The organism is Streptomyces sp. NPDC028298 (assembly GCF_055565895.1).
The window spans coordinates 407,819-465,489 of the sequence record NZ_JBVHTL010000001.1 but is presented as its reverse complement, the minus strand read 5'-3'; the positions used below and the strand labels follow the sequence as shown (position 1 = coordinate 465,489).

The 57,671-nt window shown below is 72.0% G+C and carries 35 protein-coding genes (2 of these 35 running past the window's edge); 17 read left to right on the top strand and 18 right to left on the bottom strand.

All coding sequences use genetic code 11. The features are described 5' to 3' along the window. A protein-coding gene (locus ACZ4TO_RS02125) for a discoidin domain-containing protein (RefSeq protein WP_468023151.1) crosses the window boundary here: on the bottom strand, positions 1-3,562 show its 5' portion. It extends 521 nt beyond the left edge of the window; the window shows 3,562 of its 4,083 coding nt (coding positions 1-3,562); it begins with the start codon at positions 3,560-3,562; the stop codon falls past the left edge of the window. 324 nt (positions 3,563-3,886) lie between these two features. Between ACZ4TO_RS02125 and ACZ4TO_RS02120 the strand changes: the two genes are divergently transcribed. Then, positions 3,887-4,258, top strand: a complete 372-nt coding sequence (locus ACZ4TO_RS02120; RefSeq protein WP_468023150.1) for a DUF1330 domain-containing protein — start codon at positions 3,887-3,889, stop codon at positions 4,256-4,258. Positions 4,259-4,462: 204 nt separating this feature from the next. On the opposite strand, the gene ACZ4TO_RS02115 is transcribed toward ACZ4TO_RS02120, so the two are convergent. Together ACZ4TO_RS02115 and ACZ4TO_RS02110 are read right to left on the bottom strand one after the other, a co-directional pair. Next, on the bottom strand, positions 4,463-5,692 hold the full coding sequence (locus ACZ4TO_RS02115; protein ID WP_385048086.1) for a carbohydrate-binding protein: 1,230 nt from the start codon (positions 5,690-5,692) through the stop codon (positions 4,463-4,465). 187 nt (positions 5,693-5,879) lie between these two features. Beyond that, positions 5,880-6,518: a TetR/AcrR family transcriptional regulator gene (locus ACZ4TO_RS02110; protein WP_468023149.1), complete on the bottom strand. Its 639-nt coding sequence runs from the start codon at positions 6,516-6,518 to the stop codon at positions 5,880-5,882. Between the two features lie 447 nt (positions 6,519-6,965). Here ACZ4TO_RS02110 and ACZ4TO_RS02105 point away from each other — a divergent pair, with 447 nt between their 5' ends. The 3 genes from ACZ4TO_RS02105 (at position 6,966) to ACZ4TO_RS02095 (ending at position 14,564) form a co-directional block, all read left to right on the top strand. Beyond that, positions 6,966-8,387 carry a lipase family protein gene (locus tag ACZ4TO_RS02105; RefSeq protein WP_468023148.1) on the top strand — a complete coding sequence of 474 codons (1,422 nt, stop codon included), beginning with the start codon at positions 6,966-6,968 and terminating at the stop codon, positions 8,385-8,387. A gap of 172 nt (positions 8,388-8,559) precedes the next feature. Continuing rightward, on the top strand, positions 8,560-11,517 hold the full coding sequence (locus ACZ4TO_RS02100; RefSeq protein WP_468023147.1) for a hypothetical protein: 2,958 nt from the start codon (positions 8,560-8,562) through the stop codon (positions 11,515-11,517). 230 nt (positions 11,518-11,747) lie between these two features. After that, a complete protein-coding gene (locus ACZ4TO_RS02095) occupies positions 11,748-14,564 on the top strand; it encodes an alpha/beta hydrolase (protein ID WP_468023146.1) in 2,817 nt (938 codons plus the stop codon). Positions 14,565-14,658: 94 nt separating this feature from the next. Here the strand turns inward: ACZ4TO_RS02095 and ACZ4TO_RS02090 are convergent, their stop codons facing one another. The 4 genes from ACZ4TO_RS02090 to ACZ4TO_RS02075 all read right to left on the bottom strand — a co-directional run bounded on the left by ACZ4TO_RS02090 (position 14,659) and on the right by ACZ4TO_RS02075 (position 19,379). Then, positions 14,659-15,528 (bottom strand): nuclease, encoded by an 870-nt coding sequence (locus ACZ4TO_RS02090; protein WP_468023145.1) that lies wholly within the window; start codon positions 15,526-15,528, stop codon positions 14,659-14,661. A 151-nt stretch (positions 15,529-15,679) separates the two neighbouring features. Continuing rightward, positions 15,680-17,029 carry a purple acid phosphatase family protein gene (locus ACZ4TO_RS02085; RefSeq protein ID WP_468023144.1) on the bottom strand — a complete coding sequence of 450 codons (1,350 nt, stop codon included), beginning with the start codon at positions 17,027-17,029 and terminating at the stop codon, positions 15,680-15,682. A gap of 248 nt (positions 17,030-17,277) precedes the next feature. After that, on the bottom strand, positions 17,278-18,108 hold the full coding sequence (locus ACZ4TO_RS02080; protein ID WP_468023143.1) for an aldo/keto reductase: 831 nt from the start codon (positions 18,106-18,108) through the stop codon (positions 17,278-17,280). Between the two features lie 116 nt (positions 18,109-18,224). Further along, positions 18,225-19,379 (bottom strand): S1 family peptidase, encoded by a 1,155-nt coding sequence (locus ACZ4TO_RS02075; RefSeq protein ID WP_468023142.1) that lies wholly within the window; start codon positions 19,377-19,379, stop codon positions 18,225-18,227. A 557-nt stretch (positions 19,380-19,936) separates the two neighbouring features. Between ACZ4TO_RS02075 and ACZ4TO_RS02070 the strand changes: the two genes are divergently transcribed. The 7 genes from ACZ4TO_RS02070 to ACZ4TO_RS02040 all read left to right on the top strand — a co-directional run bounded on the left by ACZ4TO_RS02070 (position 19,937) and on the right by ACZ4TO_RS02040 (position 33,443). Continuing rightward, a complete protein-coding gene (locus ACZ4TO_RS02070; protein ID WP_468023141.1) occupies positions 19,937-21,103 on the top strand; it encodes a serine/threonine-protein kinase in 1,167 nt (388 codons plus the stop codon). Positions 21,104-21,336: 233 nt separating this feature from the next. Next, positions 21,337-25,131: a S8 family serine peptidase gene (locus ACZ4TO_RS02065; RefSeq protein WP_468023140.1), complete on the top strand. Its 3,795-nt coding sequence runs from the start codon at positions 21,337-21,339 to the stop codon at positions 25,129-25,131. Positions 25,132-25,327: 196 nt separating this feature from the next. Next, positions 25,328-27,082, top strand: coding sequence for a hypothetical protein (locus tag ACZ4TO_RS02060; protein ID WP_468023139.1), 1,755 nt, complete (start codon positions 25,328-25,330; stop codon positions 27,080-27,082). A gap of 321 nt (positions 27,083-27,403) precedes the next feature. Beyond that, on the top strand, positions 27,404-28,687 hold the full coding sequence (locus ACZ4TO_RS02055; protein WP_468023138.1) for a family 16 glycosylhydrolase: 1,284 nt from the start codon (positions 27,404-27,406) through the stop codon (positions 28,685-28,687). A 132-nt stretch (positions 28,688-28,819) separates the two neighbouring features. Next, positions 28,820-30,019 (top strand): glycoside hydrolase family 64 protein, encoded by a 1,200-nt coding sequence (locus tag ACZ4TO_RS02050; RefSeq protein WP_468023137.1) that lies wholly within the window; start codon positions 28,820-28,822, stop codon positions 30,017-30,019. A gap of 159 nt (positions 30,020-30,178) precedes the next feature. Further along, on the top strand, positions 30,179-32,281 hold the full coding sequence (locus ACZ4TO_RS02045) for a SpoIIE family protein phosphatase (protein ID WP_468023136.1): 2,103 nt from the start codon (positions 30,179-30,181) through the stop codon (positions 32,279-32,281). A gap of 55 nt (positions 32,282-32,336) precedes the next feature. After that, positions 32,337-33,443 carry a YihY/virulence factor BrkB family protein gene (locus tag ACZ4TO_RS02040; RefSeq protein ID WP_468023135.1) on the top strand — a complete coding sequence of 369 codons (1,107 nt, stop codon included), beginning with the start codon at positions 32,337-32,339 and terminating at the stop codon, positions 33,441-33,443. Between the two features lie 2 nt (positions 33,444-33,445). Here ACZ4TO_RS02040 and ACZ4TO_RS02035 read toward each other — a convergent pair whose 3' ends face one another. Next, positions 33,446-35,515: a SpoIIE family protein phosphatase gene (locus tag ACZ4TO_RS02035; protein ID WP_385048124.1), complete on the bottom strand. Its 2,070-nt coding sequence runs from the start codon at positions 35,513-35,515 to the stop codon at positions 33,446-33,448. A gap of 247 nt (positions 35,516-35,762) precedes the next feature. Here ACZ4TO_RS02035 and ACZ4TO_RS02030 point away from each other — a divergent pair, with 247 nt between their 5' ends. Then, positions 35,763-38,252: a SpoIIE family protein phosphatase gene (locus ACZ4TO_RS02030; protein WP_468023134.1), complete on the top strand. Its 2,490-nt coding sequence runs from the start codon at positions 35,763-35,765 to the stop codon at positions 38,250-38,252. Positions 38,253-38,268: 16 nt separating this feature from the next. Here the strand turns inward: ACZ4TO_RS02030 and ACZ4TO_RS02025 are convergent, their stop codons facing one another. From ACZ4TO_RS02025 to ACZ4TO_RS02005, 5 genes are all read right to left on the bottom strand, one after another. Then, on the bottom strand, positions 38,269-39,987 hold the full coding sequence (locus tag ACZ4TO_RS02025; RefSeq protein WP_468023133.1) for a SulP family inorganic anion transporter: 1,719 nt from the start codon (positions 39,985-39,987) through the stop codon (positions 38,269-38,271). Between the two features lie 53 nt (positions 39,988-40,040). Further along, positions 40,041-42,764: a cation-translocating P-type ATPase gene (locus ACZ4TO_RS02020; protein WP_382780281.1), complete on the bottom strand. Its 2,724-nt coding sequence runs from the start codon at positions 42,762-42,764 to the stop codon at positions 40,041-40,043. 1 nt (position 42,765) lies between these two features. Further along, positions 42,766-43,731 (bottom strand): polyphosphate kinase 2 family protein, encoded by a 966-nt coding sequence (locus ACZ4TO_RS02015; protein ID WP_382780284.1) that lies wholly within the window; start codon positions 43,729-43,731, stop codon positions 42,766-42,768. Between the two features lie 41 nt (positions 43,732-43,772). After that, entirely contained in the window at positions 43,773-44,276 is a 504-nt protein-coding gene (locus ACZ4TO_RS02010) for a three-helix bundle dimerization domain-containing protein (RefSeq protein ID WP_382780286.1), read from the bottom strand. A 451-nt stretch (positions 44,277-44,727) separates the two neighbouring features. Continuing rightward, positions 44,728-45,180: a phospholipase gene (locus ACZ4TO_RS02005; RefSeq protein ID WP_382780289.1), complete on the bottom strand. Its 453-nt coding sequence runs from the start codon at positions 45,178-45,180 to the stop codon at positions 44,728-44,730. Between the two features lie 305 nt (positions 45,181-45,485). Between ACZ4TO_RS02005 and ACZ4TO_RS02000 the strand changes: the two genes are divergently transcribed. The 4 genes from ACZ4TO_RS02000 (at position 45,486) to ACZ4TO_RS01985 (ending at position 48,241) form a co-directional block, all read left to right on the top strand. Then, positions 45,486-45,932, top strand: a complete 447-nt coding sequence (locus tag ACZ4TO_RS02000; RefSeq protein ID WP_385048137.1) for an SRPBCC domain-containing protein — start codon at positions 45,486-45,488, stop codon at positions 45,930-45,932. Then, a complete protein-coding gene (locus ACZ4TO_RS01995; RefSeq protein WP_468023132.1) occupies positions 45,929-46,282 on the top strand; it encodes an ArsR/SmtB family transcription factor in 354 nt (117 codons plus the stop codon). The genes ACZ4TO_RS02000 and ACZ4TO_RS01995 overlap by 4 nt, the downstream gene beginning before the upstream one ends. Positions 46,283-46,719: 437 nt before the next feature. Next, complete coding sequence (locus tag ACZ4TO_RS01990) at positions 46,720-47,319, top strand: cysteine hydrolase family protein (RefSeq protein WP_382780298.1); 600 nt, start codon at positions 46,720-46,722, stop codon at positions 47,317-47,319. A 10-nt stretch (positions 47,320-47,329) separates the two neighbouring features. Beyond that, a complete protein-coding gene (locus ACZ4TO_RS01985) occupies positions 47,330-48,241 on the top strand; it encodes a GlxA family transcriptional regulator (protein ID WP_382780301.1) in 912 nt (303 codons plus the stop codon). Positions 48,242-48,256: 15 nt separating this feature from the next. Here ACZ4TO_RS01985 and nhaA read toward each other — a convergent pair whose 3' ends face one another. After that, positions 48,257-50,158 (bottom strand): Na+/H+ antiporter NhaA, encoded by a 1,902-nt coding sequence (gene nhaA, locus ACZ4TO_RS01980; protein ID WP_468023770.1) that lies wholly within the window; start codon positions 50,156-50,158, stop codon positions 48,257-48,259. Between the two features lie 172 nt (positions 50,159-50,330). Here nhaA and ACZ4TO_RS01975 point away from each other — a divergent pair, with 172 nt between their 5' ends. Further along, on the top strand, positions 50,331-52,718 hold the full coding sequence (locus ACZ4TO_RS01975) for an ATP-binding cassette domain-containing protein (RefSeq protein WP_468023131.1): 2,388 nt from the start codon (positions 50,331-50,333) through the stop codon (positions 52,716-52,718). A gap of 53 nt (positions 52,719-52,771) precedes the next feature. Here ACZ4TO_RS01975 and ACZ4TO_RS01970 read toward each other — a convergent pair whose 3' ends face one another. From ACZ4TO_RS01970 to ACZ4TO_RS01955, 4 genes are all read right to left on the bottom strand, one after another. Next, complete coding sequence (locus ACZ4TO_RS01970) at positions 52,772-53,254, bottom strand: potassium channel family protein (protein WP_382780308.1); 483 nt, start codon at positions 53,252-53,254, stop codon at positions 52,772-52,774. Positions 53,255-53,531: 277 nt separating this feature from the next. Further along, positions 53,532-56,585, bottom strand: coding sequence for a zinc ribbon domain-containing protein (locus ACZ4TO_RS01965; RefSeq protein ID WP_468023130.1), 3,054 nt, complete (start codon positions 56,583-56,585; stop codon positions 53,532-53,534). A 408-nt stretch (positions 56,586-56,993) separates the two neighbouring features. After that, positions 56,994-57,467 (bottom strand): hypothetical protein, encoded by a 474-nt coding sequence (locus ACZ4TO_RS01960; protein WP_468023129.1) that lies wholly within the window; start codon positions 57,465-57,467, stop codon positions 56,994-56,996. 127 nt (positions 57,468-57,594) lie between these two features. Then, positions 57,595-57,671, bottom strand: partial view of an ATP-binding protein gene (locus ACZ4TO_RS01955; RefSeq protein WP_468023128.1) — the 3' end only. Its footprint extends 3,295 nt past the window's final position; 77 of the gene's 3,372 nt are visible here — the last part of the coding sequence; its start codon lies off the right edge, out of view; its stop codon occupies positions 57,595-57,597.

The following is a 57,671-nucleotide window of genomic DNA, read 5'->3' as shown; positions in this document are numbered from 1 at the left end:
GGCGGGCGGTGACCCTCGCCCCCTTCACCGCGGCGCGGGTGTGATTGACGGCGATGACCTGTCCCGTCCTCGGGTCCGCCTGCACATGCAGGGGCTCGCAGGCCGAACGGGCCCCGTAGTAGGTGCCGTTGACGTCGAAGTCGTAGTCGTAGGTCTGCCAGACCGTGCTGTGCCAGGCGGGGTGGGACATCCACAGCATGAGGCCAGTGGCGTCGTCCCACAGGTTCGCGTTCCAGGCCTCGAACATGGCCCGGGTGTTCTCGTAGTTGACGAACTGGGCCTTGCGGGCGAAGTCGTCGAGGTCCGTCGCGGTGCCGAGGCGCGCCTCGATGGCCGCCTTGTAGTTCTGCGGCGCCTGATTGCCGCGCTCGCTCCAGTCGTGGTAGTACCACGCACCCCGGATCGGCCACTCGGGCTCGTCGCCGGTCATGTTCCGCAGGCTCGCCGCGGTGGAGACGACCGGCATACCGATTTCCGTGTGGAATCCGAAGCTGTCACTGCCGTACGTCGACGCCTCGTAGTACTTCTCCGGCTCCACCCAGCCGTAGGGGCCGCCGCCGGTGATGATCCCGCCCGCCGAGTTGTTCTGGTACAGGATGCCGGGCGCCTGCTGTTCGACCGCCTCGCGCATGCCCTTGTCGATCGCCGCCGGTGGATTGCCCTCGTTGGCGCCGCACCAGACGACCACGCACGGGTGGATGCGGTAGCGCAGCACGGTGTCCCGCGCGGTGGAGTTGAACGCGTCGTGGTCCGGCGGGTCCATGCCCCAGGCATTGGGGAAGTCGTTCCACACCAGGATTCCGTGCTCGTCGCAACGGGCGTAGAACTCCTCCCGGTTGATGCTGCCGACCCAGTTGCGGATCATGGTGAAGTTCATGTCGCGGTGCATGCGTACCGCCGTGTCCATGCGGGCGGCGGGCATCCGGCGCAGCAGTTCGTCCCAGCCCCAGTTGCCGCCACGGGCCAGCACCCGTACGCCGTTCACACTGATCTTCAGCGGTTCGGGCGTGTTGGTCACCGACTTGACGTCGGTCCACGCGTCACCGTCGTCGGACACCTGGATCGTGTACGTCTTCGGGTAGGCCGCCTCCCAGACGATGGCGACCCGGTCGAAGCGTCGCGCGGCGCCGAGGTCGACCCGGAGCCACTGGTCGTCCGCGTACTGCGAGGACCAGCGTGTGCCGGCGTCGCCGTCGGTGGCGGCGGACGCCGGGTGGCCGTCGTCCTCGGTGGAGGCGGTGACCGACGTGCGCAGCGCGAGGTCGGTACCGGGCTCGGTGCTGTCGAGCACCGAGAGGGACCACAGCGAGTTGCCCCAACTGGTGTTCCGCTTGCCGCATTTGATGCGCACATAGCGAGCGGTGCGCGGCTCGAAGTCCTCCACCTGGAGGCTCGCGTCGCCGTCGTTGAAGGGCAGCGGGACCCCGGTGTTGTCGACGGCTCGCGCGTCCTGCCAGTCGGAACCGTCGGCGGAGACCTGCACGACGAAGGTCCGGGCGTACGCCTTCTCCCAGACCAGGTCGACCCGGTCGAACGACTGGGTGGAGCCCAGGTCCACCTGGATCCACTGGTCGTCCCGGTAGGCCGACGACCAACGGGTGGCCGGGTCGCCGTCCGTGACGTTGCCGGCTCCGTGGCCGTCCTCGTCCACCGACGAGGCGGTGGCGTCGGCGTGCAGGGCGAGGTCCGTGCCGGGCCGTGCACCGTCGAGGACCGAGAGGGTCCACAGCGAGCTGCCCCAATCGGTGGCCCGGGTCAGGCACTTGATCCTGACGTGCCGGGCCCGCTGGGCTCCGAGGTCCAGGGACTGCGTGCAGGCGTCGCCGGTGGCGACGAAGGGGAGCGGTACGTCGTACTCGTAGCCGAACTGGCGTATGCCGAAGCGGGTGGTGCGCCGGTCGCTCTCGGTGCCGTCCACCCGGGCGGACAGAGTGAGGTCGTGCAGTCGGGGCTCTCCGAGCCCGTTGGGCCACCAGAGTTCGGGATCGCGCAGCCGCAGCCGGCTGAAGGCGTCGGGGGCGAACACGACGTCGACGCTCCGGCCGGCGGGGACGGTGACGGTCTTCGAGACCCGCACGTCGCCGAACGCGGCGGTGACGGTGGCCTCGTGGTCGGTGCTGTCGGCGTTGCGCACCGGGACGAGGACGGTCAGTTCGGCGGTCGAGGTGTCGGGCAGGTCCGGCAGCACGGTGTCCACCCGCGGGTCGCCGATGACGACGTGCCCGGTCGATCTCAGGCGAACGTGGTTCCAGATCCCGGCCACTCGGTCACGTACGGCGGGCATCCAGTCCCAGCCCGAAGAGGCCAGGTACGTCGGGGAGTTGAGGTTCATCTGGTCTGCTCCGGCGTCGACCCAGGCCTCACCGGCCGGGCCCTTGTCCCCGGGGCTGCCGGGGACGGGCATCGGGGTGATCCGCACGGCCAGCGCGTTCTCGTCCTTCACCCTCAGGAGGTCCGTGACGTCGTGAGCCGAGCGGGCGAAGGGATACAGCAGGCCGCCCACGTCGTGCCCGTTGAGCCAGATGTCGGCCTTGTGGTTGATGCCGTCGAACTCGAGCCAGACCCGGCGACCGGCGCCGGTCCGCAGGCCGCGCGGCACCGTGAAGTCCCGCTTGTACCACCAGGCATGTCGGGAGAGCGCCTCCGGGACGCGCAGATTGTTCAGGCCGGCGACAGGGTCGGGCAGCTTGCCCTGGTCGACGAGGGACGCGAGGACTGTTCCGGGCACGGTGGCGGGCAGCCAGCCCCGGGTGTCCACGTCGGTCCGCGACAGCGCGGCGCCGTCGCCCCCGGCCCAGTCGTCCATGGTCAGGGTCCAGCCGGACTCCAGCGGTACGGTGCCGTCCTCGGCCACCTTCAGAGCGGGGGCGTGGCCGTCGTGCGTGCCCCAGTCGGTCCAGCCGGTCGCTGTGGGCCGGTGCCCCGGGGCCGTGCCGAAGACCTCGAACCCGTTCAGCCCGAGCGGGTTGGCACTGGAGCGCTTGCGGGAGGTCAGGCGTACCCAGCGGGCCGTGGTCGCCTTGGGGAGCTGGATCTCCACGACACCACCGGTTCCGGCGGTCGTTCGGTAGACGCTCGACCAGGACGTGTGGTCGCGCGAGGTCTCGACCACGAAGTCGACCGCGTAGCTCGACAGGATCTCCCTGCCCGTGGTGCCGTCGGCCCAGTTCCCGCTCGCCGGAGGGGTGAACACCGGGTCGCCCGCGTCGGCCTCGAAGGTGAGCCGGATCCAGGTGACCCGGCAGTCCGCCTGAAGATCCACCGAGATCCACTGCGGGTCGCCGCCCGCGGCACGCCATCCGGTGCCGCGCACGCCGGGGGAGTGGACGCGGTCCACCACGAACTCGCCCGGCGTGGGGGCGTAGTCGGCGGAGGAGACGGTCACCGGCCGGTACACGGCCAGTTCTTCGGCGGACGCCGGGGTGCCGTCAGGGCCCGGCCGCTCGGACGCCGAGGCGGTGCCCGGGAGTGTCGTACCCAGGCCGAATCCGGCCAGCAGGGTCGAGCCGGTGAAGACGACCGATCGTCGGGAAGGGGAGTGCGCAGGATTCGGCTGAGCCATCAGCGGGTTGTCCAATCACACGGTGGTGCTTGCCGAGCACGGGGTATGGCAACGTTGTCAGGGCGATTGACAACGTTGCCAAAGATCTGACGCGCGATCGATCCTGTCAAGGGTTCCGTCGTCGATCGCGCTCCGGCCGAAGAGCGGGAACCGGACGAAGTCGACTCCCGGCGACTGCCGTTCCGGATCCCTCGTGACGCCGGTTCAGGGAGCTGGGCGGGGCATCCGAGCAGGCGCGGGGCCCTTACCTCCCGGGTAATCGACTCCCCTGGGCGCGGCGGGCAGGGTGGTCCGTGTACGGAGCCCCGACGGCCGCAGGATGCCATGACCGCGTACGCCATCGCCCACCTGCGGGAGGCCGCGCCGCACCCGGAGATCGCCGACTACATCGAGCGGATCGGCGCCACCTTCGCGCCCTACGGCGGCCGGTTCCTCGTGCACGCCGCGCAGCACGAGGTGGTGGAGGGCGACTGGCCGGGCCATGTCGTGGTGATCGGTTTCCCGGCGATCGCGGAGACGCGGGCCTGGTGGGACTCGCCCGCCTACCGGGAGATCGCCCCGCTCCGCTCGCGGCACATCGAGGGGGACATCGTCCTGGTCCCGGGTGTCCCCGAGGCCTACGACCCGACGGCGACGGCGCGGCTGATGCGGGAGGCGCTCGCGGCCGACGCGCCCGTGCCGGGTGCGGGCGGCTGACCGGAGGGGCGGTCGTGGCTGAAGCTGTAGAACTTCGCCCATCCCTCGGGCGCGAACGGTCGGCCGACGTGCCGAGGGGGATCGTGGCACCCGGTGCCGGGTGACGCGATCCCCCTCAGCGGTGCGGCTCGGCGGGGAGGCCTTGAGCCGAAGGCCCCGGACGGCGCGCCTCTCGGGGGCGCGCCGTCCGGAGCCGAGCGGGCGTCAGCAGGCGCCCTCGTCCTGCCACGGACCCCAGTCGGCGCCGGTCGGCGTCTCGTTCTGGGTCCACCACTTGGCCTTCCAGTTGTGGTGGTTGTACGAGGCCTCGTTGCCGGCGGTGTAGACCGTCGCCGCGTTCCAGGCCGGCTTGCAGCCGCCTCCCGGCGTGGGAGTCGGCGTCGGGGTGGGGGTCGGCGTCGGGGTGGGGGTGCCGGTGGGCGGGGTGGCGCCGGCGAACTTCACCGAGTACTTCGCGAAGTCCCAGGAGTTCTGGGTCACGCTGGAGCAAGTGCCCGACGTACGGCCGCCGTTGTCGGCGGGGGAGCACTGGCGGTCGCGGTTCAGGGACCAGAAGGTGAAGCGGTCCATGTTGTGGCCGGTGGCGAAGTCCAGCACCGTCTGGAAGTCGGCCTGGGAGAAGTACTCGCCGGTGTCACTGCGGCCGTTCATGCCCGAGAAGCCCTCGTGGGCGTACGCGGTCGCCTGGTCCCAGCCGAAGGTCGACTGGAGGATCGTGTTGAAGTTGGCGAGCGCGCTGGTCTGGGACGCGGCGCCGTTGAAGCCGCCGTCGAAGGGCATGATGGAGAAGTTGTTCGGGGTGAACCCCTGCGACTTCGCCTCCAGCAGCATCTGCTTGCCGAACCAGCCGGTGCCGTCGGCCGTTCCGGCCGTGGTGACGGACACATACAGGCCCGGGTTGTTCTGCTGGAGGATCTTGGCGGCGCCGATCTCGTTCCTGACGGCCGCCGTGTTCTCGTACTCCGGCTCCTCGAGGTCGAAGTCGATCGCGTGCAGACCGTACTTGGTGACGACCTGCTGGTACGCGGCGGCGGTGGCGGCCGGGTCCGAACAGGCCTGGCCGAGCTTGGTGCCGCCGTAACCGCCGATCGAGACGGAGACGTCGCCGCCCTTGGCGCGGATGGTGTTGATGACCGACTGCACGGCGGTGTCCGAGGAGACCGCCGCCGTTCCGTCCCACGTGGGCGTGCAGCCACCGCCGTTGGGGGCGAGGATGAACGCGAGCTGGAAGGCCTTGAGGCCGGTCGCGTCCATGATGGCGCCCGCGTCCGGCGGGTCGTTGTCCAGCGGCATCAGATAGGGGGCGGCGGCGTACCACCGGTTGCTGAGCGCGGTGGTCGCGCCCGAGGCGCTGCCCGCGACGAGAGCGGTCGTGCCGACCGCGGCCAGGCTCACGGCGGCCGCCGCGCCCAGACATGCGCGAAGACGTCTCACTGTGCCTCCAGAGGGGTGGGGGAGGCTTCAGCTTCCGGGCTGTGTCGCGATCACGTCAATATGTTGGACTAGACCAAATGAGGCTTTGGACTAGACCAGGTGAATTCTTTACCCGGGCGCCGCACCCACGCCGCGCACCCTCGGCCTCCGGCGCCAACTGTCGTGTCCTGAAGCGCCGTTGCTGACATCAGTACGGCAGGCCCTCCGAGGCCGCGTGGAGGGCGGCGTGCAGGCACGCGGCGAGGTCCTCCTCCGAGGCGTGCGCCGCGTCGGCGAAACGTACGGCGAAGTCCTCCGCGGCCGCGCGCAGCGCGCCGTTGACGGTGGCCGCGTGCACCTTCACCCGCAGATCGTCCGCGCTCCTGCCGGAACGCCGGGCGAGGGCTTCGCTGAGGACGGGCAGCGCGTCGTCGTGGGCCTGGAGCCAGACGGCGCGCAGTGCGGGCTCGGTGGGGGTCATCCGGATCAGGTCGAGCACCGCGGGGTCGGCGGACGGCAGCGTCCCGCGGCGGCAGGAGCGGGTGAGGAAGTCCAGCAGGCCCGTCTCGGGCGGCCAGTGCCGCAGTTGGTCCGTGGCGGCGTCGAGGCCCGCCGTGAGCAGCGGGCGTACGCAGCTCTCCTTGGTGGGGAAATGGCGCCACAGCGTGCGGGTCGAGACGCCCACCGCCTCCGCGATCTGGTCCCCCGTGGTGCTCGTGACGCCCTGTGAGACGAACAGGCGCACGGCCTCACGGGCTATGTCCAGCCGGAGAGCCTCCTTGCGTCGCTCGCCCAGTGACGGCCGCGCGGCCGTCGTGGTCCGGTCTGCGGGTGCCGCTTCGCGCACCGTCGCCCCACCACCCCTGTCTCATCGACCGGAGCAGCATAGCGAGCCGCGCAGAACTGACGCGCGCAGACATCTTGTCACTGAGTGACATCCGCTCCTACTCTCCTGATGTGACTCGGGAGTAACTAGCGGGCACCGAAAGGGACTTCGGTGTCCGTCCCTTCCGTGAGCAGCGACAGGAGCGTTGCCGCACCACGCGCCGCCCGGCCGACGGCGCGCGGGCGGCCCGTTCGTCCTGTCCACCTCCGCGACGCGGCTGGGCGTGGTCCCGTCCTGCCCAAGTCCACGTCCGGGCGCCGCCTTTCCCCCCTCACCGACCCGTCACCGCCACCGCCGGTCCAGCGGTGGCGGCCGGTCGGCACCCCCAGCCCGAACCGGCGTCACGCCATTGACGCCGTCGGCCGCCCGCACGACCCCCACGTCTTGACGAAGCAGGGAGTGAGCCGCATGCAACGACCCCACAGCACCCCTCGGCCGCAACTGGTGGCCGGCCGACGCCCGCGCGCGGAGCGGGCCCTGCCCTCCGGCCGCCCCGGACCCGCCGCGCGCAACCGCGGACGCCTCCTCGCCACCGCCCTCGCGGTCCTCGCCTGCCTGAGCGTCCAGGCGCTCCCCGCGGCGGCCGCCGACGGGGACACGGTGGTGTCCCGGGGCGTGACCATCCCCGCGTTCTACACCCCGCCCGCGAACCTTCCCGCGGCCGACGGCGCGCTGATCCGCAGCGAACCCCTTCCCCTCGCGCTCAGCCTGCCCGGTCTCGACGGTCCGCTCCCCGGCACCGCGACCCGCCTGATGTACAAGTCGACCGACTCCAACGGGCAGCCCGTCGCCGTGACCGGCGCCTACATCGAGCCCTCGGCCGCCTGGAAGGGCGGCGGCGCCCGCCCCCTGGTGGCCGTGGCACCCGGCACCATGGGACAGGGCGACCAGTGCGCGGCCTCCATGGGCCTCGAACACCCCATCACCTTCAACGGCGAGACGGTCTCGGTCGGTTACGAGGACCTCGCGATCTACCGGCTCCTGGCCAAGGGCGTCGCGGTGGTCGTCACCGACTACGTCGGGCTCGGCGCGACCGACCGGCTCCACACCTACGTCGACCGGCTCGACGGCGGACACGCCCTGCTCGACGCCGTCCGCGCCGCCCGCGGGCTCACCGGCGCCTCGGTCGCCGCCGCCTCGCCCGTCGGCCTCTTCGGCTACAGCCAGGGCGGCGGCGCCAGCGCGTCGGCGGCCGAACTCCAGCCCACCTACGCCCCGGACATCACCCTGGCCGGCACCTACTCCGGCGCACCGCCCGCCGACCTCACCGAGGTGATCAAGGGCATCGACGGCAGCGCCCTCGCCGGCGCACTGGGCTGGTCCCTCAACGGCTTCCTGCAGTCCGACCCCGCACTGAAGGACTTCGCCGACGCCCACATCAACGCCGCGGGGAAGGCCGCGCTCAAGGACCTCTCCACGATGTGTGTCGGAGACGCCATCCTCGGCTACGCGTTCAAGAAGAGCACCTCCTGGACGACCGACGGCAAGTCCGTCAGCCAACTCGTGGCGAGCACACCGGCCCTCCAGACCACCCTCGCCGACCAGCGCATCGGCAACCTGAAGCCGACCAGTCCGGTACGCCTGGTCACCGGAGTCCAGGACGACATCGTGCCGCACGCCCAGGCACGTCAACTCGCCGTCGACTGGTGCCGCAAGGGCGCGGACGTCACCTACGACGCCATCGTCCTGCCGAACCTCGGCGACGGACTGCTCCTCAACCACGTCGCGCCCCTCATCACCGACCAGGGCGACGCCATCTCCTGGCTGACCGACCGTCTCTCCGGCAGGCGCGCCTCCTCCAACTGCTGGACGATGCCCCTCCAGCCCTGACCCCCGGCACGGGCTCCGACGTCCCCCCACGGCGCCGGAGCCCGCGCGTGTCCCATCCGAAAGACAAGCGGTCGGCATCGTTCAAGGAGTGCCTTTTCGCGGCAAAGCGTCCTGAAACCCTCCGAACGTTCCTAGGCTCGCCTCCTCTTGCCCAGCATCCGGGAGGACCCGCGTGCCGCAGCCCCATCGGACGAACGAGAACGATCTCGTCCTCCCCAGCGGTTTCGACGACATCGTCCGAGTGATCGACCGGTACGTGGTCGACCGCCGCAACGGTGTCCCGCACCGGCGGCAGAGTCCGGGACACCGGCTGCCCGCCCTGCTGTTCACCCGCGAGCCCGCGCACGACGCGAGCACCGAGGGCACCACCCCGGCCGGCGCCGCGACGGCGGACACGGCACAGGGCGAGCCCGATCCCGCGCTGTCGGCCCTGGTGCACGCCTACCACCACCGCCTCGTACGCCTGAGCACCGGCGAGACGGGACACCTGGCCAGCCTCGCGCCCCACGCGCTCGTCGACGAGGAACTGCTGGCCTGCGAGCACCCCGGCGAGGACACCGACCGGCCCGAAGGCCCCCACGTACGACTCCTCGACCGGGTGGCCCGGCAGTTGCGTGTCACCATGCCGGACGGCTCCGGCACCTTGCGGCTGACCGAGTTCGACGCCTGTCTGTCGGTGCTGCGCGCCGACATCCCCGACGGGGACGTGAGGGACGAACGGCGGGCGGTGCGCGACCGGATCTACGACAAGTACGCCTGGAAGTTCGGCTTCGCGGCCGAGGTCGGCGCCCTCGGCGAGGAACTCGGCGCGCGGCACTGGTCGGCGATCACGAGACTGGTGACCACACCACTGGCCTGGCTGTGGCGCTGGTCGTACGGCGTACGGATCGACCGCGGCGCACGCTTCCGGTGGGTCGGCGGGATGCTGGACGAGCCCGGCCGCAGCTTCCTCAACGCCGCCCTGTCCCTGCGCGACGCCCATCTGCGGTCCCGGGCCCAGGACCGGGCCGACCGGGAGGCGCGGGCCGACGCCGGGGATCCCGCCGCCGCGGCCGCCAGGTCCGCCGCGTCCGCCGTGTCGGCCCGCGACGAGGCCGTGGTCCGGCAGATCCTGCTGACCGCGCTCCTCCACGACCTCGCGCGGGCGGCCCGTCCGCCGGTGTGGAGCGCGCGCAGACCACGGCGGCGATGGCCCTTCGTCCTGCTGCTGCCGACGGTCGGCGGCGATGGCTCCCCGAGCCGCAAACTCCTGAACTCCTTCTCCGCCGTGTCCGAGGAGACCGGGACCTGCCCGCTGCTCGTCCTGGGCGCCGCCACGGCGGACATCCCGCCCTACGCCGCCGCCTTGCCCCGGCCCGGCGTGCCGGGCCAGAACGCCCGGCCCGGCACCTACGGCGCGACGGCACGGGCCGTGGCCTCGGTGCTCGCCGCGGGCGCCGCCGGCCAGTCGGCCGAAGCGGTGCGCGCGGTGCCGCTGTCCCGCGTGCCCGACAACGGGACGAGCGCCGAACGGCCCGCGGTGCAGCGGACCGTGCGCTCCCGCGAGCGGCGCCGGAGCGACTGGCTGCGCCCCGCGGTGGCCGGCGTGGCCGTCCTCGCGGTCATGGCGGTGGTCGCCGCCGGACTCGCGCGGGTACCGGGACTCGGCGGGACACGACATCGTGCAGAGACCCCGCCCGTGTCCCGTGCCACCGACACCTGGTGTCCTCGGGTGGGCACGGGCGAGCGCGTGGGGCTCACCGACGGCAGCGACGGATGCGAGCTCGCCCACGGCCTGTACGCGCCCGAACTGCGCTCCCTCGAAGACCGGTTGGGCCGCCAGAACGCGGAGGTCGACCGGTCGGAGCCCTATCGCACCCTGGTCTTCTTCGCTCCGCTGAGCGTCGGCTCCACATCACGCCGCACGGTGCCCACGGGCTTCCAGATGCTGCGGGGAGCACTGCTCGCCCAGGACCGGATGAACCACCTGAACCTCAAGTCCCAGATGCCGATCCGGCTACTCGTCGCCAACGCGGGGGAGTACTTCACCTTCGGCTCGCACGGCGGACTCAACACACGGAACGACAGCCGGGTCGATGTGGCCCACATGATCGTGCGGCGCATTCACCGGGATCACATCGCCGGTGTCATCGGCCTCACCCAGAGCCGTCCGGAGTCCCTCCAGGCCGCGATCGAACTCGACGCCCAGGGCGTCACGGTCCTCGGCACCGGAGTCTCGGGCCAGCCCATGGTCGAGGGCGACTCCCCGGTGTCGTACTTCCAGCTCTCGGCCCCGGACGAGCGGGTCGCGCGCGTCATGGCCTCCTTCGCCCGGCGCTCGCCCCGGCTTCAGGCCCTGACCCGGGCCGCGCCGGGCCACACCGCGCCCGCCGCCGTCCTGGTCTTCGACCCGCACGACGCCTACTTCAGCGTGGACCTCAAGAAGCGGTTCACCCGGGCCTACGGTTCGGCCGGGCCGGTCTACCCGGTGCCGTACGGCGAATCGAGCAAGGACAGCCGGACGGCCGCCGTGGCGGCCAGCGTGTGTGCGCTGATCCGCAGGACCAACGGCTTCGTCGTCTACGCGGGCCGGTCCAGCGTCATGTACGACCTCTTCTACTACCTGCAGAGCGACAAGCAGTGCCGTACGCGCCAGGGCCGCGTCGCCGTGCTGGCCGAGAGCCCCGCCCCCGGACTCGTGCAGCATCCGGAGACGATGCCCAGGGAGTTCGGCTCGCTGCGCCTCTTCTACAACCAGTTCAGCCTGCCCGACGCCAAGGGCCCCTTCGCCACGGGCTTCAAGGAGTCCTACGACGTCTCCGCCGACAGCGACGCCGCCGCGGGCTACGACGCGGTGCGTGTCTTCTTCCGCGTGATGAACGACATGCTGGACACCGACCCGCAGTTCACCCCCAGTGCCGTCGTCACGTATCTCCAGTCGACGGGGGTCACCGACTTCGTCGGCGAGTCGGGGATCATGACCTTCGGGAAGGGCCGCAAGTACCCGGTGGACAAAGAGGTCGACATCCGGGAGATCACCGCGGACGGCGCCGTCGTCGACGACCTGACGTGCGGGGCGGTGGACGTGAAGGCGGCTCCGGTGACGCGCTGGGGACCGTCCGGCACCTTCATCTGTCCCGAGGACGACTGAGCACCTTCCTCCGGCACGTGTCCGGGCACGGCTGCGGGGCCACCGGCCCCGCACCGGCCACCCTCCTCACCGGACCACCCGACTCCGCTTTCCTGTACCGGAGTTGAGGCCGCGAAAGGCCGACGGCACGAGGCAACCCTCCGGCTCCCACCTCCGTCCTCGTGGGACGGGGGAGCGCTTCGGGACCAACGGGGCGACGGGGGCGAATGCCGACCAGGAGGAGAAGAACCTTGTTCCGTGTCCGGCGCACAGGGGTCGTGGCCGCGGTGTTACTCGCGGCGCTCGCGGGCTCGCCAGGATCGATCCAGGCACACCAGAACACAGCGGGTTCCGCACGGTCCGCGGGGCTCGCTGCCACCGCGGCCGACGACCCCGGCGGTCTTCCCGCCGGATGGCGTCTCACCGGTGAGGGAGCGGCACGGCAACTGGTCTGGCGCTCGGACGAGCCGGTCCCCATCAGCGACGCGGGGGTCACCTTCCACTCCGGGGACCGCTTCCTCGGCCGCCCCGTCGGCTCGCCCGACAGCCGCACCTTCCGGCTCGCACTGGGCCCGGCACCCCTCGGGAAGCCCTCCGGCCTCCAGGCGCGGACCGGCCAACGGCGCCTGGACGCCACGGGCGCCGGAAGCGACCGGCCCGCCGCGCCGGACGGACCCGCGGCACCTCCCGGACTGTCGGCCAGACCTTCGACCCGCCTTCCGGCGAACGCCGTCGACCCGGGGAAGCCGGGCCCCTACCGGACGGCCACCGGCGACTACGAGCTCCCCTCGGTCCGTCTGCCCGGCCTGCCCGCGCGCGTGGAGATGCGCGCCGTCGTGGTCGCGCCCGCGAACGCCCCGGGACACCGGCCGCTGGCCCTGTTCCTGCACGGCCGTCACGCCACCTGCTACACCGGCCACGGCGACGACACCGGCGGTGAATGGCCCTGCCCCGCGGGCAGCAGACCCATCCCGAGCCACCGGGGATACCTGGCCGACCAGAAGCTGCTGGCCTCGCAGGGATACGTGACCGTGTCCATCGCCGCCAACGGCATCAACGGTCAGGACTACGCGGCCGAGGACGGCGGCGCCCAGGCCCGGTCCTCCCTGGTGCGGCAGCACCTGGCCCGCTGGGCGGCCTGGTCCGCCCACCCGGACTCCGCGCCGCCGATCGTACGGCGGTCGGCCCCCGCGGATCTGTCGCGCGTCCTGCTCGTCGGCCACTCGCGCGGCGGCGAGGGCGTGAACCGGGCCGCCATGGACAGCCTCTATCCCGCCCCGGCCGACCAGGACGGCTACCGCGGTCCGGTGCGCTGGCACATCCGCGGCACCGTCCTCATAGGCCCCACCGTCTTCGGGCAGAACCCGGCGCCCGACGTGCCCTCCGCGACGATCCTGCCCGGCTGCGACGGCGATGTGTCCGACCTCCAGGGCCAGATGTACGTGGACGCCACCCGCGGGGTCAGCCGCGGCGCCGCCCTGCACAGCGCCGTCTACATGGTCGGAGCCGACCACAACTTCTTCAACAGCGAATGGACCCCGGGCCAGGCCCAGGCCCCCGCGGAGGACGACTTCTGGAGCGGCGACACCCCCGACCGGGTGTGCTCGCCGGGAACCGCCACGCGCTTGACGGCCCGTCAGCAGCAGACCGCGGGCGCGACCTACATAGCCGCCGCCGTACGGCTGTTCGTCGCCGGTGACGACCGTGTGCGGCCCCTGCTCGACGGTTCGGGGCGGCGCGCGCCCTCCGCCGGTCCCGCGCGGGTCCTCACCCACGCGGTCGGCGGACACCGCAGTCCGGCGTTCCTGCCCGACGGGCAGGTCTCGGTCGAGGGCGGAACCCTGTGCGACCAGGTCACCGAGGTCGTGTCCGCGGCCTGCCTCGGCTCCGGCAGGAGCGGTGTCTCGCCGCACTTCGCCCCGTGGGCGCCGTCGAAGGAACCGGGCCGGCGTGCCGTGGCCCTGCGATGGACGGCGGCCGGCTCCACGGTCCGGGTCCGCTCGGCGCGGCCCGTGTCGGTCGCGGGCTCCCGGGCTCTGGCGATGCGACTGATCGTGCCGCCGAACACCGGAACCACCACGTTCGACATCCGGCTGGCCGACGCCGCCGGCCACCGGGTGACGCTGTGGAGCGCCCGCGTCGACGGCCTGCCCGGCACCGACCGCACCGCCTCCTACTGGGGACAGGAGGTCCGGCTGCCGCTGACCGCGGCGATCCGCGCGGGAGTCGACCTGCACCGGCTGACGTCCCTGGAGATCGTCCCGCGCACCCGCTCCGGGCGGGCATGGCTGCTCGACTCGTGGGGATGGCGCCCCGGCACCCCCGCGGTGCGGGCCGCGGACCTCGCCCGCGTCGACGTCGGCCGGCTGACCGTCGAGGAGGGCGACACGGGCGTGCGGACCTACCACGTGCCGGTGAGCGTCACCGGGCACGGGAACGGCACGGTCCGGCTGTTCGTCGCCGATCCGGGCACGGGCCGGACCACCTCGCGTGAGGTGACCGTACGGCCCGGTGCCCCGGCCCCCGACGTGGACGTCGAGGTCCGCGGCGACAAGCGCTACGGCTACGACGTGTCCCACGACGTCTACGTGAAGGCCGTCCACGGCGCGGTGATCGGCGCCTACCGGGGCGGCGTCACCGCGCGCAACGACGATCCGATGCCCACCCTCAACGTGACCCCGCCCTCCGCCCGCGCGGCCGAGGGCCGGAAGCTGACCTGGCGGATCGACCTCTCCGCGCCGGCCGACGTGGACGTGCAGTCCGACATCTCCGTCCTCCGCGTCACCGGCGGACACGAACTGTCCACCACCGACGTGGATCCGCAGTGGCTGCGGAACATGTCCGGCAAGGAACCGCTGCCGTCACGGCCGCTCTCCCAGGTGAGCGGATTCTTCCTGTTCGCCGGCATACCCGCGGGCCGGACGAGCACCGAGTTCTCCGTCCCCACGGTCGGGGACCGGCTCGCCGAGCCGGAGGAGACGGTACGGCTGCGTCTGACCGTCCACGACGAGACGGGCCGGCCGCACGACGGACCGGAGTTCACCGGCACGGTGCACGACCCGGCGTAGTGCGCACCGGCCCGCGTGCCGGCCGGCCCCGGACCTCGGGACCGGGCTTCGGCCGGCACGCGGGGCCCGCGCACCGGCCGGAGCCCGTGGACGCCTACTTCTCGTCGAAGACGAGGTCCTCCGGAGGGAGGTCGAGCCGCACGGTGTCGCCGTTCGTGACGTCCACGATCGTGTCGAAGCCGGTCCACTGGCCGGTGGACAGGACGAGCAGCCGGTCCTCGCGCTGCTCCAGATACGGACGGAAGCCCTCCAGGGACGGGTCGCCGTCGTTGAGCTGCAGATAGTCCGCCAGCCGCCGGAAGAGCTTGGGCAGCAGCACCGCGGAATCGGTGAGCGACGCCGGGCCCTCCACCTTCGCCCCGCTCAGCGTCTGGTCGGACGGCCACAGTCCGAGCCCGTCCTCGCGGGCCCGCCGCGCCGCCCGGGACAGCTCCCGCCGCAGGTCCATGTAGAGGTTGCGGTAGAAGGTGGGGTAGGCCAGGCCCGCGGCGAGCTGATGGTGGTTGGCGGTCAGGCGAAGGTGTTCGGCGGTGACGGTGACGAGCGTCCCACTGGCACCCGGAGCCTCGGCTCCGCGGCCCGCGAGCGCCACGCAGCGCCCGTGGACGTCCGCGCTGCGCGTCAGGATGTAGCCGGGGACGGACTCGGGCGTACTGCTCCTGACGATTCCGTTCGCACCCCGCTCCACCGCCTCGAAACCCAGCCAGTCGAGCAGGGCCTCCGCGGCCTGGCCGGCGTACGGCGCGGGCTGATGGAGTTCGGGCCCGTGCGGCGGCCGGTAGTGGGTCTCCAGGGTGTCGATGCCGTCCAGCCGGAGCTGGGCCCCGCCGGCCAGATTGCGGCGCACCTTCCGTCCGCGCAGCAGGTCCCACTCCGCGGGATCGTCCGGGACGAAACGAACCGAGTCGCCGTCGGGACTGGCCCCGACGATTCTGTACGACCCCTTGATCAGCAGCATCGGCATGCCGGTTCCCCCATCAGTCGCAAGACCCCTCCACGATGACCCGCACGGCGTCGCACGGCACCTCCGCGGAGCGCGATGGGTACCCGAAGTCATGCAATGAGCGGACGGCGGCACCGCGTCCGGCAGCACGCGGCGTACGCCGCACGCCGCCCTACCCGGCGCCGCCGGCCGCCCCGCTCGCCGGGACCGGCGGCGCCAGACCGGAGAGGTCGCGGACGGTGACGCTGTTGCGGTCGCGGACGGACCGCCCGAAGGCGTACTGGGGCCACAGCCCGGCCGCGAGCCGTCTGCCCCGCTCGCTCCACTCCCGGGCCGGTTCGCTGTTGCTCCTGTAGTAGTTGAGCGCGTAGCCGCCGGTGTGGACGCGTAAGAGGACGAAGCCGCCGGGGAAGTCCTTGGCCGCGCCCACCTCCTGCAGGGTGACATGCCCGGCCTGCGGAACAACGGTGCGCTTGTTGCGGTGGCTGTGCCCCGAGTGATGGAGGAAGACGCCGGGGGCGGCGGCGTAGGCGTCGAGAATGCTCCGGGCCTGGCGACGGTCGAGCCGCTGCCCGCTCGTCACCGGGAACAGCGAGTGGCGCACGGTCAGCGGATGATGCCCGAAGACCACGGTGGGCCGCTCGCGATCCTCCCTCAACCGCGCGCGGAACCAGTGCAGTTGGTCGCGGGAGAGCTCTCCCGCGTCGCCGCCGTGGCCGCGCTTGTCGTAGGTGTCGAGGCCGATGATCCGCAGCCCGCCGAGCTGACGGGCGAAGTAGGAGGGACCGTCGCTCCCGAGGAAGCCGTCGCGGAAACCGTCGTCCGGCACCCCGGGGCCGTGGGACCGGGGCCGGTCGTGGTTTCCCCGTACGACGAAGTAGTCCCGTCCGTGCCTGCCGAAGCCGTCCAGGATCCGTCTGGCCGTCAGCAGATCCCGCGGCGCGCCCCCGGCGGAGATGTCGCCCGCGGCCAGCAGGCGGTCGGCGCCGCGCCGGCGCGCCTCGTCGACCAGGGCCCGGGCCATGATCTCCGGGTACGGGGCGAGGCCGCGCTCCTGCGAGACGCCGCGCAGCAGCGGGACGCCCGCCACCAGACCCGCGGTGGTCTCACCGAGGTGCAGGTCGTTGCACAGCGCGATCGACATCACATGACGGCCCGGTGGCGCCTCCGGTGTCGTGAAGCAGTACGGGCCGCCGGACGAGCCGAGTCCGTGCGGGGAGGTTCCGACCGCGTTGCCCCGCACGAGATGCAGGGGAGCGGGGACGGCGGCCGAACCCCGTGAGTGCGCCCGGTAGTAGTAGGTCTGGCCGGGTTCGAGATCGCTCAGCTCCACGGTGTGGTGGGCGGTGCGACGGCCTTCGGAGGCCGAGCGGTTGAGCCGCGCCGGGTGGGTCCCGTAGACGACCTCGCCCTCGGTGACGGCCGGGAGCAGCGGGCCTCGCCCGTTCCCGGTGGCGGGTGTTCCGGTGAACCAGGTGATGACGGCGCGGTCCTCGCGGAGGGTGACCAGTTCCAGACGCACGGCGGACACGGTGCCGGGTGCGCGCGGAGTGCGGGCGGGGGCCGTACGGCGTGGGGCGACGGCGGGAAAGCGTCGGCGTTCCATGCCGGTTGGGTGCCCGCGCGCGATGAACGGCGACGGTTCCGGCGGGGGCGGGAACCTGAAGTGAGGCCGTGGGAAGGATGTCGCGTCCCGGTGCCGGGCGGCCGGGAGAGTCCTCCGCCGCGGAGCCCCGCCGTGCGGAACCGGCACGAGCGGGGCTCCGGGTCTCAGAACTCCTCGTGCGTCGTGGGGTCCCCGCCGAGGCGCCGTCGCGGGTGGTCGCCGACGGCCGCCATCTCGGCGGGCGACAGCTCGAACCCGAAGAGGTCGAGGTTCTCCCGCTGGCGCCCGGCGTCGGCGGACTTGGGGATGGGCACCGCGCCGAGCTGCGTGTGCCAGCGCAGCACGACCTGACCGGGCGTCACTCCGTGGGCCTCGGCGATCTTTCCGATCCCGGGGTCGTCGAGGAGCCGGGAGCCGCGGCCCAGGGGGCTCCAGCTCTCCGTGACGATGCCCTTGTCGGCGTGGAAGGCGCGCAACTCGTCCTGGGGGAGCAGGGGATGGAGTTCGATCTGGTTCACCGAGGGGAGCACTCCGGTCTCGGCCTCCAGGCGGCCGAGGTGTTCGGCCGTGAAGTTCGAGACGCCGATCGCACGGACCAGGCCCGCCTCGCGCAGCTCGATCATCGCCCTCCACGAGTCCACGTACTTGTCCACGCGGGGCAGGGGCCAGTGGATCAGGTAGAGATCGACGTACGAGAGTCCGAGACGGCCGCGCGACTCCTCGAACGAGGCGAGCGTCTCCTCGTAACCGTGGTGCCTGCCCGGCAGTTTGGTGGTGACGACGATCTCCTCGCGCCGGACGCCGGAGCGGGTGACGCCCCGTCCGGTGCCGGTCTCGTTGCGGTAGTTGGTCGCCGTGTCGACGAGCCGGTACCCCATGCCGAGCGCTCGGCTCACGGCCTCCTCTGCCTGTGCGTCGTCCATCGGCCAGGTGCCGAGGCCGACGGCCGGGATCTTCGTACCGTCATGGGCCGTGCGGTCCGGGATGCTGATCACGAGGAACCCTTCCGAAGCTGCGAGAGAGGTACCCGCCCATCGTGCACGGCGACCGCCTCGACGGCGACGCGGGCACGCCGACCCGCTCGGCGAGCGAGCGGGTCGGCGCGGTCGGTTCAGGCGGTGTGCAGGGTGAGCCCGTAGCGGTTGAGGATCTCGTTCACGGGCTGGTACCACGTCTCGCCTCCGCTGGTGCAGTTGCCCCAGCCGCCGGAGGTGACGCCCTGTGCCTGGTCGCCGCTGATGAACGAGCCGCCCGAGTCGCCGGGTTCGGCGCAGACACTCGTCTTGGTCATCTGGTGCACGGCGCCCTGGCTGTAGTTGACGGTCTCGTTCTTGGCGAGGACGGTGCCGCAGTGCCAGTGGGAGGTCGAGCCGGAGCGGCAGATCGACGCTCCGACGGGCGCCTCGCCCGAGCCCCGGACGAGCTGGTCGGAGACGGTGCCCCAGCCGAGGACGACGGGGACGGTCCACCAGCCGCTGCCGACGTTGACCCAGGCGTAGTCGTTGTCCGGGAACGAGGAGCCCTGGAAGGTGCCGATGTAGCTGTGGTCCCAGCCGCTGACGCCCGCGCCCGGCTGGGCACAGTGCCCGGCGGTGACGAAGCCGCCGTACACCGAGAAGCCGATGGAGCAGCGGACGTTGCCGGTGTAGTACGGGTCTCCGCCCACCGTGCCGGCCGCGTACGTCCTCGGGGTCCGTCCGGTCTGCCGCACGACCACGGGACCGGACGCGCGGGCGCGGGCGACGAAGGCCCGGACATCGTTGTCATCCTTGTGGGCGGAGACCACGTCGACGACGACGGAGCCGGCCCGCGGGTCGACGTGCCAACCGCTCACGCCGGCCGGTGCGTCGAGCGCGTCGATGCGTGCCATGGTGCTGTCGAGCCGGCGCTCGCTGTACTTGGCCAGGGTGACCCGCGCGCCGGTCGCCTCCACGGCACCGCGTGACGCGGCCTTGGTGACGGCGACGACGAGTCTGCCGCTCCCGGCGTCGAACCAGGAGCCCCCGTAGGAGGCGCCGGCCGCACGCCGGGCGTCCCGCTCGACGGCGCGTGCGGCGGTCTCCTGGGCGAGCCGGGTGGTCGCCTGCTGCCGGGTGAGGCCGAGGTCGTTCTGCATGGCCGAGAGGACGGCCGAGGAGGCCGGCGCCCGGGTCGCCGCGGCGGTGAGGGGGGCTTCACCGGCGGCGGCCTGGGTGAGTCCGAGGGTGGCGGCCGCGGCGAGTAAGCCGGTGGTCAGCGCGATGCGCAGAACTGTGGTGCGTCTCACGGTGGTTGCCTTTCGTCGATCCGAAGGTCGGTGAGTGGGGCGAAGGGCAGGAGAGAGCGCTCTCAGAGTTGCGTGGACGAGGATAGTGCGAGGTTCTTGTCAGGTCCATACCAATGCGTGGGCCTGTTCGCCCGCGCTGCCCGCGCTGCCCGCGCGCACGCCTCGTGCGGTCCGTTCGCACACGCGTCGTGCGGTCCGTTCCCTCGCGCGATTCCCCCGGTCCGTTCCCCTGATCCGTTCCCCGCGCCGTTCCCCCGGTCCGTTCGCTCGGGCCGCCCGGAGTGCGCCGGCTTCGGGTGTTCCAGGCCGCTGTGACCGCTACCTCGCGTTGTGGTCCATGTGGCCCTGAAGGTGCTTTCGGAGTCACTTTCCGTCAGGGTCCGACGGCACATCGAACGGTTCTTCGCGATCTTGAGGCCGAGGGTGAACAGCGTCTGATCACCCTCGTGTTGGCAGTAGGCTCAACCTGCTGCGGCGCCCCGATGATCACTCATGCTCGGGAGGGAATCGACCCGTGGCGATCGACGAGATCCCAACGGCGTGAGGATGAAGCACAAGTGCTGATAGCGGGACGGTATCGGCTGCAGACGGCCCTCGGGCGGGGCGCGATGGGGGAGGTGTGGCGGGCCTACGACGAGATGATCGGCAGGTCCGTGGCCGTGAAGCTGCTCCTCTCCCAGGACGCCGACCCGACGGCCGCGGCCCGGTTCCGTCTGGAGGCCCAGACCGCGGGCCTGCTCAACCATCGTCACGTGGTGGGTGTGCTGGACTTCGGGGCCTACGAGAACCGGCTGTTCCTCGTGATGGAGCTGGTCGAGGGCGACAGTCTCGCCGGCGTCCTCACCGGCGCCGGGCGGCTGCCCGCCGACCGGGTCGCGCGGATCGCCGCCGAGGCCGCCGCGGGTCTGGCCGCCGCCCATCAACAGGGCATCGTGCACCGGGACATCAAACCGGGCAATCTGCTCCTGGACGCCGAGGGGAGCGTCAAGATCGGCGACTTCGGGATCGCCCGCTTCATGGACGATCCGGCGGGCGGTCTGACCGCGACCGGGCAGATCGTCGGCACCAGTCTGTACCTCGCTCCCGAGCGGGCCCTGGGCAAGACCGCCGGGCCGCCCTCCGACATGTACTCGCTGGGCTGCGTCCTGTACCAACTCCTCACCGGGCGGCCGCCGTTCCAGGCGGGCAGCCCCGTCGCCGTCCTCCACCACCACCTCGACACCGCTCCCACTCCGCCGCGGGAGCTGGGCGCCGATCTGCCGCCCGCCTTCGAGAACCACCTGCTCGGCCTGCTCGCGAAGAAGCCCGAGGACCGGCCCACCGCGCTCCAGGCGGCCGCCTGGTACGGCTCGGGCTCCTGGCAGGGGCGCGCCGAGCCGCTCCCGGCCGCGCTGCCGGAGCCGGGGCGTCACCGGCAGCCCGCCAGAGCCGCGGGCCCCGCGACCACGTACGCCCTGCCCTCGGTCATGCGGGACACCGCGGGCGGCGGCCACCGGTCGCGCCGGCGCCAGCGTTCGGGGGTCGGCGACCTCCTCGCGGACCGGCGGCGAGTCGTCGGCGCGGCCGCCGGAGCCGTCGTCTTCCTGCTGGCCGTGCTCGTGGGCGTGGCGGTGTTCTCGCCCGACAGCAGCTCCGCCGACACCCCGGAGCCCGGCGCGACCACCGGGGTCGAGTCGTCCGCCCCCGCCGCCACGTCGCCCGGGGGCTCGTCCACCGGCTCGTAAGGGCCGGGAGGGCTAGGGGTCCCGGCCGGTGACCGGCGGGTGGTCCACGGGGCGTCGGCCGGTGACCGGCGGGGTGGGTCCACGGGGCGCCGGGCGGCGGCAAGGGTGCGGTGAATGAGACAACTCCCCTGCGTTTGTGGGGAGTTCGCCGATCTGGCACATGTGAGACGTGGCGCTTTCGTGCCAGCGTCCGCTGTTCCCTCCGCCGGTCCGGGGCCGATAGAAAACGCGTCATGATCTCCCGCATACCTCCCCGTCCCAGCGGCCGAAGAGCGCTCGCGGCAGCGGTCGGCGCCCTCGCGGTCCTGACCTCCCTGGCCTCGCCGCCCGGTCTCGCCCTGGCCGACGCACCGACACGGACCGACGCGGCCCCACCCGTCGCGGACTCGGGCACGGGGCAGCACACCGTGACCCTCCTGACCGGCGACGTCGTGCGCGTCACCGGCAACGGCGACGGAAAGCAGACCGCGGACATCACGCGCGCGCCCGGCGCCACCGGCGGCGTGCGCACCGAGACCGTCGACGGCGACCTCTACGTCTACCCGGACGAGGTGCTGCCCTACCTGGCCGCGAACCGCCTCGACAAGCGGCTGTTCGACGTCACCTCCCTCATCGAGCAGGGCTACGACGACGCCCACAGCACCGGCATCCCGCTGATCCTGGGCTACGGCGCCGGCACCGCGCCCGCCGACCGGACCGCGCCGGCCGGCACCACCCGGGTGCGGTCCCTGCCCACGATCCGCGCCACCGCCGTCCGGGCCGCGAAGAAGCAGGCCCGGAAGACGTGGAAGTCCGTCGCCCCCGCCACGACCTCTGCCGCGCCCAGGCTCGGTGACGGACTGTCCAGGATCTGGCTGGACGGCAGGGCCGAGGCCACCCTCAAGGACAGCACCGCACAGATTGGCGCGGCCACCGCGTGGAGCAAGGGCCTCGACGGCAAGGGCGTCAAGGTCGCCGTCCTCGACACCGGCGCCGACCTCGGCCACCCCGACCTGAACGGCCGGATCGCCGCCTCGCGGAGCTTCGTGCCCGACGAGACCGTGCAGGACGGCCACGGCCACGGCACCCACACCGCCTCCACCGTCGGCGGCAGCGGAGCCGCCTCCGACGGCGCCGAGAAGGGCGTGGCGCCCGGCGCCGACCTGCTGATCGGCAAGGTCCTCGCCGACGGCGGCTACGGCCAGGACTCCTGGATCATCGCGGGCATGGAGTGGGCCGTCGACCAGGGCGCCCGCGTCATCAGCATGAGCCTCGGCTCGTCCGACCCGTCCGACGGCACCGACCCGATGAGCCGGACGGTCAACGAGCTGACCGAGAAGAGCGGCGCGCTCTTCGTGATCGCGGCCGGCAACTACAGCAGCGAAGCGAGCATGGGCACCCCCGGCGTCGCCGACGAGGCGCTGACGGTCGCCGCCGTGGACTCCGCCGACAAGCGGGCGTCGTTCTCCTCGCAGGGCCCGCGGCTGAACGACTACGCCCTCAAGCCCGACATCTCCGCGCCCGGCGTGAACGTCCTCGCGGCCAAGGCGGGCGGCAGCGCCGCGACCGGCTGGTACCAAACGATGAGCGGCACCTCCATGGCGACGCCGCACGTCGCCGGTGCCGCCGCGATCCTCGCCCAGGAGCACCCGGACTGGAAGGCGCGCCAGCTCAAGGACGCGCTGATGAGCACGTCCAAGGAGCTGCCGAACTACACCGCCTACCAGGTGGGCGCCGGCCGCGCCGACCTCGCCGCCGCGACCTCCGCCGCCGTCACCGCGACCGGCTCGGCCTACTTCGGCATCGACTCCTGGCCGCACGACGACCCCACGCCGCGCCACCGCACGGTGACGTACACCAACACCGGTGACGCCGACAGCGAGCTGCACCTGGCGCTGAACGCCTCCGTCGGCGGTGGCCCGTACGACACCGACCCGACCGCGGGCAAGGGCACTCCGGCTCCCGAGGGGATGTTCTCCCTCTCCGCCGACACGGTGACCGTGCCGGCGCACGGCACCGCGACGGTCACCGCGACCGCCGAGCCGGGCCTGGCCGCCGACGGCCGCCGCTACCTGGGCCGGATCACCGCGACGGACACCTCCGGCGCGACGGTCACCCGCACCCAGGTGGGCCTCTACCGGGAGGACGCCCGCCACACCCTGCACGTCACCCTGAAGGACCGTTCGGGCAAGCCGGCCGCGGGCTGGGTCGAGATCCAGCGCCTCGGCAGCACCGAGGACCCGTACAGCGCGACCATCGACGACGAAGGCAAGCTCGACCTGCGCCTGCGCGAGGGCACCTACAGCCTCCTGACGTACCAGGACGTGGCCGGCAGCCACGGCCCCGACTCGCTCGGCATGGCGGTGATGGGCGACCCGGAGGTAGTCCTCGACCAGGACCGGACCGTCGATCTCGACGCGAGCCGCACCCGTGAGGTCACCGCGGAGGTCCCGCGCCGGACCGAGGACCGGGCGCTGTCCATGAACTGGTACCGCGCGGACGGCCAGGCGGCCAACTCCTACGGCGTGGGCGTCGTGGAGGTGCAGTACCTGCTCGCCTCCGCCTACGACAGCATGTTCGTGCTGCCCACCCGCAAGGTGACCCAGGGCAGCTTCGAGTACGAGACCCGCTGGCGCAAGGCCCTCCCGCTGCTCACCGTCACCGACGACGGCAGGCCGGTGCAGGTCATGGCCCAGGCCAACTCCTCGCGGTACGAAGGGCACAAGCGCCTGCAAGCGGTGTACGCCGGCACCGGCACTCCCGCCGAGTACGCCGGGCTGAACGTCAAGGGCAAGGTCGTGCTGGTGACCCGTGCGGACGCGCTCACCGGCGCGCAGCGGGCGCAGGCGGCGGCCGACGCCGGGGCGGCCCTGCTGCTCGTCGTCGACGACCGGCCGGGCAAGCTGATCCAGTCCGTCGGCACCTCCGCCGACAGCGCCGTGCCCGTGTTCTCCGTGACCGCCCGGAACGGAGCCTCGCTGATCGCCGACGCCAGGCGCGGCCGGCTGCGGCTGGACGTCGAGGGCGTGCCCGACTCCCCTTACGTGTACGACCTGTCCGACCCGCACCCCGGCCAGATCCCGTCCAGCGGGCTGACCTACCGTCCCCGCGCGTCCGAACTGGCCACGGTGGAGATGCGGTTCCACGGCGCCACCACGACGCCGAGCGGCGAGTGGCGGTCCGGCTTCCGTCCGTACCGCAAGTACGGATCGGGGTACCTGCTGCGCCAGGACATGCCCGGCACCCGCACCGACCACGTCTCGGCTCAGGAGGGGACGCGGTGGGTGGAGAGCATGGGCACCGGGCCGGGGGTGCTCCTGTCGAGCCAGAGCACGCGCACCGCGTACGCGCCCGGCTCGTTCCAGGTCCACGAATGGTTCAAGCCGGTGACCCACCCCGCCAACGGCGGCACCTACTGGTGGTCGCAGCGGCAGAAGACCTCGCTCGCGTTCAACATCCAGCCCTGGTCCGACAGCGGTGACGGCCACGGCGGCGTCATCCAGAGCAACGGTCCGGCGAAGACCAGCCTGAAGGTCTACCAGGACGGCACCCTGATCAAGACCTCCAGCTCGTCGGCCACCACCATCACCAGGCCGCCGACCGTCCCCTCGGTCTACACCCTCGACCTGACCGCCGAACGCGACGCGGACACCTACCGGCTGTCCCCCCGCACCCACACGGTGTGGCAGGTCAGGTCCGACCCGGTCACCGACCCGACGGTGATCGACCGGGTGGCGGTCCTGCAGATGGACTACGACGTCGACACCGACCTGGCGGGCGACGCCCGTGGCGGCCGCCAGACGCTCCGGCTCACCCCGCGTCACCTGGACGGCGCGGCGGGCGCCGGGAAGATCGAGGGCGCGACGCTGTCGGTCTCCTACGACGACGGCGCGACCTGGACCCCGGTCCGGACGAACGGCAAGTCCGGTACCTGGACCGCCTGTTACGACGCGCCGCGCCACGGCTACGTGTCGCTGAAGGTCGAAGGCTGGGACGACGCCGGCAACCGCGTCACCCAGGAGGTGATCCGCGCCTACGGTCTGAAGTAGTCCCGCACGCGGAGGCCGTCGCCCCGAACCGTCCGGCCGCCCCCTCCGGCGGCCGACAGGGCGACGGCCTCCGTCCGCGGGGCGGAACCAGGACCGTTCCGTCACGGTGGGCGGCGACCCGATTTCGCGCGGTCCGGGCAACCAATCCGGGCGCCCGGCGGTCCTTTGGACGAGAATCCCCGACGGGAGGGCGTCGATGGGCCTGGTGCGTGCACTGCTGCCGTTGTCGCGGGCGGCGGCCCGGCTGAGCCCCGGTCCGGGGCGGCGGCTGCTCGGTGCCGCGCTGACGCGATGCCTGGCCCCCGACTGGGTGTTGCTGCGGCCGCCCCCGGCCAGGCGCCGGCTGGCCTGGGCCGAGGAGGCGACGGCCGTCTACGGGGCGCTGACCCGGCTCGAGGGCGCCCGTCCGCGGGACCGGGACCTGCTCGCCCGCGGTCTCGTCTGGCAGGCCTACGCGCTGGTGCTCGTCGGCCGCTGCGAAGAGGCGTGCACCGTGATGGACGCGTCGGAGGCCGTGCCGGACGCGCGGTGGTCACCGGCGCAACGGGCCCTCCTGCTGCACCTCAGGGCGCAGGCGGAGTTTGGCCTGGCACGGCTGGAGGACGCGTTGGGCTCGGCGGGGGAGTGCGTGGCCGCCTACCGCCGACTGGTTCCCGCCCGACGGGACCGGACCCTCGGCGGCCTGCCGGGTGCGCTGCGCACCTACGCGCTGGTGCTGGCGGCCGTGGACCGTACGGAGGAGTCGGTGGCCGCCTACGAGGAGTGCGCCGGACTCGTGCGGCACATGTCGGTGCGCGAGGCGAGCCACGTCGTACTGGTGCGTGTCCGGGTGATGTGTGAACTCACCTCAGGACTGGTGGAGTTGGGCCGCCATGAGCAGGCGCTGTCCATCGGCCGGGAGGCCCGGGACACCGCCGACGCCATCATGGTGCGGGTCGCGCCCGAGATCGTACGCCCGCTGCGAGTGAGGCTTTTCGCGGATCTCGCCCGTTGCCTGGAGGCCACGGGAGACCCGACCGCGGCGCGGGCCACCGCGGAGGAAGCTGTGGCCGAGGGGCGGATCCTGGCGGGCCGGGACCGGACGACGGGTGACCCCCTGCTCATCCTGGCACTCGACTGCCTCGCCGACCGGCTCCGTGAACCGGCCTCACGGGCAAGCGAGTTGGATGCACGACGGGAGGCGGTCGAGCTCAGTGCCGGTCTGGCCGGCGAACGGCCGGACGTCTACGACCCGCTCCACGCCGTGTGTCTGGAGCGGCTCGCCGACTGTCACCAGGCCGCCGGTGAACCGAGTGACGCGGTCCGGGCCGGTGAACGCGCCGTCGCCGCGTACCGGCGAGCGGCAAACCGCGACCCCAGGGCGCACGAGCCGCAACTCGCCCGTGTGCTCGCCGACTTGAGTGAGTCACGGCTGGACGACGGAGACGCCGAGGGGGCGATCGGGGCGGCACGGGAGGCGGTCGCCCTCACCCGCCGTCTGGCCGAGTCCGACCGGTCCGCCGACCACGCGCTGACGGCCCGCCGGCTACGGGTTCTCGGTCGGGCCCTGCGCGGCGCCGGCGAGCACGGGGCGGCCGTCGCCTGCTACACGGAGTCCGAGTCCATCCTCGTCGACGCGTCAGCAGGTTCCGAGGCCGACTCGTACGCGCTCTCCCTGGACGCCGCGCGGCGCGGTCTCGCCCGCACCCTCGACGCGGAGGCCCAAGCCCGCCTGGCCGACGGCCGGGCCGACGACGCCGTCGCAGCGCTGCGCTCGCTGCTCGCGCTCACCCGCCGCACCGACCAGCCGGACGTCCACGGCCGTTGTGTCGCCGCCTTCGCCGAGGCCCGCGAGCGGTACCCGGACACGGTCGTCCCCGCCTGGACGCGGGCGAGCGGGCAGGGCTTCCCCACGTTCGTGTACCGCCTGTCGGGGGCCGTGAGCGAGGAGCGACCGCCCGGCGGGAGTTGAGCTCCGGAGGCCGATCGGGCGGATCCGCGACAGACCGGGCGGATCGCGCGCCGAAAGCGGAACGCTCCTTCTTAAGTGCGGGTTAAACGCGTCTTAAGCAACCGTGGGCGGAGCCTGCCTCTTCAAGTACCCGCTGGTCAGGGCGATTTGGGGTCCGCCGGAGTCAGTTGGCCTCTCAACGACTCGTGCGTAGCATCGGGGCCCACCGGTGCCGTCCACCGTCGGACGGAGAGCGCTCTCAAGCAGTGCTCCGGCTCGGCGGAAGTGGACCGGGCACGGGTGCCAACTCCCCACAGACGCACAGACAAGGGGTGCTCAGCCATGGCTGTTCATCGCGCACGCCGATGGTCCCTCGGAGGCCTGGCGCTGCTGCTCGCCACCGGGGCCGCCGGCGGTGTCCTGTTCACCACCACGGGGCCCGCCGCGAACCGGGCCCACGCCGCCGCGGCCGCGCAGACCTGGTCCGACGAGTTCGACGGAGTCGCCAGGAGCGCGCCGGACCCGTCCAAGTGGACGCTGGAGACGGGTGGTTCGGGCAACGGCAACCACGAGCTGCAGTACTACACGAAGAGCACGGACAACGCCGCCCTCGACGGGAACGGTCATCTGGTCATCACCGCGCGCAAGAACGGCGACAGCGGGCTCCAGTGCTGGAACGGGACCTGCCAGTACACCTCGGCCCGGCTCAACACCGCGAAGTCGTTCACCCAGGCCTACGGCCACTTCGAGGCCCGGATCAAGGTGCCGCGCGGGCAGGGTGTGTGGCCCGCCTTCTGGATGCTGGGCGACAACCTGGGCAGCGTGGGCTGGCCCGACAGCGGCGAGATCGACGCCATGGAGAACGTCGGCAACGAACCCGGCACGGTGCACGGGACGATCCACGGCCCGGGCTACTCCGGGGCCGGCGGCATCGGGGCCGCGTACACGCTGCCGGACGGCAAGGCCTTCGCGGACGACTTCCATGTCTTCGCCGTCGACTGGAGCCCGAACGCCATCACCTGGTCCGTGGACGGGCAGAAGTACGAGACCCGCACCCCGGCCGACGTGAACGGCAAGAAGTGGGTCTACGACCACCCGTTCTTCCTCATCCTGAACTTCGCGGTGGGCGGTGACTGGCCCGGCAGCCCCACCTCCGCCACCTCGTTCCCGCAGACCATGACCGTCGACTACGTGCGGGTCACCGCCGCGGACAACGCCCCGCCGGCCACCGGCACCGGGAGCGGCACCACCGGCGCCGTCAAGGGCATCGGCGGCATGTGCGTCGACGTGGCGGGAGCCTCCGCCGCGGACGAGACCCCGATCCAGCTCCACGACTGCAACGGGGCCGACGCCCAGAAGTGGACCGTGGGCACCGACGGCACCGTACGGGCCCTGGGCAAGTGTCTCGACGTACGCGCCGCCTCCACCGACAACGGCGCCGCCGTGCAGCTCTACACCTGCAACGGCACGAAGGCGCAGCAGTGGAACCTCGGCTCCGCCGGTGATCTGACGAACACCGGCTCGGGCAAGTGCCTCGACGCCAAGGACAACTCCTCGGCCGACGGCACCCGTCTGCAGATCTGGACCTGCGCCGGAGCGGCCAACCAGAAGTGGACGCTCGCCTGAACGGCCCCCGTCCGGCCCGGCACCGACGACCCGCCCCCACCGGCACGGGCTCGGCCGTCCCCCGGCGTCCCTGCCCGTCCCGATCCCCCCACCGCCTCTCCGAGGCACCGAGCACCAAGGAGCACACCGGATATGACGCCTCGTCACCAGCGGAACCTGACCCGTCGCAAGGCCCTGTTCGCCCTCGGTGGCGCCGCCGTCGCCGCACCCGCCATCGCGGCGATCGCCCCGTACGCCATGGCCGGCCAGACGGACCCCTCCACCAAGGCGGCCGCGGGCTCGCTCCCGCTGACGATCGTCAACAACAGCGGCTCGTTCGGCAACGGGTCGGTGTACGTGTACATCGTCGGCAACCAGGACGGCAAGCAGGTCCGCGTCACCCAGGACGGCACACTGGCGCCGATCTCCCTCTCGGACAACGGCGCGGACGGGTTCACCGACTACGCGCTCACGCTGGCCGCGAGCGGCGAGACCCGGATCGGCCTCCCGTTCATGTCGGGCCGCATCTACGTGTCGCTGGGCGCGAAGCTGAAGTTCAAGGCGGTCCAGGACGGCAACGGCGACGCGGCCCTCCAGTTCCCGGCCGGCTGGGTGGAATCCGACCCCAGCTTCGGGGTGCTGCACGACTGCGCGGAGTTCACCTTCAACTCCGCGGGCATGTTCTGCAACACGACCATGGTCGACATGTTCAGCGTGCCCATGAACATCCGGCTGACCGGGGCCAAGGAGCAGACCACCGGCACCATCCGCGACGGCGGACGTGCCGCGGCCTTCGCCGCGATCAAGCAGAACGAGGACTTCGCCCCCCTGGTGGTGGACGACCTGCGCATCATCGCGCCCGGCCACGGCCTGGACTCCGGCGTGTTCGCCAAGGACTACCTCGCCCCGTACATCGACGAGGTGTGGAGCACGTACTCCGGCAAGGACCTGACCGTCACCACCAACGCCGGCACGTTCACGGGCCGGGTGCGCGCGGACAGGTTCACCTTCGACGGACCCGCCTCCGTCTCGTTCGCCAAGCCCTCCACCCGTGACGTCCTCTTCTGCGACGGCAACCTCGCCGCGCCCAACGACGGCACGACCGGCCCCGTGGCCGCCGTGCTCGGCGCCGGGTTCAACCGCTCCACCCTGCTCTCCGCCCCGGCACAGCCGACCACCTCCGCCGCCGACTTCTACCGGACCGAGCTCACCAACCACTACTCCAAGGCCGTTCACGCGGCCACCGAGGACGGCAAGGCCTACGGTTTCGCCTTCGACGACGTCGCCGACTTCGCCTCCTTCATCCAGGACGGCGCCCCCACGGCCATCCGCCTGACCCTGTCGCCCTTCTAGACCCTCCCGGCGCCCTGCCGACCGGGGCGGGGCGCCGCACACGGGCGGTGAGCGCCGGTGCGCGGACGGGGGACTCCGGTCGCGCGTCACGGGTGAGCGAATATGGTGGAACTCCGACAATCCGGAATGTCCAGGTGGTCAACGGTCTACGGAAGTGTCATGGATGCATTGACGGGCGGACATGGCGAACATCGCGGATCGGGGTGGGAGCTGGACAAGGCCGTTCTCGGAGCGCTCTTCTCCGAGTCGCCCATAGGCCTCCACGTCCTGGACACGCAGCTCCGGCTGGTGCGCTTCAACACCGCGGCCCGCTTCGTCAAGGCGTTCGCCCTGGACGAGGCCGTCGGCCGGCACCCGCGGGAGTGGGCCGGTGACTTCTACAACGGGTCCTACGAGGCGACGGTGCTGGAGGTCCTGGAGACCGGTGTGCCGTCTCTCGACGTGGAGGTGCGGGGCCATCTGACCCCGGGGTCGCCCGAGATCGTGCTCTCGGTCTCCTGCTTCCGCCTGGAGGACGCGACCGGCGGCGTCCTGGGAGTGGCGACGGCCGTCCTGGACATCACGGAGCGGAAGCGGGCGGCGGCCCGGCTGGCCTTCCTGGAACGGTCGAGCGGGCGCATCGGCACGACCCTGGACATCTTCCGTACCGCACAGGAATTCGCCGACGAGATGGTGCCCGCCCTGGCCGACACCGTGGTCGTCGAGGTCCTGGACTCCGTCCTGCGGGGCGAGGCCTCCGCGCCCGGCACGTTCATGGAGTTCGGGGCCCTGCGGTGCGCGGGCCGGCGTTCCGCCGCCCCGGACGCCGAGCGGCACCTTCCCTCCATCGGGGAGGCGATCGGCCTGTCCTCGGGCACGCCCCTCGACCAGTGCCTGTCCGACCTCAGACCACGCATCTTCGAGCACCTGGACCCGAGTGCCCAGTGGCTCCAGCGGGAACGGGTCCGCGGGCGCCGCCTGACCGAGGCCGGGGCGCACTCGCTGCTCGTGCTGCCACTCGCCGCCCGCGGCTCCGTGGTCGGCGTGGCGCACTGCTACCGGCACCCCACACCGCAGCCCTTCGACGACGGCGAACTCGCGCTCGCGGCCGAACTCGCCGACCGCGTGGCCCTGTGCCTGGACAACGCCCGGCTGTACGCCAGGGAGCGATCGGCCGCCCGTGTCCTCCAGCTCAGCCTGCGGCCGGCCAGGGTCGTCGGTCACACCGCCGTGGAGACCGCGTACAGCTACCACCCGCTCGGCGCCGGCGGAGACTGGTTCGACGTCATTCCCCTGTCCGGGGCGCGGGTGGCCCTGGTGACGGGCGACACGGCGGGGCGGGGCCTCCGGGCGGCCGCCACCATGGGCGAGGTACGGGCCGCGATCAGCGCGCTGGCCGACCTCGACCTGACCCCCGACGAGGTCTTGGAGAGACTGCACGCCCTGGTGACCCGCCTGGGTGGAGAACGGCCCCGGCCGCCGGACATCGTGACCGAGGACGAGAACCAGGACACCACCTGCCTCTACATCGTCTACAGCCCCATCACCCGCCGCTGCGCCGTCGCGAGCGCGGGCCATCCGCCCCCGGTGGTGGCGCTGCCCGACGGGACGGTCGAGTACGCCATGGTGTCCGCGGGGTCCCCGCTCGGCCGTGGCCTGGCCAAGTACGGCACGGCCGAGTTCGAGCTCCCCGAGGGCAGCCTGCTCCTGCTGTCCAACACGGCCATGCTGCGCGCCGTCTCGGACGACCCGCAGCACCAGTTGGCCCGCATCGGCGACGCGCTGCTGCCGGCCGACCGGCCGTTGCAGAAGATCTGCGACGACGTGGTCTACCAGCTCACACCGGAACAGGTGGAGAACGACGCGGTCCTGCTCCTCGCCCGCACCCGTGCCCTGGGGCCGGACCAGGTCGCCTCGTGGACCCTGCCCAACGACCCCGCGGCCGTCGCCGAGGCGCGCGCGAAGGCGGAGCGCGCGCTGACGGACTGGGGACTTGAACCGCTCGCCTTCACCGTCACCCTGGTCGTCAGCGAACTCGTCACCAACGCGGTCCGCTACTCGGACGGTCCCATCGACGTTCGGCTCATCCTCGACGGCCCGGTCGTCGTCTGCGAGGTGACCGACGACAGCAGCAGCGTGCCCCACCTGCGGCACGCCGAAGAGGTCGACGAGGGCGGCCGGGGCCTCTACCTCACCTGGCAGGTCAGCCGCCGCTGGGGGACCCGGCCCGAATCCCGCGGCAAGACGATCTGGGCGGAGGTCGCCCTGTCCGAGGAGGAATGAGCGCCCCGGCCACCCGCCCCGCCGACCCCGTCCTGTCCGGCCGACGGCCGACCGGGTGGCCCCGCGCGGGCGGCCGGACCGGACCCTGACGGCGGGCCGTGTCGGCCGCCCCGACCCCGACGGCCGTCCGTTACGCTCGCAGCGCCATACCGGGCCCGAGGATACGGAGGACAGGACGGCGGGGATCAACCGCGAGCGCCTCGTCCGGACGCTGACGTTCTGGCTGCGTCCCGCGTTCGCGCTGCGCGTCGTCAACCGGTTCCAGAAGATCGTCGGCTTCGACCGCTCGATGGCCCTGGCGTCCAGCGCGCTCACCGCGCTCATCCCGCTCACGATCCTCATCGGCACCGTACTGAGCAGCTTCTCCGACTACGACGCCGCCGACCGGATCATCAAGCGCTACGGCCTCACCGGACAGGGCGCCGAGGCGGTCAAGTCGCTCCTCGCGCCCGCCGAGGGCGCCGGCGCGAGCGTGGGTGTCTTCGGCAGCCTCTTCCTGATCATCTCCATGCTGAGCTTCTCGCGCGCCTCGCAGCGACTGTTCGAACAGGCATGGCAATTGCCTCCGCTCAGTGTCCGCAACACGAAGAACGGTCTGTGGTGGATCCTCGGGCTCGGCGGCTACGCGGCGGTCACCGGGTGGCTCCACGCGATCCTCGGGGGCAGCAGGTTCGGGCTGGTGGCTTCGGTGTGCGAGATTCCGGTGAGTGCCGCCTTCCTCGTCTGGAGCGGCTGGGACCTGTCCGCGAAACGGATCCCCTGGCGCGACCTGCTGCCGTTCGGCATCACGGCGGCTGTCCTGACCGCGCTCTACTCGGTGGGCGCGACCGTGTATCTGCCGCGCCTGTTCAACTCCTACGCCGCGCGCTACGGGGCGGTGGGCGCGGTCTTCGCGATGATCTCGGCGCTCTTCGCCGCGATGTTCGTCATCGTCGCGTCGGCGGCCCTCGGACACGAGATGCGGGACGAACTCGTCCGGATCCGCGCGGGCGACCGTCCCTCCGACGACGAGGTCCGCCGCGAGTGGGACAGCGTCGTCGAACAGGCCCGGTTGCGCTGGCGCACCACCCGGGAGCAGGTCTCCACGCGCAGGCGCTCGAAGGACGCCAAGGACGCCAAGGACGCCAAGGACGCGAAGGACGCCAAGGACAAGGAGCGGTAGGGCTACTGCGCGCGGGCGATGAGCAGGGCGACGTCGTCGTGGTCGTCGGAGTTGCGCAGTCCGTACAGGAGGAGGTCGCAGATCTCCTCGAGCGGCCTGCCCGGCTCGTCGAGGAAGGAGAGCAGCACGTTCAGACGGTCGTCGATGGGATGCAGCCGGGTCTCGACGAGACCGTCCGTGTACAGGACGAGCAGATCGCCCGCCTCGAACGCGACCGTCGTGGTCTCGAACGGGACGCCGCCCACCCCGAGGGGAGCGCCCGAGGGAAGGTCCAGCAGCGCGGGGGAGGTGCCCGGACGGACCAGAGCGGGCGGCATGTGCCCGGCGTTGGCGATGCGCACGTGCCCGCTGTGGGGGTCGTACACCGCGTAGAGACACGTGACGATGTAGTGCTCCAGATCGCAGGTGATCTTGTCGAGGTGCTGGAGCACCTCGCCGGGGTCGAGGTCGAGGTCGGCGTAGGCGCAGGTGGCGGTACGCAGCCGGCCCATGGTGGCGGCCGCGTCGATGCCGTTGCCCATGACGTCGCCCACGACCAGCGCGGTGCGGTCGCCGGCCAGCGGAATCACGTCGTACCAGTCGCCGCCGACCTCGCTCGTGGACTGGGCCGGCTGGTAGCGGGACGCGACCTCCAGACCGGAGAGATGCGGCGGATGCTCGGGCAGCAGGCTGCGCTGGAGCGTGACGGCGGTGTTGCGCACGCTCTGGAACCAGCGCGCGTTGTCGATGGCCACGGCGGCGCGGGTGGCCAGCTCACCGGCGAGCACCACGTCGTCGTCGTCGAAGGGGAGCGGATTGCGGGTGCGCTTGAGGTCGAGGGCGCCGAGCACCTCACCGTGCGCGATCAGCGGCACCGCGAGATACGAGTGGACACCTGCCTGCGCCAGGAGGGCGGTGCCCTCGGCGTCGCGGGCGATGCGCGGCAGATCGCGTTCGCCGACGTGCCGCACGAGGACCGGTCTGCCGGTGTGCACGCACAGGGTCACCAGCCGGTCGCCGTCGTACGTCGCGAGGTCGCCCGGCGGATCGGCGGCGCGCAGGGCCACGGTGGGGTGGGACGCCTTGAGGGCGAGCGCGCGGAAGAACTCCGGGCCGTTGTCCGGCCTGCGCCTCGGGCGGCAGGCGAGCACGGAGTCGAGAACGTCCACGGCGACCACGTCGGCCAGTTCGGGCGCCGCGATGTCGGCCAGCTCGCGGGCCGTCTGCTCCACCTCCAGGGTGGTGCCGACGCGGGTGGAGGCGCTGGCGACGAGGGCGAGCCGGCGCCGCGCGCGGTCGGCCTCGGCGGCCGCGCGATGGCGTTCGGTGACGTCGACGACCGAGGCGGCCGCGCCCAGGACGCGTCCGCCGGGATCCTCCAGCCGGTAGAAGGACAGGGACCAGGCGTGTTCGTGGTCGGGATCGGCGGGCGGGCGGCCCACGTGGTACTGGTCGAGCAGCGGGGTGCCGGTGGTCAGGACCTGGCGCAGCGCCGACTCGACCGTGTCCACGTCGGGGAACGGCAGGGTCTCCCGCAGATGCCGTCCGACGTGGTCCTCGGCGGGGATGCCGTCGATCCGTTCCAGCGCCGGGTTGACCATGAGATAGCGCAGGTCCGGGTCCATCAGGGCCAGTCCGATGGGGGACTGGTTGATGAGCTGCTCGCTCAGCGCCAGATCGGTCTCGACGCGCTGGAGCAGCGTGTGGTCGGCCGCGATGCCCAGGGCGTAGACGTCCCCGAGATCGTCCAGGAGCCGCATGTTGCGGAACTCCATGACACGGGTGCTGCCGTCCTTGTGCCGGATGGGGAACGCGCCCGCCCAACTGCGTCCCGTCGCCAGGACGTCGGCGAACAGCTCGGTGACGGCCTGCATGTGCTCGGGGTGGATGATCAGACGCGCCGCGTACTTGCCGAGGGCCTCTTCCGCCGTGTACCCGATCAGCTCCTGGGCCTGCGGGGTCCAGAACACGATGCGCCCCTCGGCGTCCAGGACCAGCGCGCCCACGTTCAGGACGTCCAGCAGGCCGGTCGGGCGGGACGGTTCGGGATCGCGGCTGCCCGCACTGTCGGACTGCGTGGACTCGGCTGTCATCCCTGGCCCTCCTCCACCGGCCGGCGCGGTGTGCCGGGCTCCGTGGCCGCCGCGGGCACCTGAGTACCCGACCTCGGCCCTTCCATGCTGCGCCCTGCCCCGGGCCTTGCCCACTCCAGGGCCTGTTTTGGCATGTCCAGGACCGGAGGTCGAGGTGCTCCGCGGTGCCGTTCCGCGCTGATCGCCCGCCGGTCCTGCACATCGGGCGGACAAGCAGGAACATGGTCGTGTAGAGAATGAGAGCTTCATGGATTCTGCGCGGGAAGGTTCCGACGCGCCCGTGTCCGAAGGGCCGGGCGGTTTTCTCGACGCGTCCACCGACGCGGCGGCCGTGGTGTCCGGCGACGGAGTGGTGGTGGGCTGGACCAGGGGGGCCGAAGCGCTCCTCGGCCATCGGGCGGCCGAGCTGGTCGGCTCCTCGGCCGCTCGTCTGCTCGCCCTGCGCGACCCCTCACGGGTGGCCGCGGTCGCGGAGCGCTGCCGCGGCGGAATGGGCTGGAGCGGACACATCCCGCTGCTGCACCGCGACGGCCGGCGCGTCGACGTGGACCTGCGGGTCTCCGCGTCGTTCCGCATGGGCGCAGACGAGTGCTTCCTGATCTCGGCACGGGACCGCATGCAGCCGTGGACGGTCGGCCCGGCCTTCCTCGACGGGTTCCTGACGCACTCCCCGGTCGGCATGGCGGTGCTCGATCTGCAACTGCGCTACGTATGGATGAACGACACCCTGGAGCACCTGGGCGGCGTCCCCCGCGAGCAGCGGCTCGGACGCCGGCTGACCGAACTGCTGCCGGGGCTCCAGGCGGAGACCATCGAGGGACTGATGCGCAAGGTCCTGGCGACCGGCGAGCCGATGGTCGACTACGAGTACCTGGGATGGAGCTGGGCCGACCCGCACCGCCGGCACGCCTATTCCACCTCGTTCTTCCCGCTGCTCGGCGTCGACAACTCCTACACCGGCGTCTGCTACATGGTCCTGGACGTCACCGACCGGTGGAACGCCCGGCAGATCCTGTCGCTGGTCAACGAAGCCGGGACCACCATCGGCGGGACCCTCGACGTCATGCGCACGGCCCAGGAGATCGCCGACTTCGCCGTTCCGCGCTTCGCGGACTTCGTCATCGTCGATCTCCTCGAATCCGTCCTCAGCACCGAGGGACACGGGGCCTGGCTGTCCGACGCCGGACCCGCACCCGCCAAGCCGATGATGCGGCGCGCCGGCATGGCCTCGGTGCGCGAGGGATGCCCGGAGGCCGTGGCCCGGATCGGCGACCGGGCGGACTTCCTGCCGCCGCCCCACGACGTCAACCTGCTCACCAACGGGGAGCCGGTCCTCATGCAGGTCCTCGACCCGGACGACGACCTGTGGATCGCCGAGGAGCCCGAGCGGGCGGCCAGCATCCGCCGGTACGGACTGCACTCCCTCATCTCCGTGCCGATGCGGGCGCGCAACACCGCCCTCGGACTCACCACGTTCCTGCGCTCGCTCAACCCCGTCTCGTTCCAGCCCGACGACGTCCTGCTGGCACGCGAGGTGGTGGCGCGCGCGGCGCTGTGCGTCGACAACGCCCGCCGCTACACCCGGGAACACACGGCCGCGGTCACCCTCCAGCGCAGTCTGCTGCCGCACGCCCTGTCCGGCGGGACGGCCCTGGAGGTGGCCTCCAGCTACCTGCCGGCGGACCCGAGCGGTGGGGTCGGCGGCGACTGGTTCGACGTCATCCCGCTGTCCGGAGGCCGGGTCGGCCTCGTCGTCGGTGACGTGGTCGGCCACGGCATCACCGCGGCCGCCACCATGGGCCGGCTGCGCACCGCCGTGCAGACCCTCGCCGACATGGAACTGCCCCCCGACGAACTGCTGGCCCACCTCGACGACCTCGTGCTGCGCCTCAGCGAGGAGCGCACCCAGGAACAGCGGGCCGACCGCAGCAGCACGGATGCCGAGGCCGCCCGCAGCACCACCGCCTCCTTCCTCGGCGCCACCTGCCTCTACGCCGTCTACGATCCCGTCACCAGGCGCTGCACGATGGCCAGGGCCGGACATCCGCCGCCCGTGTTCGTCGCCCCCGACGGGCGCGTCTCCTACCCCGACCTGCCCGCCGGGCCGCCGCTCGGCCTCGGCGGGATGGCCTTCGAGAGCCAGGAGGCCGAACTGGCGGAGAACAGCCTGATCGGCCTCTTCACCGACGGCCTCGTGGCGGGAGCGCACTACGACATGGAGCTCGGCATGCAGCAGCTCGGAGAACTGCTCGCCCGGCCCGACCCCGACCTGGACGCGCTGTGCGCGGACGCCGTACGGCAGCTCGTGCCCGTACCGCAGCCCGACGACATCGCCCTGCTCCTGGCCCGCACCCACACCCTGGGGGACGACCACGTCGTCTCCTGGGAGGTGCCGGTGGACCCGGCCGCCGTCTCCGAGATGCGGGCCCGCGCCACCCGCGTGATCGAGGGATGGGGGCTCGGGGAACTGACCATGACCACCGAGCTCGTCGTGAGCGAGCTCGTCACCAACGCGATCCGCTACGCCGTACCGCCCATCCGGCTGCGGCTGCTTTGCGACACCCGCCTGACCTGCGAGGTGTCCGACGCCAGCAGCACCGCCCCCCGGCTCCGGCACGCCCGCAGCACGGACGAGGGAGGCCGGGGGCTGTTCCTGGTGGCCCAGCTCTCCCATCGCTGGGGGGCCCGGTACACGGCGGAGGGAAAGATCATCTGGGCCGAGCAGGAGATTCCCTGAGGATCACGGACCCACCTCAGTCCAGGTCGCCGGACCAGGCACGGTAGGCGGCCACCGCCGTGGGCAGGGTGGGGAAGATCCGGTCCTCGCCGACGGAGGCGCTCAGCCCGTACGCGTCCAGGTCGTCGCGCAGATCCTGCTTGACCCGGGCCATCGCGAACTCGATGCCCCGCCCCCCGAGTTCCCGGCGCAGCTCGTCCAGCGAGTCCAGGGCCGTGATGTCCACCTCGACATTGGCCTCCGCGTTCAGGACGAACCACCTGACCGGCAGCTCCTGTTCGGCCACCGCGTCGAGGGCGCTGCGCCGGAAGTCCTCCGCGTTGGCGAAGAAGAGCGGGGAGTCGTAGCGGTAGACCAGCAGACCGGGGATCACCCGCGCGTCGGGGTAGTCGTCGACGTCGTGCATGCCCGCGAGTCCCGGCACGAGACCCTGGACCGCGTCGTGCGGGCGCGCCACCCTGCTCAGCAGTTCCACGACCGACAGACCCACGGCCACCAGCACCCCGTAGAGGATGTCGAGGGCGAGGACGCCCACGAGACAGCCGAGGGCCAGCAGGAGTTCCCGGAGCCGGAAGGACGCCAGCCGCCGGAAGCCGGCCAGGTCGATCATCCGGATCGCGGCGTAGACGACCAGCGCGCCGAGGACGGCCTTGGGGGTGTCGGTGAGCAGGGGACTCAGGAACAGCAGGACGGCCAGCACGGACACCCCGGCCGTGAGCCCGTACGCCTGGGTGTGCGCGCCCCCGGACTGCGCGAGGGCCGTACGGCTGGCGCTGCTGCTCACCGGGAACCCCTGGAGGGTGCCCGCGCCGAGGTTCGCGGCGCCCAGGGCCAGCAGCTCCTGGTTCGCGTCCATCGCCGTACCGCCGTCCTCGGTCGTGAAGGCGCGAGCCGTGAGGATGAAGTCGGTGTACCCGACGAGCAGGACGCCGACCGCGGGCAGCAGGAGCTGGGGCAGCGTGTCGAGAGGAGGGAAGGCCGGGTGGGGCAGCCCGGCGGGGATCTTCCCGATCACCGCGAGACCGTGGTCCTGGAGGTCGAAGGCCGCGGACACCGCGGTGCCCGCGACCAGGACCAGCAGCGGCCCGGGGACACGCCAGCGGAGACGCGTGGCCAGATACAGGACGACGAGCGTCGCGGCGCTGAAGACCACCGTGGCGGGATGGATCTCGTCGAGGTTGCCGAAGAAGGAGGCCAGTTTAGGGAAGAACCCCGAACCGTCCGTCGGCACACCGGTGAGCTTCGTGAGCTGATCCACCATCATGATCAGCGCCACGCCCGCCAGATACCCGATCAGTACGGGTCGGGAGAGCAGGTCGGCCACGAAGCCCAGCCGCGCCGCCCAGGCCACCACACACATCAGCCCCACGGCGACGGCGAGCGCCGAGGCCAGCACCGCGTAGCGCTCCGGATCGCCGCCGGCGAGCGGCCCCACGACCGTGGCGGTCATCAGCGCCGTCGTCGACTCGGGCCCCACCGACAGAAGCCGGGACGAACCCAGCAGCGCGTACATCACGATGGCGGGCAGGATCGCCCACAGACCCACGACGGGCGGCAGCCCCGCGACACTGGCGTACGCCATCACCTGCGGCACCAGATAGGCCGCCACCGTCACTCCGGCCAGCAGGTCTCCGCGCAGCCAGCTCCGCCGGTAGTGCCGGAGCACCGGGAGACCGGGCAGCACCGGAACAGGGGGGCGCCACCCTCCGCTCGGGGTGCCGTGGTGCTTCGACACGGGCCAGTCCTTCGGATCGCGCCGGCGGTTTCATGGACAAGGGCCCGCGTGGTTCAGTCGGCGCGCCGCGCCCTTCGGGCCAGGAGCTTACCCACCTCCCACACGACGAGGAGGGCCACGGCGGACAGCAGCGCCCAGCCGAACTGCCGCAGGTCGATCTCGGTGGTGCCCAGGATGCGGCGGAACCCGTCCATCTGTGTCACCGCGACCGCGAGGACGAACTGCGCGAGCGCCGTCCAGTTCATCTGCTTGCTGTCGAAGGTGCTCGGGGTCAGGATCGATTCCGTCTCGCTGCGGCATTCGAACGCGGCCACGATCAGACAGAGCGCGAACGCCGTGAACGCGATGGAACTGCCGATCTCGACACTGTCGTACCGGGATTCGCCCAGCTTGATCAGCCCGAGCAGGATCAGCGTGATCGCCAGACCGCTGAGACCGACGGTCACCATCACCGGCCGGGTCAGCACCGACTCGCCCCGAGGACGCGGTCTGCGCCGCATGAGCCCCGCGCTCTCCTTGTCGAAGCCGAGCGCGAAGCCGAACGAGGCGTTGACCACGAAGTGGATCCACAGCACCTGCGGCGGGGTGAAGGGCTCCCCGGCCGCGATGTTGAAGATGGTCGCCCCGAGGAAGGTCAGGACGAACGTGACGAGCAACAGGAGCACGAAGCGGATGTACTTGGTGAGGTTGTCGTAGAGCTTGCGGCCCTGTTCCACCGCGTAGACGATCGTCGTGAAGTTGTCGTCGGACAGGATCATCCGCGCCGCGTTCTTCGCCACGTCCGTGCCGCTGCCCATGGCGATGCCGATGTCGGCGGCCTTGATGGCGGGGGCGTCGTTGACACCGTCGCCGGTCATCGCGACGACGGCACCCTTCTTCTTGAGCGTGTCCGCGAGCATCACCTTGTGCTCGGGTGCGACGCGTCCCACCACACCGATGCCGTCGATACGGGCCAGCCGCTCGCTCTCGGGCAGCGCGGCGAAGTCGGCGCCGAGGACGGCCTCGCCGGGAATGCCGAGCTGCCGGGCGATGGCGGCACCCGTGGTGACGTCGTCCCCGGTCACCATGCGGACCCGGATGTGAGCCGCCTGGGCGCTGGCCACGGCGGCCTTGGACTCCTCACGGGGCGGGTCGACCATCCCGACCAGACTCGTCATGCGCAGCCCGGTGACGTAACCCAGCAGGTCCCCGTCCGGATCGAAGTCGGCCGGGTCGAGATCCCGGGTGGCCGCCGCCATCACCCGGCGCCCCTCCCCGCCCATGCGCTCGCCCTGTTCGTCGGCGCGCCGGCTGAGCTCCGCGTCCCACGGGACGGTCGCCCCACCCGACAGCGCGCTCGTCGCGCGGGCCTGCACCGCCGGGGCCGCGCCCTTGACGAAGCAGCGCACCACCGGGCGCCCGGACGGGTCGACAGCGGAGTTGAAGGTGGCCATCAGCTTGTAGCCGGGGTCGAAGGGCAGGGTGGCGAGCCGGGGCAGCCGTTCCCGGGTGGCCTCGATGTCCAGCCCGGCCTTGTGGGCCAGCACCAGGAAGGCGCCCTCGGTGGGATCGCCCACGACCTCGCCGTCCACCAGCTTGCCGTCGTTCGCCACGAGGTACGGCAGGATCGCCTCCTCGATGCCGGCGGAGGTCCCCGCGGCGTGGTGGATCCGCCCTTCGAGTCCGTAGCCCGTGCCCGAGACGGTGTAGCGGTCGGTGGGTGTCACCACCTCCACCGCCGTCATCTGGTTCATGGTCAGGGTGCCGGTCTTGTCCGAGTTGATCGCCGACGTGAACGCCAGGGTCTCGACGGACGGCAGCTCCTTCACGATCGCGTTGCGCTTCGCCAGACTGAGGCTGCCGACGGACAGGATCGCCTGGGTCACCGTGGGCAGGGCCTCGGGGATGGCGGCGATGGCCAGCGAGACCGCGCTGACGAACAGGGCGTCCCACGCCTGGTCGCGGCGGTAACCGAGCGCGAACATCACGATCATGGTCAGGCCCGCGGCGGCCGTGATCCACAGCGTCAGCGTGTCCAGCTCCTTGGTGAGCGGCGCCTCCTCCCTCTCGGTCGCCGACAGCATCTCCGAGATCTTTCCCAGCTCGGTGCCCTCACCCGTCCCGGTCACGATCACGAGACCGCTGCCGTGGGTGACCGGGGTGTGCATGAACGCCATGTTCGACTGATCGCCCGGCCCCAGCAGGACCTTCGGCAGGGTCGTGGCGTCCTTCGACGCGGGGACGCTCTCACCGGTGAGCGCCGACTCGTCGATCTGCAGCGCGTGGGCCTCGATGATCCGACCGTCCGCCGGCACCTGGTCCCCGGCGGAGATGTGCAGGACATCGCCGACGACCACCTGCTCCGCCGGGATCTCCGACTCGCTCCCGTCCCGCCTCACCCGGGCCGTCGCCGTGAGCATGGACTGGAGCGCGTTCATCGCACTCTCGGCCTTCCCCTCCTGCCGCAGGCCCACGACCGCGTTCAGCAGGGTCAGCAGCACGAGCAGGATCGCGGTGCTCCACTCGGCGATCGCCAGCGAGACGATCGCGGCCACCAGGAGGACGACCTGCATGTAGCTGCGGTACTGGTCGACGAACCGCCGCCACGCCGGCTTCTGCTTCTCCTCGGGCAGCGTGTTCGGCCCGTTCTCGGCCAGCAGTTCCGCGACCCGGGCCGCGGTGAGTCCGGAGGCGGGGTCGACGTCGAAGGCCGACGCGACGTCCTGTGGCTCACGCGCGTACCAGAGCTCCGGAGCAACACGCTCCGGAGCCTTCGGGCCGTTCGACTGCATCGCCATCTCAGCTCTCCGATCCGGATCCGGTCCGCCCTCGACGCCGGGCCGCGTACGGATCGGCCGGCGCGCCCTTGGGAGCGTCGGCCTCCAGTTCCCGCCGGGCGGCCCGGAGCTCCTTGCGCGCCTTCTTGCCGACCACCGGGAAGGCGGGGTCGATGTCCATGAGCGTGTGCACCAGTACGGCCGCCGTGGCGATCCGCGCGAACCACTTGCGATCCGCCGGGACGACGTACCAGGGCGCCCACGGCGTACTCGTGTGCGAGAGCATCTCGGAGAAGGCGTGCTGGTACGCGTCCCAGTACCGGCGCTCCCGGACGTCGGCCGCGGAGAACTTCCAGTTCCGCTCGGGCACGTCGAGCCGCTTCATGAACCGGGTGCGCTGCTCTTCCTTGGACAGGTTCAGGAAGATCTTCACGACCTTGAACCCGTTGTCGGTCAGATAGCGCTCCCAGTCGTTGACGGCACGGTAGCGGCGCTTCCAGATGTCCGGTCCGCGCACGTCCGCCGGCAGCCGCTGCCGGTCGAGGACCTCCGGATGGACCCGGACGACCAGCACCTCCTCGTAGTGCGAACGGTTGAAGATCGCGATGTCACCGCGGGCGGGCAGCCTCGCGGCGTACCGCCACAGATAGTCGTGGTCGAGCTCCTCCGTGGAGGGCTGCTTGAAGCTGCTGACCTTGACGCCCTGGGGGTTCACCCCGCTCATGACGTGCCGGATCGTGCCGTCCTTGCCTCCCGCGTCGAGCGCCTGGAGACACAGCAGGACGCCGTACGTGTCCTGGGCCGCCAGCCGTTCCTGGTACTCGGCGAGCAGCGACACGCCCGTGCGCAGCAACTCCACCCCCTGCTTCTTCTTCAGACCGCCCTTGTAACGGGGGTCGAAGTCCTCGGCCAGGTTCACCCGTGACCCCGGCTCGACCCGCAGCGGCTCGATGAGCCTCGCGACGCGCGCGGCCCTGGCATCCGTCATGACGACCCGCCTCTTCTTCTGTCACGGTGAACGCAGCCCGGTCACCGGCCCTCACCGACACCGCCCAGGTCGGACGCGGACGCGGGCGCGGGACGCAGCCTGGCGGGCAGCCACCGGCCGAGCAGGGGGGAGCGGCGCGGACTCCCGGCGGACCGCTCCACCGTTCCCGCCGCCCGCGGCTCGCCACCGCCCGGGTCGCCCACGGACGCGGGCGCCGAGGCGGTCCCTTCGCCTGCGGACTCGGCGAGCCGGGCGCGGACCCGGCGCTCGACCAGAATGGGGACGTACGTCCTGACCTTCGCCTGCTGGAAGGAACCCCGGGCCGCCGCGATCACCTGGTCCACCACGGACGGGGCGACGGAGGGGTAGGCGGCCTTCATGCGCGCGGTCAGGTGACGGAGGGCGGCCGCCTCGTCCTGGCGGACGTCCTCGGGAGCCGCGGGGTCCGCCGTCGCGAGGGGGTCCGCGGGCGGGTCGGGAGAGCGGCTCGCTCCCTCGGGTGCGCCGCTCCCGTCGGCCGTGGCTTCCGGCTCGTCCGTCTTCATAGTTCGACCACCCGCGCGCTCGCAAGTCCCGAGCCACAAGGGGCGGAGACCGCAAGGCCAACGGTCACGATCCGGCTGCCCCGAGACGGCTCGACGGCCGGGTTACGAGGCCGTCCCCCTCATTCTGGGTCCGCCCGCTCGAAACCGCCTCACGGACCGGGCCGACCGGTGCGACGAGCCGTGCCACCCGACCCGCGCCCACGGCCGTGCCGCCCCGAGTGTGTCCGGTGGACGGGACGGGGGAGGGCATGCCGGGGGACGGCGGGGCGGGTGGCGGGGTGTGCTCCGGCGACCGGGCGGGCGTCGATCACCCTGACGGACCGGGGAAACGGCGATCCGTCATCAACACTCGGGAGGCCGGGAGTCTGCTGTGCGCCACAGCGAGGTGCGGCGGACACATGTCATCAACCACGCGCACGTCGCGCGGTGTTGGTCACGCAAGGGGCGAGCCTCAGCCGAAGGCCTTGACCGCCTGGTAGTAGGTCCACGCGGTGCTGTCGCAGGAGACCTTCGTCGCGCCGCTGTAGTTGGCGCAGACTCGGCCCAGGTCCGCGTAGAGCATGCTGTCGAGCCGGGACTTGTTGGCATCGAAGGTGCCGGCGGCCTTGTAGTTGCGATAGCCGAAGTCGTGGCGGGCACATGAAGTGGCGAAGGGGAAGCCGAACGGGTTGTCCGGCGACGAGGAGCAGTAGTCGGTGGACCAGTCGAACGCGTACGACGACCAGGCGGACTGGTTGGCGCGTGCGGCGACCCACGAGTTGTAGCTCGACGCGCTGGTCTGGGTCCAGTTGGACAGGACTTGGGGCTTGTCGGCAGGGGCGGCGCTAGCGGCTGTAGCGGTCGCCGTGACGGCCACCAGGGCCATGGCCGAGGCGGCGAGGCCGGTGGCCAGTCTTCGGTGCATCCCAACACCTCCATGAGGCTGCGACCCGCCCATCGGGTTGCAGGTTCATGACAGGAATGATCGGCATCGCGACCTCCTTTGACTAGTGCTTGGACCCCAACAATCAATTAACTCAGTGGAGTTGGGAGGACATGTTTCATGCCTGCGACCACCATGGCCGCCTATGGCTGGATGTGTTCCTTGGGGTTGGGGGTGTCCCGGTCGGATCCCATTGGCGCCCCGCGACGTGCAACCGCAGGGTTGCGATGGATGGAGTGATGTGCAACCCTGGAGTTGCATCATTGATGGCTTCGAAGGAGTACGTCATGACCGAGGACCGGATCGAACGCGAAACCCTGATCGAAGCGCCCCTGGAGCGGGTCTGGTCGCTGGTGGCCGTGCCCGGGTTCTGGGTCGCCGACGAGGAGAGCCTGCCCACCACCGAGGGCAGGGCGGGCGAGTCGACCGTGGTGAGGAACGCCCGGTACGGCGAGTTCCCGGTACGGGTGGAGAAGGTCGAGCCGCCCACCTATGTCGCCTACCGCTGGACCAGCGCGTTCCCCGGGGCCCCGCTGAGCGACGCCAACAGCACGCTGGTCGAGTTCACCCTCGTCCCGGAGGGCGCGAGCACGCGGCTGCGGGTCGTCGAGAGCGGATTCGCCGCGCTGTCCGGCTCTCCGGAACTGCGGCACAAGGCCCACGAGGACAACACCAACGGCTGGCCCCAGGTTCTGGAGGCGTTCAAGAAGCGCGCCGCCCAGCCGTCGGTGTGACCGAGGAACAGGGCGGGCACGAGGAGGTCGACGGCGTCCTCGCCGCGCTCGCCGACCCGACCAGGCGGCGCCTGCTCGATCTGCTGGCGGCCCGGGGCGAGGTCACGGCCACGAAGCTGGCCGAGGAACTGCCCGTCTCGCGGCAGGCGGTGGTCAAGCACCTCGCCGTGCTGGACGCGGCCGGGCTCGTCACCGGAAGCCGCGTGGGGCGCGAAGTGCGCTACGCGGTACGGCCGGCCGCGCTGAACGCCACCGCCCGGTGGATGTCCGCGCTCGCCGCCGACTGGGACCGGCGCCTCGCGGACGTCAAGCGCGTGGCCGAGGCCGCGGAGCGGGCTTCGCGCGGGTGATCATTCCGAAGCGGTGACCGTTCCCCGCCGCCCGACTCCGGGCGGCGGGGAACGGCCGCATGTCCTCTGTCCATGGGCCGTGTTCTCGGGTGTTCATGGCCGCCCCACGTACATGGGTCAGGCGAGGTTCTGTTCATGTGCCGGGCGACATCAGGTTCATGTGCCGAGCGATGTCCCGTTCATGGGTCGGGCGACGCCCTGTTCATGTGTCGGGCCACATCAGGTTCATGTGTCGGGTGGCCTCATGTCCATGTGTCCGGCTCATCCGTCCGGTCATGCCTCCCTTCACCCGTCCCGCCACGTCTCCCTTCACCCGTCCCGCCATGTGTCCGGTCCCGCGTCCGCCCTCGCCCTCCCCATAGGCGTGACCGGATCGGTCCGCACCCGGACCCGATGAGGTCTGTCCCCCGGACACACGCCCCGGTCAGAGTGGGGACATGACCCGAGCACTGATCGTCATCGACGTCCAGGAATCCTTCCGCGCACACCCCCTGTGGGAGACCATCTCCGATCCGAAGATCACCGAGCGGGTGGACCGGCTCGTCCGCCTCGCCCGCCGAGCCGGTGACACGGTGGTGTGGGTGCTGCACTCGGAACCCGGCAGCGGCGACGTCTTCGACCCCGCCCTCGGCCACGTCCGGCTGATGGACGAGCTGCGGCGCGAGGACGGCGAGCCACTGATCCACAAGACCTCGCACAACGCCTTCACCACCACCAACCTGCAACAGCTCCTCACGGAACGCGGCGTCCGCGAGCTCACCGTCTGCGGTATCAGGACCGAGCAGTGCGTGGAGACCACCACCCGGCTGGCAAGCGACCTCGGCTACCAGGTCACCTTCGTCACCGACGCCACGGCCACCAACCCCGTCCCGCACCGGGACGCCCCCGCCGGGCGGAGTGTGGCGGAACTGCTCGCGGACCCCCGCACCCTCGGGGCCGAAGAGGTCATCCGGCGTACCGAGTACGCCCTCGCCGGGCGCTTCGCCACCATCGCCACCGTCGATGAACTGGAGACCGCCGCCGCGTCTCGGGCATGATGACCGGATCGTGAGCCACATCGTCTTCTTCCTGGTGCCCGGAGTGCATCTGCTGGACCTGGCCGGCCCCGCGCAGGTCTTCTCCACGGCCGCCGACTTCGGGCACCCCTACACCCTCGGCTACGTCGCCGAGCGGCCGCAGGTCGTCACCGCCCAGGGGCTGCCGCTGACGGCCGGCACCGAGTGGCCCGAGCTCGGCCCCGAGGACCTGATCGTCGTGCCCGGCTGGCGCGCGCTCACCCTCGCCGACGCCCCGTCCATCGGAGAGGCGGCGCTGCGGGCCCTACGGGACCACCACGCCCGGGGCGGGACCGTCGCCAGTGTCTGCGCCGGAGCCGACGCGCTCGGCCGGGCCGGACTGCTCGACGGACGACGGTGCACCACCCACCACGACGTCCAGGACGAACTCGCCCGCCGCTACCCCCGGGCGGCCGTGGTCCGAGACGTCCTCTACACGCAGGACGACCGGGTCGTCACGTCGGCCGGTATCGCCAGCGGGATCGACCTCGCGCTGCACCTGATCGCCGGCCGGCACGGCCCGGCGGTGGGCGCCCAGGTCGCCCGGGACATGGTGGTCTACGCACGGCGCAACGGCCATGAACCCCAGGCCAGCGCGATGCTCCGGCACCGGTCCCACCTCGACGACACCGTGCACCGCGCCCAGGACCTGCTCGACGCCCGCTTCGACCGGCCGGTGCCCCTGCCGGAACTCGCCGCCGCCGTGGGCGTCAGCGAGCGCACCCTCACCCGGCTCTTCACCCGGGCCACCCAGGGCCTCACCCCGCTGCGCTATCAGCAGGCCCTGCGGCTGGAGCGCGCCGAGCACCTGATCAGCCACGGCGTCACCGTCGACGCCGCCGCCCGTGCCGTGGGCTTCGAGGACGCCCGGATGCTCCGCCGCCTGCGGGCCCGCGCCACCTGAGCCCGCGGCGAGCGGTCAGGGCTCCTGCCCCGCGCCCGTGAGCGTCGACCGCTGCCGCGCGGCACGGACGGCCGCCGTCAGGGAGGCGATGTCGTACGCGCCGTAGTGACGGCGGCCGTTGACGAAGAACGTCGGCGTGCCCGAGACACCGCTGAGGTCCGCCGATTCGACGTCCATGGCCACCCGGGCCGCGCTCGCGCCGCCCCGCAGGTCCTCGCGGAAGCGGCCGCTGTCGAGGCCGAGCCGGGCGGCGTACCGGAACAGGTCCTTCGGCCCCAGTTCGCCCTGGTGTCCCATGAGCAGGTCGTGCATCTCCCAGTAGCGGTCCTGGCGTGCCGCGGCCTCGGCGGCCTGCGCGGCGAGCTGGGCGTTGGGGTGCACATCGGTGAGCGGCAGATGGCGCCACACGTAGCGGACGTCCCCGAAGTCGGCGAGCAGTTCACGCACCACCGATTCGGCCAGACCGCAGTACGGACACTCGAAATCGCCGTACTCGACGAGCGTCACCGGCGCGTCGAGCCGCCCGCGCACGTGGTCGCGCTCCACGTCGACGGGGTCGCTCAGATCGACGATCGTCTGGCCGGTGCCGAGCAGGGCCCGCGCGCGGGAGCGCCCGTCGAGGGCACCGATCACCAGGGTGACGATCCAGGTGAGGAGGAAGGAGCAGGCGACCGCGGCCAGGATGCCGATCTTCGCCTGCTCCAGCCGGGCGCCGTCGAAGGCCAGCGACGCGATCAGCAGCGCCACGGTGAAGCCGACGCCCGCCAGCGTGCCGCCCGCGGTGATCGCGCCCCAGCCGACGGGCGGGTGCAGACGTCCCCGGCCCAGGCGCGTGGCCAGCCAGGTGCCGCCGATGACTCCTACCGGCTTGCCGAGCAGATAGCCGAAGAGGATGCCGAGGGTGACCGGTGAGGTGAAGGCGTCGGCGAGCTGACCGCCGCTCAGGGTGATGCCGGCGTTGGCCAGGGCGAACAGCGGCACGATCACGTAACTGGTCCAGGGATGGAACATCTGCTGGAGCCGCTCGTTCGGCGAGAGCGTCGAGGCGAGGCCGCGGCGCACCGTGCGCTCCAGCTCCGGCGTCGGCTGTTCGCGAAAGCGCCGGAACAGCTTGCTCGCGTGCTCCAGATCGCTGCGTTCGGCCGTGTACGCGTAGGTCAGCATGCCCATCGCGAGCCCCGTCACCACGGGGTCGACGCCCGACTTCAGCAGCGCCACCCAGATCGCCACGCCGAGGACGCCGTACAGCGAAGGAATCCGTGCGCCGATGGTCCGCCGCAGCAGCAGGACGACCGCGAACAGGGCGAGCGCCGTGATCAGCGCGGGCGGCTCGATCGTGTCGCTGTAGGCGAAGACGACGACCGCAAGGGCCAGGAAGTCGTCCACCACGGCGATGGTGAGCATGAAGACACGAAGGCTGTTGGGCAGACGGTGGCCGAAGACGGCGAGCATGCCCAGGGCGAAGGCGGTGTCCGTCGACATGGCGGCACCCCAGCCGTGCGCCGCGGAGCCGTGGCCCGAGGTGATGACCAGATACACGACGACGGGGACGACCATGCCGCTGAGGCCCGCCAGCAGCGGCAGCGTGACCCGGCGCCGCTCGCGCAGTTCGCCCAGGTCGAACTCCCGCCGCGCCTCCAGGCCGACGACGAAGAAGAACAGCGTCATCAGCCCGCTGTTCACCCACTCGCGCAGGTCCAGCGACACCCCGGCCGACCCGACGCGGATCGACAGCTCGGTGCCCCACACCGTCTCGTACGAGCCGGGACCGATGTTGGCCCAGGCCAGAGCCAGCAGGGCGGCGGCGAGCAGGACGGCGGCGCTGCCGGTCTCCGTGCGCAGGAACGCGCGCAACGGGCTGCGGGCGCGCAGATCGCACTGGGTCTGGCCGGACAGGGGCGATGCGTCGGACGGCATGGTCATCCTCCGATTCTCGCTCCGGACCCGGTCAGGATTCGAGAAGCGCCGACGGCCGCGCCTCCCCTAGCGTGGCGCATGAACATTGTCCTCCCGCGCGAAGCTGGTTGGATCGAGTCAGGCGATGACGGCGGGGACCGCGAAGGCTGCCCGCCCGACAGATGGAGACACGATGAGCAAGGCCACGAGGACGGACCCGGAGCCGTCCGCGCCGCATGGTGCCGACAGCCACGATCTGATCCGCGTGCTGGGCGCGCGCGAGAACAACCTCAAGGACGTCAGCATCGAGATCCCCAAGCGCCGGCTGACGGTGTTCACCGGCGTGTCCGGCTCGGGCAAGAGCTCGCTGGTGTTCAACACGATCGCCGCCGAGTCGCAGCGGCTGATCAACGAGACCTACAGCAGCTTCGTGCAGGGTTTCATGCCCACGCTCGCCCGGCCCGAGGTCGACGTCCTCGAAGGCCTGACCACCGCGATCATCGTCGACCAGCAGCGGATGGGCGCCGACCCCCGGTCCACGGTCGGTACCGCCACCGACGCCAACGCGATGCTGCGCATCCTCTTCAGCCGGCTCGGCAAGCCCCACATCGGCCCGCCCAGCGCGTACGCGTTCAACGTCCCCTCGGTCAGCGCGAGCGGTGCCATCACCGTGGAGCGCGGCGCCAAGAAGGCCGTGAAGGCGACCTTCAACCGCACCGGCGGCATGTGCGTGCGCTGCGAGGGCCGGGGCACCGTCTCCGACATCGACCTCACCCAGCTCTACGACGACTCCAAGTCGCTCAACGAGGGTGCGATCACGATCCCCGGCTACGGCTCGGACGGCTGGAACATGCGGCTCTACAAGGAGTCGGGCTTCGTCGACCCGGACAAGCCGATCCGCAAGTACACGAAGAGGGAACTGCACGACTTCCTCCATCACGAGCCCACCCGCATGAAGATCGCGGGCATCAACATGACGTACGAAGGGCTCGTCCCGCGGATCCAGAAGTCGATGCTCTCCAAGGACAAGGAGGCGATGCAGCCGCACATCCGGGCGTTCGTGGACCGGGCCGTCGCCTTCACGGTCTGCCCCGAGTGCGAGGGCACCCGGCTCAGCGAGGGCGCCCGTGCGTCGAAGATCAAGCGGATCAGCATCGCGGACGCCTGCGCGATGCAGATCAGCGACCTGGCCGAATGGGTCCGCGGCCTCGACGAGCCCTCGGTGGCGCCGCTGCTCGCCGCGCTCCGCCAGACCCTCGACTCGTTCGTCGAGATCGGCCTCGGCTACCTCGCCCTGAACCGCCCGGCGGGCACCCTGTCCGGAGGCGAGGCGCAGCGCGTGAAGATGATCCGCCACCTCGGCTCCTCGCTCACCGACGTCACCTACGTCTTCGACGAGCCCACCGCCGGTCTGCACCCCCATGACATCCAGCGGATGAACGACCTCCTGCTGCGCCTGCGGGACAAGGGCAACACCGTGCTCGTCGTGGAGCACAAGCCGGAGACCATCGTGATCGCCGACCACGTCGTCGACCTCGGCCCCGGCGCCGGTACGGGCGGCGGCTCCGTCTGCTTCGAGGGCACGGTCGAGGAACTGCGCAAGGGCGGCACCGTCACCGGCCGCCACTTCGACGACCGGGCCAAGGTCAAGGAGACACCGCGCGAACCCACCGGGGCACTGGAGATCCGCGGCGCGTCGGCGAACAACCTGCGGGACGTGGACGTCGACATCCCGCTCGGGGTGCTCGTCGTCGTCACCGGGGTCGCCGGCTCCGGGAAGAGCTCGCTGGTGCACGGGTCCATCCCCGGCGACGAGGGCGTGGTGTCGGTCGACCAGGCTCCGATCCGCGGTTCGCGGCGCAGCAACCCGGCGACGTACACCGGTCTGCTCGACCCGATCCGCAAGGCCTTCGCGAAGGCCAACGACGTCAAGCCGGCGCTGTTCAGCGCCAACTCCGAGGGCGCCTGCCCCACCTGCAACGGCGCCGGCGTCATCTACACGGACCTCGCCATGATGGCCGGAGTCGCCACCACCTGCGAGGACTGCGAGGGCAAGCGGTTCGACGCCTCGGTCCTGGAGTACCACCTCGGCGGCCGTGACATCAGCGAGGTCCTGGCGATGTCGGTGGACGAGGCCGTGGAGTTCTTCGGCTCGGGCGAGGCCCAGACGCCGGCCGCGCAGCGCGTCCTCGCGCGGCTCGCCGACGTCGGACTGGGCTATCTCACCCTCGGCCAGCCGCTCACCACGCTCTCCGGCGGCGAGCGGCAGCGGCTCAAGCTCGCCACGCACATGGCCGACAAGGGCGGTGTGTACGTCCTCGACGAGCCCACCACCGGCCTGCACCTCGCCGACGTGGAGCAGTTGCTCGGGCTCCTCGACCGGCTCGTCGACTCGGGGAAGTCGGTCATCGTCGTCGAGCACCACCAGGCCGTCATGGCCCACGCCGACTGGATCATCGACCTCGGCCCCGGGGCCGGCCACGACGGCGGCCGGCTCGTCTTCGAGGGCACCCCGGCCGACCTCGTCGCCGCCCGTTCCACCCTCACCGGCGAACATCTGGCGGCGTACGTCGGCGCCTGAGCGAAGCCGAGGCCGGGGCATCGGGCTCCGATTCCGGGCCTCCTCGCGACGGATCACCCGTCGTACGGAGGCCCGGTGCCGCCCGCGCCCGGCTCCGGCGCGTTCTGCTGGAGTCTGCCCCGCTGCACCGCAGACACCAGGAGCCGGGCGGCCACACCGATGAGCAGGACGTTCACCGCCATCTGCCCCGTGACCAGCACGCGAGCCGCCTCGGTGTGCGGGGTGATGTCCCCGAAGCCGACCGTGCTGAAGACCGTCACGGTGAAGTACAGGGAGTCGGTCCGCGAGAGGGTCTCGCTGAAGGTGCCCGTCGAGCTGCGCCCCATCAGGTAGTACGTCGTCGCGAACAGGAGGATGTACAGCGGGGCGGTGGTCGCCAGCGCCTCCATGGCCCGCAGTTCGGGCCGCGGGGCCAGCGTGATCTCGCGGATCTGCCAGGCCAGGAGCAGTGCCACCGCCACGATGCCGCCGACGAGTACGAGGATCGTGGCCAGGTTGAAGACCCTGTCGAGCGGGAGCAGGTAGTAGGCGGCCACGAGAATGGCCGAAGTGAGAAGGGAGCGCAGCCCGGAGCGGATCGCGTCCCGATGCCGCCTCCACCCACCGCTGCCCACCGCTGTGCCCCGCCGCCTTCTGCCGTGACCGTGCGACCGCGCCGGCTCGTGGACCCACCCTTGCCCGTACGGGTGCCCCCACGCCGCAGACACACCACGCGGTCACCGGGATGGCGGTGCCCTCCTCGGGAACGCCGACCGCGCCGCGTCGCCCGAGGGGTACGGGCGCCGCGGCGCGGCGTGAACGGCGCGCGATCCGCTAGATGTCCCTTGCCTCGACCTGCGGCAGCCCGTACCGCAGCGCGATGGGATTCCACAGGTCGACGAAGTCCCGCTTGGCCTCGGTCGCCTCGTCGTCGTGGGTCCTGGGCAGGTCGTCGGTGATGCGCGTCTCGCTGTGCCCGCACGCCGTGACGCCGAACTCGTCGAGCCAGTCGGCGGTTTGCGACACCCACGAGGCGTAGCCCCGGTCCGCCTTCGCCGATGCCGTCCAGGCCCGCGACAGGTCGCCCAGTGCCTCGGCGAGGTCGCCGTCCGCCCGGGGCGTGAGCAGGTCGACCCGCCGGGCGAGGTCGTCGCGCTTCAGGGCCACGTCCAGCAGCTCGTCATGCGCGTCCTCGACGGGCTTCTTGCCGTGCGAGCAGCTACCGCCCGCGGTGAGGGCCTTGGCCACCCGTCCGCGCTGCGGCGCGTTCTCCTCCAGGAGGGACTGCACCTGCGTGGCGATGTCCGCCTCCGCCTGATCCGAGGCGGAGGGGGACCCACCGGCGTCGGACGGGCCGGTCGGCGCGACCGAGGCCGGTGCCGACGACGGAGACGGCGCGCCGGCCGCAGGCGGCGCGGCGTCGTCGGTGGCGCGAGCCGTGTGCGAGGAGGGCGCCGACCGGTCGGAGGTCAGCCAGATCGCCGCCGCCGAGGCGCCGCCGGCGAGCACCGCGCTCGCCACGAGGGTCGCCGTGATGACACCCCAGCCGATCCGCCGCCGTACCGGCCGGGGCTGCTCCTGGGTGTGGACGACCTGATGCGCGGATCCGGGGTACGCCATGCTGCCGGTCGGCAGTCCGGCGAAGACGGCCGCGTGCGGTCCCGCTCCGGCGGGCACGGCCTGGGGCCGTGCGGGCGCCTTGGAGAGACTTGCGGGGGTGAGCGCCGGGGGCGCCGGGGGAGCAGCCGGAGGCGCGTCGACCGGGACACCGACCGCGGTGGGCGTCGGCACGGCCGCCTTGGCGGCGGGCTGGTCCTCGGGTTCACCTGCGGGCTCGGCCTCGGACTCGGCCGCGGAATCGACGGCGGGTTCGTCCGTCGGTTCCCCCGGTGTTGCGGCCGACTCGGTGGGCTCGACGGTGGGCACGGCCTCGGGTTCGATGGCGAGTTGGCCCTCGGCTTCGGCGGCGGGCTCGTCCGTCGGCTCCGCCGGTGTTTCGGCCGGCTCGGCACTGGGTTCCAGCGGCTCGACCGATTCCTGCTCAGTGCCCGCGGCCTCAGCGGCCGGCTCGGGAGCTTCAGTCGGGTCGGCCGTCGGTTCCGGTCGGCTGGGGGCGGCCGCGTCCGCGGTCGTCTCCGAACGCCGGTCGTCCGCGGCTTCGACGGGTTCGGACTCCGCGGCCGTGGGGATTCCGGCGACACCCCCGTCCGTTGCGGGAGTCGGCTCGTCGGCCGCCCGCGGTGCCACGCCGACGGGGGAGACGTCCGGGGCCTGCGGCGACACCGGCGAGGCGACGGGCCCCGCCGGGGCGGCGGCGACAAGGACGGGGGACGAGACGGGAGAGGCGGGCACGGGGACGGTGTGCAGGGCGGCCGCCATGTGCCCGGACCGACCGGTGGGGCGCAGGCGCCCGACGAGGGCGGCGGCTCCGGGCAGGTCCTCGACACGGGTGACGCCGAGCCGACGGGCCACCGCCGGTACCGCGAACGCGCCGAGGGCGGCCCACACCGTCGCCGCGAACAGCACGCCGGGGACGGACGGCCCGACCGTGAGCGCGCTGCCGTCCGTCGGGGAGATGTCCAGCGACCTGCTGAGCATCATGGCCAGGTACGACGAATCGTCGATGTCCGAGGACAGTTCGAGCCCGACGCCCGCCATGACGGCCGTCAGCAGGAAGCCCGCGACGAAGCACACCACGGCGCGCACGGCGGCGGCCGGGCGGGCCGACTCGCGCAGGACGCCGGCGCCCAGCAGCACCGCGGCCACCACGCCCAGCAGCACGGACGCCCAGAGCCAGCCGCTGAGGTCGTGCAGCTCGAACAGGGAGACAGCCGTCGACGAGTCCGAGCCGTCGCCGCCTTCGCTCCAGGACGAGGAGTCGAACGTGAGCGTGTCGGTGAACTCGACCGACGCTCCGCAGGCCAGGCTCAGGACGGTCGCACCCAGGTTGGGAGCGAGCAGCAGCGCCGGTATCAGCGCGGACATCCCCGCCTGGGACACGACGAAGACCACGGCGCCGAGGCCGGCCAGCGCGAGGGGCACGGCCAGCGCCACGCCCGCCCGGCGGGCCGCGCGGAGCCAGTCGCCCAGTGCGGGCCGGTGGGCGGCCCAGGCCGACATCGCTGTGCGGCCCAGCGTGGGGAAGAGCACCAGCGACGCCAGCAGCAAGGTCCACCAGGCCGCGCGCAACGGGGAGCAGGTCACGGACAGCGTGACGTCCGACAGGCCGAGGAGACGAGCCACGTAGGCGGCGGACGAGTCAGAGGCGTCCGACGACCCGAGCGCGACGGAGGTACCGGCCGTCCAGGCCAGCAGTACGGACCCGAGCACGGCCGACAGCACGCTGCGCACGCCCAGGAACACGGTCTCCGCGGTGCCGAGTCGGCGGCCGGCGGCGGCCGCGCCGCGGAGATGCAGGCGGGCACCGAACCACAGCGCGGCCGCCCACAGCAGCGTCAGTCCGAGAGGCATGAAGGAGAGGTCGAGGGACGCGAGCGAGGCCGAGTCCCGCTCCGTCAGCTCGAGTCCCGGGTGGGCGCCGAGGGCCGACAGGACGACGGCGAGCGCCGTCAGGAAGGCGCCGCCGAAGGGGGCGTCGTCCGCGGCGGCGGTCGCCGCCAGGGCCAGGGACACGAGCAGCAGGAGAGCCGTCGGCAGGGCGGCGATGCGGGCGGGAGCGATCCAGTCGCCGGTCACCAGGCGGGTCAGCGCCGTGACGGCGGCGGACGGTGTCTGAGCGGTGCCCGGAACAGCGGGCGGCGACGCGGGAGGCGGCGGCAGCGCGGGCGACGGAGCGGGCGCCGGAGCGGCCGTGGGCCGACCGCACGAAGCGCAGTAACGGGCCTCGTCGGTCACAGCACCGCCGCAGTGCGGGCAGAAGGCAGGCATGCGTTCCCTTGTTCAAAGCAGGTGAAGAGATGTGAAGGTGATGAAAAGCCGGACCCGGCCTCCCGGTGGGGAGGCGGAGGCGGACGGGAGCCCGTCGGTGATGGGGCGGGCCTTCTCCCGTCGTGTCCGGCAGGGGTCTTCCGGACGGGACCGGCAGGGGTTTCCCGTTACGCGGAGGGAGTGGAGGGACCTGGAGCGGCCGCGGCCGGAGCTAACCGGGTCGCGCGGGAAAGGCAGGTCGTCAAGGGCTCTCTCTAGTCGTCCGCATGTGAAGATCGCGTGAGGAAGATGTGATCATGAATATCAGGCCGCGACGTGGTGATCAAGGGATTCGGGGCGACTGGTTGTAGACCGCATGAGTCGCCTGAGGCACCTTCGGTCGGCCGCCCCGCTTCCCGGCTCCGGCCCTCACGGCCGGATGAGCGTCACCTCGCGGTGGTGGGCGGTCTGGATCTCGGGGGACCAGTCGCCGGTGCAGTAGACGGACACCTCGCTCAGCGAGCCGTCGCGCGCCTCGGCGCGGACCAGTTCACGGCAGTACCAGACGCCGTCGGCGTCCTCCCAGCGCTCCTCGAACTCGATGACCATCCCGGTCCCGGTGACATCGACACGGTGGCGCGGGACGCTGCCGAGGGCGGGATGGCTGCGGCGCCGCAGGGCCACGACCTCGTCGCGGCCGACGGTCTGGAGCCGCCACTGGGGCAGACTCAGGTCCAGGAACACGTCGTCCGTGAACAGTCCCTCGGGGGCGCTGTTCGTCCGCAGGAACTCCACGAAGAGATCCGCGAGTTCCTCGGCCCGGCGGGCGTCGAGGGCGTTCCGGCCCCCGGTCACCGGCCCGACCGTGATCGGCTCCATCTCTGCTTCGGCCGTGCTCGACATGACGTCCTGCCCTTCGTTCCGCGGCCGTACCCCGTTCCGTACGGCGCCTTCACCCCTCAGGCGTGAGGTCCGACGGCACGATGTGACACGGCGGCTCACCGGAGTCCGACAGGGGCGCGGCCCGGGGTCACAGGCGCCAGGCGGGCGGGGTCTCGGGCTCGTAGACGCACAGGGTGCCCGTGCGTACGGCGGTCTCCAGATGGC

Bases quoted from the DNA above. Each gene is read 5' to 3' on its own strand.
- ACZ4TO_RS02120 (WP_468023150.1), top strand. From the start codon at position 3,887: ATGACCGCGTACGCCATCGCCCACCTGCGGGAGGCCGCGCCGCACCCG.
- ACZ4TO_RS02105 (WP_468023148.1), top strand. From the start codon at position 6,966: ATGCAACGACCCCACAGCACCCCTCGGCCGCAACTGGTGGCCGGCCGA.
- ACZ4TO_RS02090 (WP_468023145.1), bottom strand. From the start codon at position 15,528: ATGCCGATGCTGCTGATCAAGGGGTCGTACAGAATCGTCGGGGCCAGT.
- ACZ4TO_RS02065 (WP_468023140.1), top strand. From the start codon at position 21,337: ATGATCTCCCGCATACCTCCCCGTCCCAGCGGCCGAAGAGCGCTCGCG.
- ACZ4TO_RS02060 (WP_468023139.1), top strand. From the start codon at position 25,328: ATGGGCCTGGTGCGTGCACTGCTGCCGTTGTCGCGGGCGGCGGCCCGG.
- ACZ4TO_RS02055 (WP_468023138.1), top strand. From the start codon at position 27,404: ATGGCTGTTCATCGCGCACGCCGATGGTCCCTCGGAGGCCTGGCGCTG.
- ACZ4TO_RS02050 (WP_468023137.1), top strand. From the start codon at position 28,820: ATGACGCCTCGTCACCAGCGGAACCTGACCCGTCGCAAGGCCCTGTTC.
- ACZ4TO_RS02045 (WP_468023136.1), top strand. From the start codon at position 30,179: ATGGATGCATTGACGGGCGGACATGGCGAACATCGCGGATCGGGGTGG.
- ACZ4TO_RS02035 (WP_385048124.1), bottom strand. From the start codon at position 35,515: ATGACAGCCGAGTCCACGCAGTCCGACAGTGCGGGCAGCCGCGATCCC.
- ACZ4TO_RS02030 (WP_468023134.1), top strand. From the start codon at position 35,763: ATGGATTCTGCGCGGGAAGGTTCCGACGCGCCCGTGTCCGAAGGGCCG.
- ACZ4TO_RS02020 (WP_382780281.1), bottom strand. From the start codon at position 42,764: ATGGCGATGCAGTCGAACGGCCCGAAGGCTCCGGAGCGTGTTGCTCCG.
- ACZ4TO_RS02015 (WP_382780284.1), bottom strand. From the start codon at position 43,731: ATGACGGATGCCAGGGCCGCGCGCGTCGCGAGGCTCATCGAGCCGCTG.
- ACZ4TO_RS02010 (WP_382780286.1), bottom strand. From the start codon at position 44,276: ATGAAGACGGACGAGCCGGAAGCCACGGCCGACGGGAGCGGCGCACCC.
- ACZ4TO_RS02005 (WP_382780289.1), bottom strand. From the start codon at position 45,180: ATGCACCGAAGACTGGCCACCGGCCTCGCCGCCTCGGCCATGGCCCTG.
- ACZ4TO_RS02000 (WP_385048137.1), top strand. From the start codon at position 45,486: ATGACCGAGGACCGGATCGAACGCGAAACCCTGATCGAAGCGCCCCTG.
- ACZ4TO_RS01990 (WP_382780298.1), top strand. From the start codon at position 46,720: ATGACCCGAGCACTGATCGTCATCGACGTCCAGGAATCCTTCCGCGCA.
- nhaA (WP_468023770.1), bottom strand. From the start codon at position 50,158: ATGCCGTCCGACGCATCGCCCCTGTCCGGCCAGACCCAGTGCGATCTG.
- ACZ4TO_RS01975 (WP_468023131.1), top strand. From the start codon at position 50,331: ATGAGCAAGGCCACGAGGACGGACCCGGAGCCGTCCGCGCCGCATGGT.
- ACZ4TO_RS01965 (WP_468023130.1), bottom strand. From the start codon at position 56,585: ATGCCTGCCTTCTGCCCGCACTGCGGCGGTGCTGTGACCGACGAGGCC.
- ACZ4TO_RS01960 (WP_468023129.1), bottom strand. From the start codon at position 57,467: ATGTCGAGCACGGCCGAAGCAGAGATGGAGCCGATCACGGTCGGGCCG.